41 protein-coding genes and 1 tRNA gene (1 of these 42 only partly in view) are annotated in these 57671 nt (G+C 44.6%); 26 read left to right on the top strand and 16 right to left on the bottom strand.

Going from position 1 to position 57671, the window contains the following annotated elements:
* From BQ8014_RS02955 to BQ8014_RS02935, 5 genes are all read right to left on the bottom strand, one after another.
* Nucleotides 1–694, bottom strand: the 5' portion of a protein-coding gene (locus BQ8014_RS02955) for a glycoside hydrolase family 5 protein (protein ID WP_080905779.1). 413 nt of this gene lie to the left of the window's left edge; 694 of the gene's 1107 nt are visible here — the first part of the coding sequence; its start codon is at nt 692–694; its stop codon lies off the left edge, out of view.
* A 112-nt stretch (nt 695–806) separates the two neighbouring features.
* On the bottom strand, nt 807–2345 hold the full coding sequence (locus tag BQ8014_RS02950) for a RagB/SusD family nutrient uptake outer membrane protein (protein ID WP_080903059.1): 1539 nt from the start codon (nt 2343–2345) through the stop codon (nt 807–809).
* Nucleotides 2346–2370: 25 nt separating this feature from the next.
* Nucleotides 2371–5799, bottom strand: a complete 3429-nt coding sequence (locus tag BQ8014_RS02945) for a TonB-dependent receptor (protein WP_080903058.1) — start codon at nt 5797–5799, stop codon at nt 2371–2373.
* 45 nt (nt 5800–5844) lie between these two features.
* Nucleotides 5845–6831 (bottom strand): FecR family protein, encoded by a 987-nt coding sequence (locus tag BQ8014_RS02940; RefSeq protein WP_234997967.1) that lies wholly within the window; start codon nt 6829–6831, stop codon nt 5845–5847.
* 80 nt (nt 6832–6911) lie between these two features.
* On the bottom strand, nt 6912–7526 hold the full coding sequence (locus BQ8014_RS02935; protein WP_080903057.1) for an RNA polymerase sigma-70 factor: 615 nt from the start codon (nt 7524–7526) through the stop codon (nt 6912–6914).
* Nucleotides 7527–7872: 346 nt separating this feature from the next.
* On the opposite strand from BQ8014_RS02935, the gene BQ8014_RS02930 reads away from it, so the two are divergent.
* The 3 genes from BQ8014_RS02930 to ruvC all read left to right on the top strand — a co-directional run bounded on the left by BQ8014_RS02930 (nt 7873) and on the right by ruvC (nt 9737).
* Nucleotides 7873–8685 (top strand): alpha/beta hydrolase, encoded by an 813-nt coding sequence (locus BQ8014_RS02930; protein ID WP_080905777.1) that lies wholly within the window; start codon nt 7873–7875, stop codon nt 8683–8685.
* Nucleotides 8686–8866: 181 nt separating this feature from the next.
* Complete coding sequence (locus BQ8014_RS02925; RefSeq protein ID WP_080903056.1) at nt 8867–9187, top strand: DUF4286 family protein; 321 nt, start codon at nt 8867–8869, stop codon at nt 9185–9187.
* Nucleotides 9180–9737, top strand: a complete 558-nt coding sequence (ruvC, locus tag BQ8014_RS02920; protein ID WP_080903055.1) for a crossover junction endodeoxyribonuclease RuvC — start codon at nt 9180–9182, stop codon at nt 9735–9737. The genes BQ8014_RS02925 and ruvC overlap by 8 nt, the downstream gene beginning before the upstream one ends.
* 4 nt (nt 9738–9741) lie before the next feature.
* Here ruvC and gdhA read toward each other — a convergent pair whose 3' ends face one another.
* Complete coding sequence (gene gdhA, locus BQ8014_RS02915; protein ID WP_080903054.1) at nt 9742–11076, bottom strand: NADP-specific glutamate dehydrogenase; 1335 nt, start codon at nt 11074–11076, stop codon at nt 9742–9744.
* A gap of 174 nt (nt 11077–11250) precedes the next feature.
* Between gdhA and BQ8014_RS02910 the strand changes: the two genes are divergently transcribed.
* The gene (locus tag BQ8014_RS02910) at nt 11251–14253 is read left to right on the top strand and encodes a PEP/pyruvate-binding domain-containing protein (protein WP_080903053.1); all 3003 of its coding nucleotides are present in this window, start codon (nt 11251–11253) and stop codon (nt 14251–14253) included.
* 2 nt (nt 14254–14255) lie between these two features.
* Here the strand turns inward: BQ8014_RS02910 and dacB are convergent, their stop codons facing one another.
* Nucleotides 14256–15710: a D-alanyl-D-alanine carboxypeptidase/D-alanyl-D-alanine endopeptidase gene (gene dacB / locus BQ8014_RS02905; RefSeq protein ID WP_080903052.1), complete on the bottom strand. Its 1455-nt coding sequence runs from the start codon at nt 15708–15710 to the stop codon at nt 14256–14258.
* Nucleotides 15711–15773: 63 nt separating this feature from the next.
* On the opposite strand from dacB, the gene BQ8014_RS02900 reads away from it, so the two are divergent.
* The 7 genes from BQ8014_RS02900 (at nt 15774) to BQ8014_RS02870 (ending at nt 28609) form a co-directional block, all read left to right on the top strand.
* Nucleotides 15774–16880 carry an AI-2E family transporter gene (locus tag BQ8014_RS02900; RefSeq protein WP_080903051.1) on the top strand — a complete coding sequence of 369 codons (1107 nt, stop codon included), beginning with the start codon at nt 15774–15776 and terminating at the stop codon, nt 16878–16880.
* A 194-nt stretch (nt 16881–17074) separates the two neighbouring features.
* Nucleotides 17075–17147, top strand: a tRNA-Lys gene (locus BQ8014_RS02895).
* 86 nt (nt 17148–17233) lie between these two features.
* The gene (locus tag BQ8014_RS02890) at nt 17234–18922 is read left to right on the top strand and encodes a DUF6377 domain-containing protein (protein ID WP_139785059.1); all 1689 of its coding nucleotides are present in this window, start codon (nt 17234–17236) and stop codon (nt 18920–18922) included.
* 205 nt (nt 18923–19127) lie between these two features.
* Nucleotides 19128–22139 (top strand): SusC/RagA family TonB-linked outer membrane protein, encoded by a 3012-nt coding sequence (locus tag BQ8014_RS02885; RefSeq protein ID WP_087880479.1) that lies wholly within the window; start codon nt 19128–19130, stop codon nt 22137–22139.
* A gap of 21 nt (nt 22140–22160) precedes the next feature.
* Entirely contained in the window at nt 22161–23885 is a 1725-nt protein-coding gene (locus BQ8014_RS02880) for a RagB/SusD family nutrient uptake outer membrane protein (protein WP_080903048.1), read from the top strand.
* Between the two features lie 8 nt (nt 23886–23893).
* A complete protein-coding gene (locus BQ8014_RS02875; protein WP_080903047.1) occupies nt 23894–26383 on the top strand; it encodes a glycoside hydrolase family 31 protein in 2490 nt (829 codons plus the stop codon).
* An 18-nt stretch (nt 26384–26401) separates the two neighbouring features.
* Nucleotides 26402–28609: a glycoside hydrolase family 97 protein gene (locus BQ8014_RS02870; RefSeq protein WP_080903046.1), complete on the top strand. Its 2208-nt coding sequence runs from the start codon at nt 26402–26404 to the stop codon at nt 28607–28609.
* 156 nt (nt 28610–28765) lie between these two features.
* Here BQ8014_RS02870 and BQ8014_RS02865 read toward each other — a convergent pair whose 3' ends face one another.
* The gene (locus BQ8014_RS02865) at nt 28766–29632 is read right to left on the bottom strand and encodes an AraC family transcriptional regulator (protein ID WP_080903045.1); all 867 of its coding nucleotides are present in this window, start codon (nt 29630–29632) and stop codon (nt 28766–28768) included.
* Between the two features lie 198 nt (nt 29633–29830).
* On the opposite strand from BQ8014_RS02865, the gene BQ8014_RS02860 reads away from it, so the two are divergent.
* The 3 genes from BQ8014_RS02860 to BQ8014_RS02850 are packed head-to-tail and all read left to right on the top strand — an operon-like array spanning nt 29831 to nt 32287.
* Complete coding sequence (locus BQ8014_RS02860) at nt 29831–30337, top strand: PPC domain-containing DNA-binding protein (RefSeq protein ID WP_080903044.1); 507 nt, start codon at nt 29831–29833, stop codon at nt 30335–30337.
* Between the two features lie 9 nt (nt 30338–30346).
* Nucleotides 30347–31138, top strand: a complete 792-nt coding sequence (locus BQ8014_RS02855; protein WP_080903043.1) for a class I SAM-dependent methyltransferase — start codon at nt 30347–30349, stop codon at nt 31136–31138.
* 42 nt (nt 31139–31180) lie between these two features.
* Nucleotides 31181–32287 carry an L-dopachrome tautomerase-related protein gene (locus BQ8014_RS02850; protein ID WP_080903042.1) on the top strand — a complete coding sequence of 369 codons (1107 nt, stop codon included), beginning with the start codon at nt 31181–31183 and terminating at the stop codon, nt 32285–32287.
* Nucleotides 32288–32294: 7 nt separating this feature from the next.
* Here the strand turns inward: BQ8014_RS02850 and BQ8014_RS02845 are convergent, their stop codons facing one another.
* A complete protein-coding gene (locus tag BQ8014_RS02845; protein ID WP_080903041.1) occupies nt 32295–33779 on the bottom strand; it encodes a UxaA family hydrolase in 1485 nt (494 codons plus the stop codon).
* Between the two features lie 9 nt (nt 33780–33788).
* Nucleotides 33789–35228 carry a tagaturonate reductase gene (locus BQ8014_RS02840; protein ID WP_080903040.1) on the bottom strand — a complete coding sequence of 480 codons (1440 nt, stop codon included), beginning with the start codon at nt 35226–35228 and terminating at the stop codon, nt 33789–33791.
* A 454-nt stretch (nt 35229–35682) separates the two neighbouring features.
* Here BQ8014_RS02840 and BQ8014_RS02835 point away from each other — a divergent pair, with 454 nt between their 5' ends.
* The 7 genes from BQ8014_RS02835 to BQ8014_RS02805 all read left to right on the top strand — a co-directional run bounded on the left by BQ8014_RS02835 (nt 35683) and on the right by BQ8014_RS02805 (nt 42970).
* Nucleotides 35683–36171, top strand: coding sequence for a pyridoxamine 5'-phosphate oxidase family protein (locus BQ8014_RS02835; protein WP_080903039.1), 489 nt, complete (start codon nt 35683–35685; stop codon nt 36169–36171).
* Nucleotides 36172–36187: 16 nt separating this feature from the next.
* Nucleotides 36188–36637, top strand: a complete 450-nt coding sequence (locus tag BQ8014_RS02830) for a hypothetical protein (RefSeq protein WP_139785058.1) — start codon at nt 36188–36190, stop codon at nt 36635–36637.
* A gap of 67 nt (nt 36638–36704) precedes the next feature.
* Entirely contained in the window at nt 36705–38054 is a 1350-nt protein-coding gene (locus BQ8014_RS02825) for a THUMP domain-containing class I SAM-dependent RNA methyltransferase (protein WP_080903037.1), read from the top strand.
* Complete coding sequence (locus BQ8014_RS02820; protein WP_080903036.1) at nt 38044–40230, top strand: S9 family peptidase; 2187 nt, start codon at nt 38044–38046, stop codon at nt 40228–40230. The genes BQ8014_RS02825 and BQ8014_RS02820 overlap by 11 nt, the downstream gene beginning before the upstream one ends.
* A gap of 16 nt (nt 40231–40246) precedes the next feature.
* A complete protein-coding gene (purD, locus tag BQ8014_RS02815; protein WP_080903035.1) occupies nt 40247–41518 on the top strand; it encodes a phosphoribosylamine--glycine ligase in 1272 nt (423 codons plus the stop codon).
* 7 nt (nt 41519–41525) lie between these two features.
* On the top strand, nt 41526–42536 hold the full coding sequence (locus BQ8014_RS02810; protein WP_080903034.1) for a DUF6427 family protein: 1011 nt from the start codon (nt 41526–41528) through the stop codon (nt 42534–42536).
* The gene (locus BQ8014_RS02805) at nt 42521–42970 is read left to right on the top strand and encodes a YqaA family protein (protein WP_080903033.1); all 450 of its coding nucleotides are present in this window, start codon (nt 42521–42523) and stop codon (nt 42968–42970) included. Before BQ8014_RS02810 ends, BQ8014_RS02805 begins: the two co-directional genes overlap by 16 nt.
* A gap of 20 nt (nt 42971–42990) precedes the next feature.
* Here the strand turns inward: BQ8014_RS02805 and BQ8014_RS02800 are convergent, their stop codons facing one another.
* The gene (locus BQ8014_RS02800) at nt 42991–43599 is read right to left on the bottom strand and encodes a polysaccharide deacetylase family protein (RefSeq protein WP_080903032.1); all 609 of its coding nucleotides are present in this window, start codon (nt 43597–43599) and stop codon (nt 42991–42993) included.
* A gap of 6 nt (nt 43600–43605) precedes the next feature.
* The gene (locus BQ8014_RS02795) at nt 43606–46863 is read right to left on the bottom strand and encodes a glycosyltransferase family 117 protein (RefSeq protein WP_080905776.1); all 3258 of its coding nucleotides are present in this window, start codon (nt 46861–46863) and stop codon (nt 43606–43608) included.
* 355 nt (nt 46864–47218) lie between these two features.
* Between BQ8014_RS02795 and BQ8014_RS02790 the strand changes: the two genes are divergently transcribed.
* Together BQ8014_RS02790 and BQ8014_RS02785 are read left to right on the top strand one after the other, a co-directional pair.
* On the top strand, nt 47219–48004 hold the full coding sequence (locus tag BQ8014_RS02790) for a HipA family kinase (protein ID WP_080903031.1): 786 nt from the start codon (nt 47219–47221) through the stop codon (nt 48002–48004).
* The gene (locus BQ8014_RS02785) at nt 47982–48365 is read left to right on the top strand and encodes a DUF3037 domain-containing protein (protein ID WP_080903030.1); all 384 of its coding nucleotides are present in this window, start codon (nt 47982–47984) and stop codon (nt 48363–48365) included. The genes BQ8014_RS02790 and BQ8014_RS02785 overlap by 23 nt, the downstream gene beginning before the upstream one ends.
* A gap of 6 nt (nt 48366–48371) precedes the next feature.
* Here the strand turns inward: BQ8014_RS02785 and BQ8014_RS02780 are convergent, their stop codons facing one another.
* Genes BQ8014_RS02780 through BQ8014_RS02770 form a run of 3 tightly spaced genes read right to left on the bottom strand, consistent with a single transcriptional unit; the run spans nt 48372 to nt 51402 of the window.
* Nucleotides 48372–50024, bottom strand: coding sequence for an AMP-binding protein (locus BQ8014_RS02780; RefSeq protein WP_080903029.1), 1653 nt, complete (start codon nt 50022–50024; stop codon nt 48372–48374).
* A gap of 3 nt (nt 50025–50027) precedes the next feature.
* Complete coding sequence (locus BQ8014_RS02775; RefSeq protein ID WP_080903028.1) at nt 50028–50609, bottom strand: helix-turn-helix domain-containing protein; 582 nt, start codon at nt 50607–50609, stop codon at nt 50028–50030.
* 46 nt (nt 50610–50655) lie between these two features.
* A complete protein-coding gene (locus BQ8014_RS02770) occupies nt 50656–51402 on the bottom strand; it encodes a hypothetical protein (protein ID WP_080903027.1) in 747 nt (248 codons plus the stop codon).
* 190 nt (nt 51403–51592) lie between these two features.
* Here BQ8014_RS02770 and BQ8014_RS02765 point away from each other — a divergent pair, with 190 nt between their 5' ends.
* From BQ8014_RS02765 to BQ8014_RS02755, 3 genes are all read left to right on the top strand, one after another.
* Entirely contained in the window at nt 51593–53593 is a 2001-nt protein-coding gene (locus tag BQ8014_RS02765; RefSeq protein ID WP_080905775.1) for an OPT family oligopeptide transporter, read from the top strand.
* On the top strand, nt 53593–54909 hold the full coding sequence (locus BQ8014_RS02760) for a SpoIID/LytB domain-containing protein (protein ID WP_080905774.1): 1317 nt from the start codon (nt 53593–53595) through the stop codon (nt 54907–54909). Before BQ8014_RS02765 ends, BQ8014_RS02760 begins: the two co-directional genes overlap by 1 nt.
* A 398-nt stretch (nt 54910–55307) precedes the next feature.
* On the top strand, nt 55308–55895 hold the full coding sequence (locus BQ8014_RS02755) for a uracil-DNA glycosylase family protein (RefSeq protein WP_080903026.1): 588 nt from the start codon (nt 55308–55310) through the stop codon (nt 55893–55895).
* On the opposite strand, the gene BQ8014_RS02750 is transcribed toward BQ8014_RS02755, so the two are convergent.
* Nucleotides 55892–56851 carry a glycerophosphodiester phosphodiesterase family protein gene (locus tag BQ8014_RS02750; RefSeq protein WP_080903025.1) on the bottom strand — a complete coding sequence of 320 codons (960 nt, stop codon included), beginning with the start codon at nt 56849–56851 and terminating at the stop codon, nt 55892–55894. The genes BQ8014_RS02755 and BQ8014_RS02750 overlap by 4 nt on opposite strands.
* Nucleotides 56852–57671 lie beyond the last annotated feature (820 nt).

The following is a 57671-nucleotide window of genomic DNA, read 5'->3' as shown; positions in this document are numbered from 1 at the left end:
TGCCGCTTTGTATAATATTAGGAACATCCGTCAAAGTCATTAGAGGTTGTGTTCCTACATCTTTCCCATCAACAATAATTAAGCGGCCCGAATCTACCTCGCGAATTGTAAAAATCAATTGCCTGGCTACTTTATCATATTTTTCCGTTTCGATTGAAGGCGCTTCATTAATCAAATTAAAACTAAGCTGTGAACTTGGGATTCCTTTATATCGCTCGGCAAATAATTTCCAATGGAAACAACAAGCCTTCAACGGCTCTTCATCTTCAAATAAATTGGTAGGTAATGGTTGGGCATTATTAATACAATAACCAGGTACCCGATGAAAGTTCAAATTGACATGCAAACCATATTGCTTTCCTAAATCTACTGCCTTATCTATCTCCTTCAATACTTTTTCATCCACTTTATACCAGTCATCCTCACTACTCCAGCACCAATAAGACAGAGGCAGCCTTACGAAGTTAAATCCCCATCCGGCTATCAGCTCAAAGTCTTTTTCGCTAAATGCAGTCTGATGACCCGGGTTAAATTTGTCCAACAGATTGAATCCCTTCCATAAAGGATGATCTATTCCGCTCTTATTTCTCTTGGGGAGAGCAAAAGAAGAAGCAGTCAATTTACTACGACCCGTTCCCGCCAAAGCAATCGCGGAAGCGGCTCCAAGGGTCCTGATAAAATCACGTCTTTCCATATAGTCTATTTTTAAGGTAATGAAATGATGTCCGAAGAAAGCGGCACAGACTTTTCCCAATCTGTGCCGCTACAATATTACTAATTATTCTTCAATTCACTCCGTCATCCGATTAATAACCCGTATTTTGGTTCATGTTCGAATTATCAACCACCTCGTCGGAAGGCAACGGGAAATTAATATTATAATCCTGGAATTTACAGTCGATCAAAAGCGAACCAAAATCGTATGTCTTCAAATCGATTTCTCCGGCCATATGCCTTCTTCTTAAATCCCACCAACGGTGTCCTTCTTCGAAAGCCAATTCAAGCCGACGTTCCTGGAAGACCCATTCAAGAACCGTTGCACGATTTGTTTCCGTCGTACTTCGGTCTGCCGGAGTCAAAGAAGGCGTTCCGGTTTCATTTGAGTTCCTTGCCCTCGCCCTGATTTGGTTGATCAGTCCGATTGCTTCACTTAAGCTTCCATTGCTCCTAACGATCGCTTCGGCTTTTAAGAGTAATACATCGGCATAACGCAAGATACGGGGATTATTCACGGTTACACCATTGGCATTGCCGCCTAAAGCATAACTCGTATTTTTTATATACTTCATTACATTAACATTATCGGTAGCGCCCAAATTAATATTATAGGACTTTCTCGGATCGCCATCGTCATACGCATTTTTTATCGAATTGGTGGCCGTATAATAAGAGTTCCCAATCCAGGAAGGTAGCTGATTGAACATTCCCCAATAAGCCCCTATCTCTCCGATCACGGAAAAAGAATCGTTTCCTCCTGATCCCCCGACAAACGGGTTAACAGAACCGGGAGAACTATTTGCCTGATATTCAAACAGGGATTCGTTATTATTTTCATATTTCACATCGAAGTTATTACTATATTGCGACATGAGAGTAGCTCCAGAGATTGCATTAAAATCAGCAATCGCATCCGTAAAGTCCGAGGTCGTTTTATTGACTGTTCCCCGGAAAACCAGACACTTACCTCTTAATCCCAACGCAGATCTTTTAACCAGACGACCTTTATATTCAGACGGCCAAGTATCGGGTAACAGCTCGGAAGCCTGTTTCAGGTCGATAATCGCCTGATCCAATAATTCGGTACCTTTGGAATTAGAAGGATAAGCATCATCCAAGTCCGTAATTCTCTCAGTAATTAATGGCGCCGTACCGAAAACGTTCCAGAGAAGGAAATAGGTATAGGCTCTGAGAAATAAGGCTTCGCCTTTGTTATAATTCATTAATTCCGGAGAAGTCTGGTAAGCCGAGGCACCATTCTCTTCTATCTTTTGCAACACCGTATTTGCCCTGTTAATCAATTGATAAGCAAAAGTGTAATAAAGAATAAGTTGAGAGTTCGAACCATTTAACCCTGTAAAATTCTCCAATGCATAAGAGGAAGCAGTCGTCAAATCATCCGATGGCAACAACGTTACCGGATATACGTTATTATTCTGCCCTCCGCGGAAAGCATAGAAAAAGGATAATTTCTGGTATATACCGAATACAGCTTGTTGCATTTGAGATTCATTTTGGAAAAAGCTGGCTTCCGTATCACCGATCGGATACAATTCGATCGTATCTGTACTGCAGGCGCTACAGAATAGGGTAAGCGCTACTAAAACGGATTTTATTATATTATTCATAAGGCTTTATTCTTTTTAATCATGATCAAAAACTAATATTAGCACCAAGTGTAAAGGTAGTCGGTGTCGTAATGTTTTCAGGATCCAGATCATTAAACGAAGAAATAACAAACAGATTGGAACCGGAGAAATAACAACGTAATTTCCTTATGCCGGCCTTTGTCAGCAAAGAGCCTTTAAAATTATATCCGATCTGGAAATTCTGGAACCGGAAAAAGTCTGCATCTGAAACAAATCGGTCGGAGATACGATTATTTCCCGAAGGATCATTCTGTATAGCCCGCGGAATCGTATTGGAAGGATTCTCTTTGGTCCAACGTTTACTATAATCCGTTAAGAAGTTCTGTCCGCCGCCATTAATACTAAGCAAACCTAAGGTACTTATTTTCTGTACATCTCCCACTCCTCTGAAATTCAATTGGAGATCCCAGCTTTTATAATTAGCTCCCAGGCTGATGCCATAATAATAACCGGGGATTGTTTTTCCTAAATAGGTTTTATCATAATCATCAATCTTTCCATCAGGAGAATAACTCTTCAAGGTTCCTTCTGGAGAACCGGAAGCAGGGGCTCCGTTCAGATCCACATAGCGCACATCACCCGGCGCTTTTTGAGAACTGTAACCCACATCATTGTTGTTCTTCTTCCATTCCTCAACCTCTTCTTCCGTTTGGAAGATACCATCTGTTTTATAGCCGTATATAAAATTCATCGTATAAGCATCTTCGATACGTAAATTACCGTTTGTTGACGGACGTCCACGATAAAGATCGCTTACACGGTTACGTACGGTCGTGAAGTTTGCAGAAGCATTAAATCCTATTTCTCCGAATTTCTCATTGAAAGAAGCCTGCATTTCAATACCTCGGTTAGAGACTTTCGCTAAGTTTACCATCGGTTTGGAAAGTGCTCCGATAACCAATGGCAAGTCAATTTGCTGTAAGATACCGTCCGTATTACGGCTATAATATTCCGTAGTAAAGCTCAGGCGATTACTTAATGCGATTAAATCGAAACCAAATGAAGTCGTCGTTACGGTCTCCCACGTCATATCTTTTACCGGGAAATCACCTAAGGCCGCCGCCTGATAAATCGTTCCGTTCCCGTCGCTTCCATTCCCGAAAGCGGCCTTCGGATTTGAGTTAACCAATGAGAGATAAGCATAATCCCGTGTTTCCTGGTTTCCGGTCTTTCCCCAGCCTCCACGCAACTTCAAATCATCTAACCAATTGATTCCCTTCATAAAGCTTTCGGAAGAAATACGCCATGCTCCTGCAAAAGAAGGGAAAGTTCCCCATTTATATCCGGAAGCAAACTTGGAGGATCCATCTTTACGGACCGTTGCGTCAAGATAGTATTTACTTCCAAAATTGTAGCTCAAACGTCCCATATACCCAATCAAACCTGAAGAGTAACGTTCATAATACGAGTTTTTATCGGCGGAAGCCCATCCTTCATTTATGTAATGTTGATCCCAACTCGTAATCGGAGAATTGTTGTTAACACTCATATTACTCACATTCCATCTTATATCTTGGTCCATTGCATTCAAGACCAAATCAACGGAATGTTTTCCAAATGTTTCATTGTAACCGATCAAGAATTCTTTTACGATATTGATATTTTTCGATTCACCCAAGCTGTATATATTTCCCACCGTGTAAGGAGTACCCCTGCCTATGGTATAGATTCCGGAATTGGCCTCCGTATAAGTATCCTTTTTATTGGTATAATAGTCAAAGCTGACTGTTCCTTTCAAACGCAGCCCCTTCAACGGTGTCAGTTCTGCATAAAAAGTTCCCAGGTTACGTACCAAATCCCTTTGATTTTTAGAATATAGATCCTTGGCAAGGAAGTTATCGATCGTTGCCGCTCCATAGCCATACGGCATCAATTTACCATCAAAGGTGCGTCCGGGCCGGGCCAATCCGTTCGATTCATTTTCATCGTAGAGCGGTTGCCAAGGCGTTACGAAAGAGACACTGCTCAGGCCACCAGTGGCCGTTTCATGATCATCATAATGCGAGTAGACAAACCGATAGGATTCTCCCAATTTAAACCAGTTTCCTATCTTATGGTCCGAATTCAGGAAGAAGGAATAACGATCGAACGAATCATTATAAATCGCATCGTCCTGCTTGGCATATCCTGTACCCAAAGCGTAATTTGTCGCTTTGTTTCCACCGGTTATGCTAATATTATAATCCTGAATTGCCGCATTTTCATTCAATAAGGCATCTCTCCAATCTTTGGTATAGTTGGCGCTGTTACCCATATAACGAGGCGACGTTTTATCGAAGAACGGATAATATTGATCTTTCACATAGGCCGGATTAGCATTGATCGCTTCCAAGGACCAGTCGATATATTCGTCTATACCTACTACATCATACTTTTTAGAGATATTCTGGATCCCATAGCTCATGGAGAAATCCACATTCGTTCTCCCTTCCGAACCTCTTTTGGTAGTAATCAGGATCACACCGTTCGAAGCTCTTACCCCGTAAATAGCCGTAGCGGAAGCATCCTTTAAAACCGAGATTGATTCGATATCATTGGGATTGATCATATTAAAAACATTCACATCGCCCCGGAAGGTACCGAATCTCGCATTTGATTGGCCATTGGCCCCTCCTTCCGCCAACGGAACCCCGTCTATTACATACAACGGATCATTATATCCTAAGGTACTTACACCACGGATTCTGATTTCAGGCCTTGCCGCCGGACCACTACCCGGATTACTGATTTGTATACCGGCCATTTTCCCTTGCATGGCAAATTCAGGTGACATGGCATTGCTTTGGGCGATATCGTCTGCCTTGATTTGAGAGACGGCTCCCGTCAAGTCTTTCTTTGTACGCGAACCATATCCTATGACAATCACATCTTCCAGATCTTTTGAGGATTCCGTCAAGACAACGCTCAGCGTATTCTTGCTGGTTACGTTTATTTCCTGAGTCTGATATCCGATATAAGAGATAACCAGAGTCCCGTTCGCCGGCATATTCAAAGTAAAGTTTCCTTCAAGATCCGAGATGGTTCCTGTTGCCGTTCCTTTGACAGAGAGACTTGCCCCGACAATCGCTTCGCCATGAACATCCTTAATCACACCCGAAACCCTTTTCACCGGAACAGGCGCTCCGCTTTCCAACTTACTGGATATTACAATCATTTTGTTATCTATCGCATAACTCAAATTTTCATCCAATACGGCATTCAGAACCTCTTCTATAGAAGCATTCTTGAAACTCCGTGTGATTTTCTTTTCTTCATTCACTTCATTTTTCTTGTAGATAATGGAATAGTTAAGTTGCCTTTCAACCTCATCCAATACTTCTTTCAAGGGAGTTTGCCTGAACTGATGCGTTATTAACTGTGCATTCAGAGACAAAGAACCGAAAAGTAATAAGGCCAATAGAAGTGACCTTCCTACATGCTTTCTGTACATCATAAGACTGTTATTAGTTATTAGACTTAAATATATTAACAAATAGCGCTATTGTTTTTTCATAATGTAAATGTCATGCCCTACCCTCCTGAACCGGATATCGATTATTTTGGACAAGGCTTGTAAAAATTGATCGATGGTTTCTTCATTACGTAAAGACACCTTAAAGACAGCATCTTTCTCCAGATCTCCATCCAGGAATATATTGACATCATATTTACGGGATAACCTGACAGCTAACTCATTCAGGGTAATTTCATCATATTCCACCCTTCCGTCTATCCATGATTTGTATTGATAGGCCTGCACGTTATGACGGAAGAACCGGGCCTCTCCCTTCTTAAAAGACAGAGATTCGCCTGGTTTCACCGGAATGATCCCTTCTCCATAGACAATCTCGACCGCCCCTTCCAGTAACGTAACCGAAGAAGCCGGGTCTTCTGCATAAGAAGTAACATTGAATTTGGTTCCCTTGACAAGGATATCGTAATGGTCTGTCTTTACCCTGAACGGAGATTTATCATTTTGCTTTTTCACTTCAAAATAGGCCTCTCCTTCCAGGATGACCTCCCGGTTGTGAGCGCTGAAATTTCCCGAATAACGGAGTTTGGAACCGGCATTGAGCCACACATTTGTCCCATCCGTCAGAACTACACGGCTTTTCTCTCCCGGATCGGTTACAAACGTATAATAAGGTTGTTCCTTATCCGGCAGAACATTCATTAATAAGGTGACGGAACTTATAAGCAGTACCAACAAGATAGCGGCGGCGGCAATCATTTTCCTCAGGTCGCGTTTGGGGGCGTCAAACGTCCGGTTAATCGCGCTTCTTACCCGAAGCCGGTGCTGAAGTTCGTTCCACTCCTTTGTAACCGGAATCTTATTCACTGAAGAAACCATCCACTTTTTTTCCCATTGGCGGAAGAGTTCCCGGTGAGAGGAATCAGAGGAAATAAAATCAAACAATGCCTTCTCATCTTTCAGCGGTAGGTTTCCGTTAAAGTAGGATAAGGCTAACTGATAATATCTCTTCATCTGATTCTCCATCTGATTCATCTGTCTTTGTTAAGATATAACAACTCAGTTTGATTTTACCCAACCTTACCCTTTCTTTTTTATTCCCACAAAATCCACGCTAATATTGCAATATATATGTCCAATGGATATTTATCTTTAAAGTGTTTGGAGAAATAGGAAAGTGCTTTCGCTATATGTTTCTCTACCGCAGTAGAAGAGATATGCAATATTTCGGAGATTTCCCGGTTTTTCATTTTCTTTAGCCGGCTTAATAAAAAGACCTCACGGCAACGGGGAGGGAGGCTATTGATAACCAATGTGATCTGTTCCTGCAACTCTTTATAAAGAAGGGAATATTCGGGATCTAAGTTGAAATCGGCATAATACAGTTCTTCCTGGCCACCCACCTTTTCCAGATAGTCAAGACTATATTGCTCCACGATTTGCAAATGCTTCAAATAGTTTAAGCAGGCATTGCGCACCATGGCAAAAAGAAGGGAAGACAAAGAGATATTGTTCAGATACAAACGTTTTTCCCAGAATTTAAGAAAGCTTTCTTGCAAGATGTCGCGAATCGTCTCTTCATCCTGCACAAAACGGGAAGCATATCCTCTTAGACGAGGATAATACGAATCAAACAGGAATTTGAAAGCATCTTGATTTCCTGCTTTTATTTCGTTTAATAAAGCCTTCTCATCCGCGAAATTAATCATGATATAACTTCTTTATATGCAAACGAATAAAAAAAGATCATTTCTATTTTATTAAAGAACAATATGTTGTCTTTTAATCCCGGCATTAAATATAGGTAGTTTTAAGAAATATCTATTCTTTTTCTCTTTTATTTTTCTGAATCAGGTAATCTAACTATTTGCTTTTTGCCTTCATCTTTTATTCTAAATCTATGTTAGGGATAGAGTTTTTTCTTTGCCGTTTGTGAAAGGGGAAATCCTTCTTAACCCCCTAAATAAAAAGCATACCAAGACATAGATTATCTAAAAAATTATAACTTTGGTTTTTGAGATAATTTTTAAAGTAAAACGTTCAATGATCATAGCCATGAAAAAAATCTACTTGATGTTGCTGATTTTGCCTGCATGCGTATTTGCACAGGCGCAAGAAAACGGATATACGCTGGTGCAAAATATTTCGTATGTTCCACCCGACGAAAGAGACGCTTACCGCAAAGAGCGTTGCTTGCTCGATGCCTACTATCCGACGGATGTAAAAGGATTTACAACCATTGTCTGGTTTCATGGCGGAGGTTTGGAGGGTGGACAGAAGGAGCTGCCTTTGGAGCTTCAGAACAAAGGAGTGGCAGTTGTTTCGCCCAACTACCGGCTCAGCCCGAAGGCCACAAATCCCGCTTATATAGACGATGCCGCTGCCGCTGTGGCATGGGTTTTCGAGAATATCGAATCGTTTGGCGGTGATCCTGCACGCATTTATGTGGCAGGGCATTCGGCCGGTGGATACCTCACACTGATGATAGGGTTGGATAAATCATATCTGCAAAAATACGGTGTGGATGCTGACCGCATAAAAGGATTGATACCCGCCAGCGGACAGACCAATACGCATTACACGATACGTAAAGAAAGAGGGCTGCCTATGGATATCCCGTTGGTGGACGAATACGCTCCCTTAAACAAGGTCAGAGCTGGGCTTCCACCGATATTGCTGATCACAGGTGACCGCCACTTGGAAATGACTGCCCGCTATGAAGAAAACCTCCATTTGGAGTCGATATTAAGGTACTTCGGAAATAAAGATCTGACACTCTATGAATTGCAGGGTTTCGACCATGGTGGGATGGCTATCCCCGCTTGCCGCTTGCTCATAAACTGGGTGAAGAAGCACGATCAGAAATAAGATAATCAAGAAGAGCGAATAGAACAATCAAGCTAGGCGACTTAACGCAAACACATTAAAAAAGTCTTTTATTATTCAGAAAAAATGCGTTTGCACGGTGTAAGAGAAATTACCGGGGGAAACATTATCTTTGCCTTGGTAATTGTTTTAATTTTAACGGTTACTTAATTTGATCCGGATAATGATTATTTATAATATAACTTTTCATATTGAGCAAGAGGTACTGACGGAATGTTTGGAATACCTAAAAACGGATTATATCCCAAAGGCTTCCGGTAGCGGTTTCCTTACTCATCCGGCCTTGCGACGGATACTGACGGACGAGGAAGAGGTAAAAAACTCCTCTTTCTCCGTACAGTTTCAGGTAAAAAATGTCGATACGCTTCAATACTGGTTAGAGACTCAGGGGAGAGCCTTGCATCAGAAACTGATAAGTCGTTTTGGCAACCAGGTAGTCGGTTTTTCAACGCTTTTAGAAGATATAACACTGGGAGATGAGTAAAGACAGAGTAATATTAGGTATCGATCCCGGAACGATTGTGATGGGATACGGACTTTTGCATATCGTAGATAACAAACCGGTTGTCGGTACGATGGGATTTCTTCAACTCAATAAGTACGACGACCATTACCTGCGTTTGCGGAGGATCTTCGAACGGGTAATCTCCCTCATTGACGAGTATCATCCTGATGAACTGGCCATAGAAGCTCCCTTCTTCGGAAAGAACGTGCAGAGTATGTTGAAACTCGGACGAGCGCAAGGAGTGGCTATCGCGGCCGCCCTGAGCCGCGACCTTCCCATCTACGAATATGCTCCCCTGAAAATCAAGATGTCGATTACCGGCAGCGGAAGCGCTTCCAAGGAACAAGTCTCCGGTATGCTTCAACGCATTCTCCATATTCCGGAAGAACATATGCTGACGCAGTTGGACGCAACAGACGGACTGGCTGCCGCCCTTTGCCATTTCTACCAGACAAACAAACCGGTACAGGAGAAGTCCTATACCGGTTGGAAAGATTTTATTAATAAGAATCCCGGGAAAGTCCGGTGAAAAGTTAAACGATTCCCTGCGCCATCATCGCCTTCGCCACTTTCATAAATCCGGCAACATTGGCTCCTTTTACGTAGTTTACATAACCATTTTCCTGTCCGTGGGCGACACATTGGGCGTGGATGCTGCTCATGATTTGGTGCAAGCGTGCATCCACTTCCGCCGCCGTCCATGAAATATGCATGGCGTTCTGTGTCATTTCCAGGCCGGAAGTAGCCACCCCTCCCGCATTCACCGCCTTTCCGGGGGCAAAGAGCAGTCTCTTTTCAATGAAGTAATCGACCGCTTCGGCCGTACATCCCATATTCGAAATCTCTGCCACGCAGGAGACTCCATTATCTACCAGATTTTGGGCATCCGTAAGGTTTAATTCGTTCTCCGTAGCGCAAGGTAAGGCAATGTCTACCCGTTGTTCCCAAGGACGCTTGCCGGCGATAAAGATCGAGCCGGGAAACTCTTCGGCATAAGGAGAGACGATGTCATTGCCCGAATTGCGAAGTTCCAGCATATAATCTATTTTCTCGCCGGAAATACCTGCCGGATCGTAAACGTATCCGTCCGGGCCGGAGATAGTCACCACTTTGCCACCCAGTTCGGTCGCCTTGGTAGCCGCACCCCAGGCCACATTACCGAATCCGGAAATGGCAATGACCTTTCCTTTGATATCGATCGAGTGGTTTTTAAGCATCTGTTCGACAAAATACAACCCGCCAAATCCGGTAGCTTCGGGGCGAAGGATCGATCCGCCGAATTCCAAGCCTTTACCTGTAATTGTCCCCGTATTTTCCCGCGCCAGTTTTTTATACATGCCATAAAGAAAACCGACTTCCCGTCCGCCTACACCGATGTCGCCCGCCGGCACGTCGGTATCCGGACCAATATTCCTCCATAGTTCCAACATGAAAGCCTGGCAAAAGCGCATGATCTCAGCCTGGCTTCTCCCGCGTGGTGCAAAGTCGGAGCCGCCTTTGGCTCCGCCCATCGGCAAAGTGGTCAGCGCATTCTTAAAGGTTTGCTCGAATCCCAGGAATTTCAGAATCGAAAGGTTGACTGATGGATGAAAACGAAGTCCTCCTTTGTACGGTCCGATTGCATTGTTAAACTGAACCCGGTAGCCCAGATTTACCTGTACTTCCCCCTTATCGTCTACCCAAGGTACACGGAAGGTGAAAATACGGTCAGGCTCTACCAGACATTCAATGATTTTTGCTTTTTCAAACTCGGGATGCCGATTGTATACCTCTTCAATAGAGACAAGCACCTCTTTCACGGCTTGCAAATATTCCTTTTCTCCGGGATGTTTTGCTTCCAACGCAGATAAAATCAGTTCGGTTTTCATCGTATTACTTTTTCAAAGTATCATTATGCTCACAAATATAGGTATTCACCGGGAATATTCAACAGTTTTACTAACTTTTAGACAATATCTCTTTTCTAATCCATACATTCTACTTTTTAGGGTGGGAAGTCAATAAATTCCTTATTTTTGCCTTCAGTCAAATGATAACTCATTATGGGAAGAATTAACGACTTTCGAAATTCGGTTTTTAGGGATACTTCTTTTGCCAGCTTAATGAATAAGCGCATATACAATGTCCTGCTGATTGCTACCCCTTACGATGCTTTCATGCTGGAAGACGACGGACGGGTAGACGAACAGATATTTAATGAATATACAGCCTTAAGCCTTCGTTATCCTCCACGGTTCACCCAGGTGTCCAATGAAGAAGAGGCGCTTCAGGTACTGCAAAACCGCCCGTTCGAACTCATTATCTTCATGCCCAATATGGTGGACCGGGATATCTTTGCGGCGCCCAAACAGATCAAGAAACAATATCCTACCATCCCTATAGTCGTCCTTACCCCCTTCTCTAAAGAAGTCTCCAAAAGAGTTGCCGACGAAGACCTGAGTGCGATCGATTACGTCTTCAGTTGGCTGGGTAATTCCGACCTTCTATTGGCTATTATTAAACTAATTGAAGATAAGATGAATGCGGCGGATGATACGGCCAGTGTCGGGGTCCAGATCATTCTGTTAGTAGAGGATTCCGTCCGATTCTATTCTTCCGCCTTGCCGCATCTTTACAAGTTTGTACTCGAACAGAGCCAGGAGTTTGCCAAAGAGGCCTTGAATGCCCATCAGCGGACTCTCCGTATGAGGGGACGCCCGAAGATCAAACTGGCGCGTAACTATGAGGAGGCGATTCGTATCTTCGACCGTTATCAGAACAACATACTGGGCATCATTTCCGATATGAGTTTCCTGCGCGAAGGCGTAAAAGATAATTTTGCCGGATATAAATTCGGGCAATATGTATGCAAAACCGGAAAAACAATTCCTTTCGTACTGGAATCGTCAGAGACGGAGAATGAGAAATACGCCAGAGAGTTGAAAGCCTCTTTCATTTATAAAAACTCCAAGAGTTATCCGCAAGACTTGAGGCAAAAAATCATGGAACGTTTCGGTTTCGGTGACTTTGTTATCCTGAATCCACAGACCAAGCAGGAAATTATGCGGATTAAAGACCTGAAAGACCTTCAAGTCAAAGTGTTCCGGATACCGGATGATTCTCTGCGTTACCATCTGTCCCGCAATCACTTTTCCCGCTTCTTTTATTCCCGTGCCATGTTTCCCCCGGCAGAGGTATTAAAACAGGTAGACGTCAGCGAATATAAGGACATGGACGAGGCCCGCCAATTTATTTTCGACCTGATCGTGCAATACCGGCAGATGAAAAACTCAGGCATAGTGGCGGTCTATCAGAAAGACCGCTTCGATGAGTACAGTAATTTCGCCCGGATCGGAGAAGGTTCCCTGGGGGGGAAAGGAAGAGGATTAGCTTTTATCGGTGCAATGATTAAGCGCCATCCGGAATTAAAACAGCCTAATTTTACGGTTAATATACCTAAAACGGTCGTCATCTGTACGGATATTTTTGATGAATTTATGGAAACCAACCGGCTATATCCCGTCGGATTAAGCAAAGAGCCGGACGAGGTGATCCTGAGATATTTCCTGCGCGCTAGCCTGCCGTCCAGCCTGGTGGAAAATCTGATGTCGTTCTTTGAAGTGGTGAAACGCCCCATTGCCGTCCGCTCGTCAAGCCTTCTGGAAGATGCGCACTACCAGCCTTTTGCCGGAGTATACGCCACGTACATGGTACCCAAGATAGATGATAAATACGAAATGCTCCGGGTTATAAGCGATGCGATCAAGGCGGTCTATGCTTCCGTATTCTATCGCGATAGCAAAGCGTATATGAATGCAACCAGCAACCTGATCGACCAGGAAAAGATGTCGATCGTTTTGCAGGAGGTGGCCGGCGCATCCTATGGCACCCGCTTATATCCTCTGATCAGCGGAGTAGCCCGTTCGCTCAATTTCTATCCGATCGGTAACGAAAAGGCGGAAGACGGGATTGCAAACATTGCACTGGGATTAGGAAAGTACATCGTCGAAGGTGGACAAACGCTGCGTTTCTCCCCTCGTCATCCCAATAATCTATTACAAATGAGTACGATGGATTTTGCCTTGCGTGAAACACAAACCCGTTTCCTGGCATTGGATCTCAACAATCCGCCGACACAGTTTTCAGTGGATGACTCCTTCAATCTTTTGAGACTAGGACTTAAAGACGCGGATGCCGACGGAGCGCTGCAATACATCACCTCTACCTACGACCCGATGGATCAGATCATCCGGGATGGCTATTATCCGGGCGGACGGAAGATATTATCGTTTGCCGGGATCTTGCAAAACGATCTTTTCCCACTCGCCCAAACATTAGATACACTTCTGCATATCGGGCAAAAAGAGATGGGGCGCCCTATCGAAATTGAATTTGCTGTCAACATGGAGCCGGGAAACCGGGAGAAAGCGACATTCTATTTCCTTCAGATCCGCCCGATTGTCGATCAGAAGGAAAGCATGAATGAGGACTTAAGCTTGATTCCGAAAGAAGCCACCCTACTTTCTTCCGCCAGTGTATTGGGCCACGGAATAATGAACGACCTTCATGACTTGCTCTATGTTAAGACAGGCGCTTTTAATTCGTCAAACAACCAGCAGATTGCCTACGAAATAGAGAAAATCAACCGTCAATTTGCCGAACAGGAAAAAGGTTTCGTACTTATCGGCCCCGGTCGGTGGGGAAGCAGCGACCCATGGCTCGGTATCCCGGTAAAATGGTCTTATATCACGAATGCCCACCTGATTGTGGAGTGCGGATTGGAGCAATATCGGGTAGACCCTAGCCAAGGCACGCATTTCTTTCAGAATCTGACCTCTTTCGGAGTAGGCTACTTCACGATCAATCCATTCAGAGGAGACGGTTGGTTTGATGAAGCTTATCTCGATGCCTTGCCGGCGGCGATGGAAACGGAATACCTCCGCCTCGTCCACTTCGAGCAACCGATCGTTGCCAAAATGGATGGTCTCCGCAGCTTGGGCGTCGTCATGAAACCGATAGCGGCCGGATCGTCAGAAAGAGAAGTAGGGCAATATCCCTTGCCGTAAAACTAAAATAACGAAACAAGAAGTTTTTCAAGCTCTGCCGTCATCTGCCTGTTGGTACAAGAGAAATTGTTGACAAAAAGACAAATGGCATACTGCTTGCCATCTTTGGTAAGATAACCTCCGTAACCGCGGACGCGGCTCATGCTCCCGCTTTTGAAGCGGGCGCGTCCTTGCAGGGAGGTGCCTTTCAGGAAATTCTTCACCGTCCCGTCTTCACCGACTTTCGGGAGTGAAGCGAAAAAGGCTTCCGATGCTCCCGACTGGGTTATCATGTAGCGATAAATATCACAGACAAAAGAAGTTGTCAACCGATCGGTGATAGCCAGCCCGCTTCCGTCGAACATCCAGAGGGAACGGGTGTCTAATCCCTTTTGCTTCCAATGCTCCTGAAGAACTTTCACACCCTTGCCGAAAGAGGAGATGACTTCGCCCCGCTCCGGCTTGTATCGTTCTCCCACGATTTTAAGGAGGGCATCCGCAAAGAGATTGTGGCTGACATGATTCGTAATGCGGGCTATTTCTGCCAATTCAGGAGAATAAGTCTTCGCTATCGTTTTCCTTTCCGTCGTTTTCCACTTCCCCGCTTCATTCAGAATACGGAAGGTAGCCGGCTCGCCAGACACTTTGATTCCCGATGAAGCTAATTTAGCGGTGATATATTGGGCAAGGAATAAAGCTGGATCCGGGATATCCCCCTCCAGGGAAAAGCGTTTCCGGTGAGCCGGAATTATACCGAAAAGTGAACGTTCACCCGAAAAAGGCGATCCGACGATATAACAACTGTCCGAAAAGACAGACGCCGCCTTCAGGTAATTCCGGAAAGACAAGCCCGGAATTTGGGGTGAACAATCCAGAATAACCGGACTCGTACCGGGCGCTCCCGTCAGGAAGTCTATTCGATAAAGATTATCGAAGACTGACAGCCCGTAACTTCCCTGCCCGTAATAACTCCCCAGATCTTCACGCATCCATTTCATGGAGACTCCCTCTGCATCGAAACACTGTTCATCGGCAATAACGGAGCCGTTAATCTGGCGGATCCCGGCTTTGTGAACCTCCGAAATCCAAAGACGAATCACGCTGTCTTTGTCTGATTTTAAATAAGAGGATCCCAACGTAGGATCGCCGCTGCCATGGATATAAATATTCCCGTTCAATATACCGTCAGTTAAGCTGCCGTCATATTCTACCCGCGTTTCATAACGATAACTCCCGCCCAGGATATCCAACGCTGTCGCTGTAGTAATCGTTTTCATTACGGATGCCGGAATCAATTCCCGGTTCGAATCATAATCATATAACACAGTCCCTGTCTGCACTTCCTTCGCCATGATGGAAAAAGAAGCGCCCTGCATGAAAGAAGGAGTCAAGAAACGTTTGATTGGAAAAGGAGTTTGTCCGTCTACGAAAAAGGCAGAAAGAAAGAGGAAAAAGACGATAAATATTCTAGGATACATTGAATTGATATTTACAATTATTCTATCTTTGTATAGATATGTGACAAAGATAAGAAATTTAACATGAGTCACCTCTTTGAAAAACCTTTTACTTTCGACCGGGTCGCCAGAATTTTATTCAGCTTGCTGATAGCCTCCGGCATTATCTACCTGATAGCAATATTAAGGAGTGCGCTTCTCCCGTTTCTTCTGGCTTGGGTCTTCGCTTATCTGATGCATCCGATCGTCAAGTTTTTCCAGTACCGGGTAGGATTCCGAAACCGGGTTCTCTCCATTATCGCCTTGTTGCTGTCGTTAGCGATCATTTGCACCTTGGTGGGCATGGTGGTCGTACCGCAGATGATCGACGAGACGACAAGGGCCATCCAACTTATCCAGAATTATAATATCACGAACGAACATATTCCCTTTATTCCTGATACTTGGTTGGAATTCATAAGGACCCATATCAATATGGATGAATACGCCGAGATGTTCAGCAAGGACCACTTATTGGATACGATTAAAATGTTTGCCCCGCGCCTGTGGACAATCCTGTCCGGCACCTTTTCCATCCTGTTCAGCCTGGGGATCGTTTTCCTCATCCTCCTCTATTTTATCTTTATCCTGTTGGATTATGAGAAAATAACGACTAACTGGATCAACCTGATTCCCCTCCGCTTCCGTCCGTTCCTGAAGGATATGACGAATGATGTAAGATACAGCATGCACCGATATTTCCGCGGGCAATCGCTCGTTGCCCTCATCGTCGGCATCCTGGTTTCCATTGGTTTCTGGATTGTCGACTTCCCGTTGGGAATCTCCCTCGGCATATTTATCGGGATCCTGAGCCTGATCCCTTACTTGAAAGTCATTAGCTTTGCCCCCATCATCCTGTTGAGCATGATCCGTGCGACGGAACCCGGAGGCAATTTCTGGCTGACCTTCGGTTCGGCCGTCATTGTCCTGGTTATTGTCCAATGCATCGAAGACCTATTCATCGTTCCGAATATCATGGGCCGGGCGATGGGACTTAACCCCGCCATTATCCTTCTTTCCCTTTCCATTTGGGGAACACTGCTCGGTTTCGTCGGATTGATTGTTGCCCTTCCGCTGACAACCCTCTGCCTCTCTTATTACCGCCGCTTTATCTTGGAAGAGATTGATGAACCTCAAGAAAAGGAACCATAAATATGCTAAAAGCAAATAGCTTCCTCCATCTAAGCGCTTATGGGTATTCACCTTACCCCAAAACCGCGCCTCATTCCATCGGGTCGCGGAGAATTCTTTTTTTAAGAAATCAAGCAGTTTTTCATAACGATTTGTTGTGTATATAAAAAATAGTACTACCTTTGCACCCACGTTACAAGAAGAACATACTTATTGATTCGCTAGCTCAGCAGGTAGAGCACATCCCTTTTAAGGATGGGGTCCTGGGTTCGAGCCCCAGGCGGATCACTTATTTTAACAGCAAATAGTACAAAGCTCTGATAATCAACATTTATCAGAGCTTTGCTTTGTTTTGCAAGAGTATTCGTATGCTTATGGTCAAAATATGTATTCTCGCCATCTTTTTCGGGTTCTCTTTCAGCTTATTCGGGCAAACAGTAGAGGTCGATTCTTTACTCAATGAATTGGATGCCCTGATTCTGGATGATCATATCTACATGGAAAAGAAATTTAAACGGATCGACTCGATCAAAGCACATATTGATCCGCCCAATATCCGGCTGACTGATAATAAAAAAGGGAGGAAGCTATATCATATTTATGCCAACCTCTTTGATGAATATAAGTCATTCCAGACAGACTCAGCGTTAGTTTATGCACAGAAGAAATTGGAACTGGCCGAAGCATTGGGAGATGACCCGTTGAAGAGCGATGCATCGATGAACGTAGCTGAGATCATGATTATAACGGGTATGTATAAAGAGGCTTCCGATCTGTTGGCTTTACCTTATATAGAACATGCCGGTTATTACTATCATCTTCAACATACGCTGAATGAAGCAATGGCTGATTTTACAATTCTCAAACCGGATAAAGAAAAGTATTTGAAAAAAGCGGATTTCTTTCGCGACTCCCTTTTGTTAATGACAACCGATTCTAATACTTATACGATGATTTTAGCAGATAAACTATCGTATAAAGGCAATTACCGCGAGGCATTGGAACTTATTATGGATATTTTCCCGACACATACGACGAATGACCGTTTTATGGGATATCTTGCTTATGCAATAGCTGACATCTATGAACGCATGGGCAACCGGGAAAAAGAGAAATATTTCCTGGCGCTATCGGCCATTTCCGATATAAAGTCATCCGTGAAAGAGAATATGTCACTGCGTATGCTTTCGATCCTTTTATATAAGGAGAAGGAGATCAAACGTTCATACAACTATCTCCGGTTTTCCTTAGAGGATGCTACTTTTTGTAATGCCAGGCAGCGTACCTTGCAGATATCAGAAGCGTTGCCTATTATCGAGAAGGCGAACCAGGATAAAATGCGAAAACAGCAGGAAGAGATCAAGATGGGGCTTTTTGCAATCAGCATATTATCGCTTCTGCTTCTTATCTTGTTGGTCTATATCCGGATACAAATGAATGCGCTCGCCCGTACTAAAAAGGAACTAAGCAGCACTAACCTGCAATTAAATAACCTTAACCTGGAATTGAAAAGGCTTAATGAGAACTTGAATCATTCTAATGCCCAATTGCAGGATGCGAATATACGTTTATCCCAAACGAATAAACATTTAAAAGAATCCGACCTTGTCAAAGAGTCCTATTTGGGTAAATTTATCAATCTTTGCTCTGTCTATATTGATAAATTGGATGCTTATAGAAAAGGGCTTAATCGGATTGCAATGACCGGAAAGATAGAAGAACTTTATAAAACACTGAAGTCTTCCCTTCTGGTAGAGGAAGAGTTAAAGGAATTTTATGCTGTTTTTGATGATACCTTTCTTCGTATCTTTCCGACTTTTATCGATGATTTCAATCAATTGTTTGAAGAGAAAGACCGCCAGGAGCCTAAGCCCGGAGAATTATTAACGACCGAACTCCGTATTTTCGCATTAATTCGCCTGGGAATTAATGACAGCAGCATAATCGCCAACTTTCTGAGATATTCGATTACTACAATCTATACCTACCGTTCCAAACTTCGTAACAAATCTGTTTACCGAGATGAGTTTGAAGAAAAAATTATGAAAATCGGAATCAAATAACTCTTCAATAGCAGCCATTTTTAACATAAACGATCTAGATTTATAATGGATTATTTTTTTACAATCCACTAATAAATAACCGCGTAGATCAATTAACAATTTAGTTTTTTATATCCGAGATTAGCCTGAAGGGCTTTTCTGAGATTACTTTGTGTTGTGTTAAGAAATAAATAATACATCTTAAATCATTAGTAATTTTTATGCCATGAAGAGAAGAATAATGTGTGTTACAAACTTGCATCGGATATTTATGATATTCGTATGCATATTCTTGAGCATTGCAGTGCAGGCTCAAAACAGGAAAAAAATCAGTGGAGTTGTTAACGACGAGAAAGGCGAAGCCGTAGTCGGAGCCAATATAAAAGTGAAAAATGCTCCCATCGGTACAATCACGGATGTAGACGGTAATTTTTCTTTAGAGATACCGGATAATTCAATCATCGAAGTTTCTTTTATAGGTTACCTGACACAGGAACTTTCGACGGTAGGGAATGATAACTTCAAGGTTGTCTTAAAGGAAGATGATAAACTGCTGAGTGAGGTCGTGGTTATCGGTTACGGAACAATGGACAAAAAAGAACTGACCTCCGCTATTTCTCATGTTTCCAGCAAAGATTTCTTGAAAGTAGGTTCTATCGATCCGGCGATGCAGATTCAAGGCAAAGTAGCCGGTGTTTCGATTACGAATACAGGAAGCGGCGATCCGAATAGCGGGGCAAGCATTCAGATACGTGGTGTTTCCTCCCGCTCGGCGGGCTTAGGCCCGTTGGTTGTTGTCGACGGTGTGCCTGGTGGAAACTTACATAATATTAATGAGAATGATATTGAATCGATTGATGTATTAAAAGATGGAGCTGCCGCTGCTATTTATGGTACCCGTGGTAGCAATGGCGTAATACTTGTCACTACAAAAAAAGGATCGACAGATGGCCAGGTTCGGACTTCCTATAATGGGTATGTTTCTTTTGATGCAATTACAAATGAGCTTAAAACGTTGAGCGCATCCGAATTCAGGGAATTAAGAGTGCCTACAGCGGGTAGTATGGATTATGGCGCCAGTACGGACTGGATGGATGAATTAACACGGACAGGGGTTGCACAAAACCATACGTTTACAATTTCCGGTGGAAACACACAAACAAACTATAGGGGAACCATCGATGCCCGTAAAGCTGATGGAGTGGATATTCGTTCGGATCGCGAAGAGTATGGAGCACGCCTTTCTCTTAATCATACGGTAAAAAGCGGATTGCTGAAATTCTCTTTCAATGTCGCTCCCCGGATTATTAATCGGAATAATTCCGATTGGGAAGTCTTTTCGGTGGCTTTATTGGCTAATCCTACCGCGCCGATTATGGATCCGGATGATGCTTCCGGTACACGTTATTTCAGCCTGAGAGGGCAGGAAGCCGGATGGAACCCGGTTGAAAAACTGAAAATTGAAAAAAGTAAGACAGAAACAAGGTTATTAGACTGGGATGCAACAGCTAAATTAAATATTCTTCCTCTATTTGCGAAGGAAGGTGTTTCTGACCATTCTCTAAATACGCAGGTGACAATTGCTCAACAAATCAATGATGATATGGATTATTGGTTCCGCCCTTCTACCAGTACGATCTCTGATGATACAGGATACCGCGGAGAGGCCAGCCAATCTTATAAGAAGAGCCGCCAGCAAAGTTTGGAATGGTTAGTGAACTATCGTTATACAAAAAGCGGACATAACGTCGGTTTCATGGGAGGATACTCCTATCAGGACTGGATGAACAACGGACTCAATGCGGAAAACAAGAACTTCTCTTCGGATGCACTTACATGGGATAATCTCGGCAATGGAGAGTATATGAAAGAGAAAGAAGGACGGAATGGTATGGGTAGTTACCGGAACAGTTCTAAATTAATTGCTTTCTTTGGACGTGCAACGTATGACTATGAGCAACGTTATTTATTGACAGCTTCCTTGCGTTACGAAGGTTCTTCTAAATTCGGCGTGAATAATAAATGGGGGTACTTCCCGGCGGTTTCTACAGGATGGAGAATCAGCGAAGAAAGCTTTCTGAAAGATGTTTCCTGGATCAATGACTTGAAAATCCGTGCCGATCTCGGGGTTACAGGTAACCAGGACTTCGGTTCTTACAATGCATTGGCAACCATGGGCCCCTTTAGTGATGTGTATTACTATGGCACATATTATACAGGTTGGGCACCTAATAAAAATACAAACCCCAACTTGAAATGGGAAAAAGCGATCAACTGGAACATTGGCGTTGACTTCAACTTATTCAGTAACCGTGTAAACGGAAGTTTGAACTACTATAACCGTAAGCAACAGGATTTACTCGGGAACTATAAAGTTCCGGTTCCTCCCTATTTATTTGACGAGATGTTCGTCAATGTCGGCACAATGAAGAATACGGGTCTCGAGATTGAACTGAGAGTCGATGCTGTCAAAACAAAAGATTTCAACTATAATGTCGGGTTTGTTGGGGCAACCAACCAGAATAAGTTCGTTTCCTTTTCCAATAATGAATTCGAAGGGCAACCATATCAAGATATGTGTTCAATGCCTTCTCCGGGAACCCCTGGCTACTTGCAAAGATTGCAGGAGGGTGAACGTATCGGAAACTTCTATACCTATGCATATGCTGGAGTCGATGAAAAGGGAAACTGGCTCATTTGGAATAAAGACAATACGGAAAAGATAGCGATCGGAAGTGCGACGAGTGATGATAAACGCATTACTGGTAATGGATTGCCTAAATTCACGGCTTCATTGAATAATACGTTTGTCTATAAAAATTGGGACTTAGGTTTATATTTCCGGGGCGCTTTTGGTTTCGATATTTTTGATGTACACGGTTTCTATTATGGTTTGCAATCAGCTGCCAGCAATGCTAACGTATTGAAAGATGCATATAGTAAGCACGGGAATATAACGACCGGCATGAATGTTTTAACCGATTACTTTATTTATAAAGGCGATTATATAAAGCTGGATGTTGCAACATTGGGATATACACTCGATTTAAATAGCAAATGGTTGGATAGTATACGTCTCTATGGAACGGTTAAGAACTTGTTTACGATAACCAACTTCCCGGGAGTAGATCCTGCGACTTATCAGGTGAACGGACTTACGCCCGGAACCTTCGGAGGGTCGAAGAACTATTATCCGTCTACTACACAATTCCTGATAGGGGTACAACTTGATTTTTAATCTATCTTAAATACAAACATCATGAAATCTAATAGAATCTATAAATATATTGCAGGTGCAGCACTAATAATAAGCATGCTATCTTGTACTAACCTCGATGAGAAAGTATACGACCAAGTCGTAACAGAGAACTATTATAACACAAAAGAAGATGTGATCCGGGCATACGTCCGCCCCTTCGAGCATGGCTTCTGGAGTATTTCGCCTATGTATGAATTACAAGAAGGAACTGCTGATCAACAAGCTACTTATAACCGTGAAGGCTGGTGGCTGGACGGACAAAAATACCAGCGTTTGCATTATCATACCTGGACCATTGACGACTCTTCCCCCCAGGCAGGATGGAATGGAAACTTCCAAGGCATTACGCAATGTAATTCCGTGATTGATGATTTCGAAAAACTTAACCCGGAAAAATTCGGAATGACTCAAGATGAATTCGATCAAATGGAATATGGGTTGAAGACAATGCGTGCATGGTTTTATATCCGTTTATTGGATTTGTTCCGTAATATTCCGTTAGCAGTTAGTACTGATCAATCATTAAATAGTAAAGGGCAGGTTACCCCTCAGGAAGCATTTGATTTTATTGAATCCGAACTTAAAGAGGCCTTGGAGTTATTACCGGTTAAAGAAGGCACGGGAGGAAATAAATTACAGCAAGGACAATGGACAAAAGCTGCAGCTGCTGCTTTGCTCGTTCGGTTGTATCTAAATGCTGAAAAATGGATTGGGAAAGCAATGTATTCCGAATGCGCAACTTATGCACAGAAGATCATTGATGGAGAATACGGAACTTATGCACTTGCAACTCGTTGGGATGAACCTTTCGATTGGAATAATGAGACCAGCGATGAAATTATATTTGCTTTCACTGCCGGCTACTCCAGAGCCCATTGGCATATGGGTTCCGATATGTACTGGTGGAGCCTGCCCGCAAATGCCCATTACTACTTTGGGTTTAAAGACTGGGGAGGAATGAACCCCAAATACGCTTTGCAACCTAGTCGCAATGTCGATGGGAATTTATATGATTTTTCCTTAGGAATGCCGGTTGCACGTTTCCAGGAATATCCGGAAGATTATCGTTTGAAAAAATATAAGAATCTTTCTGGTGAGAGCAAACGTGAAGGTATGTTTTTGTATGGTTATCTGGAATACGCAGACGATCCAACCAAGCGAGTGACTGCACCTAACGCATATGAATATTATATCCGTGACCAGGTAGGCATGTTCAAAGGAGCTTCTCCCGAGACAATCATTGCAGATAAAGAATCAAACATGAATCATGCTGATCATAACTCAGGATGGCATCCAGTGAAATACCCGATTTACCGGGATAATGATCCGGGAGCTATGGAAGCGGACTATGCCGAGATCCGGTTAGCAGAAATTTATTATTCTTTGGCTGAATCAAAATTCCGCACAGGTGATGTGACCGGAGCCGGAAAACTCTTAAATGACGTAAGAAAACGTAATTATCCGGCTGATAAATACAGCGAATATCTGTATCAACCGGATGGTAAAGTGATTCTGACAGCCGATGAGTTGCTGAATGAATGGGGCCGCGAATTTATTGTTGAAAGCCGCCGGCGAACAGATCTTTGCCGTTGGAATAAGTTCTCAACAGGTAGCTGGTGGGATAAACAACCCGATGCTGACAGTCATACGGATATTTTCCCTTTGAGCCGTACGGTTTTGAACTCGAATCCGGCATTAGTACAGAATCCCGGCTATGATTTTTAATAGGCAACATGAGACATTTTAAAATATTGATTTTGCTTTTATGGATACATTCTCCGGTTATAATGCTAGCCGGAGAATGCATTTCCTACGAAAAGCAAGGACATAATCAAGTGATATTCACCAGTAAGGATGGAGCCAAGCTGTCCTTAACGATCCAGAGTTCCTCTGTTATAAAAGTATGGTACGATCCTCTTGGCAAATTCCAACGTTCAAATGGATCTTTTGCTGTTGTTGATGAATCTCCGGATGATATAGGGGAAGTACAGGTTAATGAAGAGCCGGCTTGCTATGAGATATTTACCTCTAAGCTACGTATCCGGTTAAACAAAAGCCCGATGCAACTTCAGATATTTGACAAATGGCAAAAACTTATCTTCAGTGATTTCAAAGAAAAAGGGCATGTCTCCGATTCGACAGCAGTCAAAGCATATAAGATTCTACGGGCTGACGAACAGTTTTTCGGTTTAGGAGAAAAGACTGGTCCCCTAAATAGGCGCGGGCGTTCTTATAAAATGTGGAACAGCGACCGGCCGTGTTATAGTGTAACGGAAGACCCTCTGGCAAAAAGTATTCCTTTCTTTATGAGTAGTTACCGTTATGGTATATTCCTGGATAACACCTATAAAACCGAATTCAAGTTCGGAACTGAGTCTGATGAATATTATTCATTTGAAGCGCCCAATGGTGCTTTTGTTTATTATTTTATTTTCGGGAAAGATTATAAGGAGATCCAAAAGCAATACATCGCATTAACCGGTAAACCGATCATGCCTCCCAAATGGGCTTTTGGTTTTGCACAAAGCCGGGGACTTTATACGAAAGAGGCGCAGGCGCTCGAAATCGCTGCCGAATTCCGGCAGCGCCGCATTCCTTGTGATATAATTTACCAGGATATTGGCTGGACGCAGAATTTACAGGACTTTTCATGGAGAAAGGGCAATTACACGGATCCAAAAGGAATGCTTGAAAAACTGCACCGCCAAGGCTTTAAGATGCTGGTTTCGCAAGATCCCGTAGTTTCTCAACGTGCTAATCCGCAATGGAAAGAAGCGGATAAATTAGGTTATTTTGTCAAAGATATCCGTACCGGAAAGCCCTATGACATGCCATGGCCTTGGGGTGGTAACTGCGGGGTAGTAGACTTTACTCTCCCCGAAGCAGCTGACTGGTGGGGGCGTTATCAACAAAAAGCCCTGAATGACGGAGTCGATGGCTTTTGGACGGATATGGGAGAACCTGCCTGGAGTAATGAAGAAGATTTGGATCGCCTGAATATGAAACATCATATCGGGATGCATGATGAAATACATAATGTCTATGGATTAACTTGGGATAAGGTCGTAAAAGAGCAGTTCGATAAACGTAATCCGAATAAACGGATCTTTCAAATGACCCGTTCGGCATATGCCGGTTTGCAACGTTATACTTTTGGGTGGACAAATGATTGCGGAAATGGTAATGATGTATTGGAAGGATGGGCCCAAATGGAAAACCAGGTTGCCCTCGGCCTTTCAGGCGGATTGGGAGGAATTCCCTTTTGGACTACCGATATTTCAGGGTATTGCGGAGATATAACAGATTATCCGGCCATGGCGGAATTGTATACACGATGGATGCAGTTTGGCATTTTTTGTCCTTTAAGCCGTGCGCATCATGAGGGAGATAATGCTGTCGAGCCTTGGCTTTTTGGAGAAGTGGCGGAAAAGAATGCCAAAGCAGCAATTGAATTAAAATACCAATTGTTCCCTTATCTTTATACATACTCACGGATAGCACATGATACGGGATTACCGATCACGCGGGCTCTTTTTATGGAATATCCGAATGATTTAGCCTCCATAAGTATTGACAATCAATTTATTTATGGAAGCGAGCTCCTGGTTGCTCCTGTCCTGAAAAAGGGTGAACGTGTAAAAAAGGTTTATCTTCCGGATGGAGAATGGATTGATTTTAACGATAAAAAAACGGTTTACCTGGGTGGACAAACTGTTGCTTACCGTGCTCCGTTGGGAGTGATCCCTATCTTCGTGAAGAAAGGGGCGATTGTCCCCATGATGCCGGTCATGCAATATATACATGAACAGAAAGATTATCCTTTGCTAGTCCATATATTCCCGAACTATGAAGATGAAAATACTTCTTTCGAACTGTACGAAGACGAAGGAATCAATCTGGATTATTTGAAAGACATTGCTTCCCGGACAACCTTCCAATGTACAACTACCGCCAAAGGATATACAACCGCTATAGATCCAAAAGACAATGGCTTCATCCAATCTGACAAGCGAAATCTCGTTTTGATTTATCATTTAGAGGCAAGGCCGGCATCCGTCCATATTGGAAATGCTGTAATCGACTCGGTAGAAGAAGAGGTCATTACTCAAAAAATGAATACTAAACAGGAATCGATGGGGTGGTCATGGAATGAGAAAACACAAGAATGCTGGGTTCTTATTCCTGATAGACGCATTGAGCGCATAATACAAATAAGTAATTAATAAAGGAGTAGTCTTTTTATGAAAAAGGTTTTGTTTTTAATCTGTCTCAGTATGGTGGGAATCGTTAACTATGCTGTTTCGCAGGGACTGAAGTCTCCCAATGGTAATTTCTTGCTGGAATTTTCAGTAAATCAAACGGGTGAACCTATTTATACATTGAAGTATAAAGGGAAGGAAGTAATCAAACCCAGTAAAATGGGGCTGGAGCTGATAGGTGATGGTTCAAAGGTCGAATTTGGAACGGAGATCGAAGTTGAGAAAAACAATAAAGATCCCAAATCATCATTATATGACAAATTTCAAATAACCGGTCAGCAAACATCTACATTTGATGAGACATGGCAGCCGGTTTGGGGGGAAATGAAAAATATCAGGAATCATTACAATGAATTGGCGGTTACGTTGACACAGGCGTCAACCGATCGGAGCATGTTGATCCGCTTCAGATTATTTGATGACGGATTGGGATTTCGCTATGAATTTCCACAACAGAAAAATCTGATTTATTTTGTCATCAAAGAAGAGCGTACGCAATTTGCAATGACCGGCAATCATACCGCCTATTGGATTCCGGGGGATTATGACACACAGGAATATGACTATACAACGTCTCGCCTTTCTGAAATCCGCGGATTGATAAAAAACGCTATTACCGGGAATGCGTCCCAGACCTCTTTCTCGCCAACAGGCGTTCAGACCTCGTTGCAGTTGAAAACGGATGACGGCATTTATATAAACCTTCATGAAGCAGCTTTGTTGAATTATTCCTGTATGCACTTAAACTTAGATGATAAAAATTATATTTTTGAATCTTGGCTGACACCTGATGCAAACGGTACAAAAGGGCATTTGCAAACACCTTGCAGCACTCCCTGGCGTACGATTATTGTCAGCGATGATGCCCGCGATATTCTTGCCTCAAATATCACGTTGAATCTAAACGAACCGTCTAAAATCGATGATACATCATGGATTAAACCGGTGAAATATGTTGGAGTATGGTGGGAAATGATCACCGGCAAAAGCGACTGGTCTTATACATGGGATTTCCCGAGCGTCCAATTGGGGATATCTGATTATAGCAAAGCAAAACCACATGGACGTCATGGTGCAAATAATGAAAATGTAAAGAGATACATCGACTTTGCCGCTTTGCATGGCTTTGATGCTGTTCTGGTTGAAGGTTGGAACCAAGGATGGGAAGATTGGTTTGGCAACTCGAAAGATTATGTGTTTGACTTTGTCAGTCCTTATCCTGACTTTGATGTGAAAGAACTCAACCGGTATGCAAAGAGCAAAGGAGTCAAGCTGATAATGCATCATGAAACATCCAGTTCTGTCCGTAATTATGAACGGCATATGGATAAGGCTTACCGGTTTATGGTGGATAATGGATATAATGCAGTAAAAACAGGATATGTAGGTAATATTCTCCCGCGTGGTGAGCATCATTATAGTCAATGGATTAATAATCATTACCAATTTGCAATTGAAAAAGCAGCAGACTATAAAATCATGGTAAATGCGCATGAAGCAGTTCGTCCGACCGGAATTTGCCGTACTTGGCCTAACCTGATTGCCAACGAGTCTGCTCGCGGAACGGAATACCAAGCCTTTGGCGGAAGCAAGCCTAATCATGTGACTATCCTTCCTTTTACACGCTTAATCGGTGGTCCGATGGATTATACGCCCGGTATCTTCGAAATGGATATTGATAAGATCAACCCGAACAACCATTCACATGTGAATTCTACGCTGGCGAACCAACTAGCATTATATGTAACCATGGCAAGCCCATTACAAATGGCTGCTGACTTTCCGGAGCATTACAACCGCTTTCTTGACGCCTTCCAATTTATCAAGGATGTAGCCTTGGATTGGGATGACAGCAAATACTTGGAAGCTGAGCCGGGAGATTACATTACAGTCGCCCGGAAAGCGAAAGGTACTGACAAGTGGTTTGTCGGGAATACATGTGGTGAAAAGGGCTTTACCTCGAAAATTACATTCGATTTTCTGGATGCAGATAAACAATATATAGCAACAATCTATGCAGACGCTAAGGATGCAAATTATAAGACTAATCCACAGGCATATACAATCCGTAAAGTAATTGTGAATAAAAAATCGAAACTAACCCAATGGTCCGCTCCGGCCGGAGGATACGCGATCAGCATCATCCCGGTAACGGATAAGGCACAGGTTAAGGGATTGAAGAAGTTGTAATTCCTAAACTCGAAATAGCCGTTACTAACCCAAAGAGGCAACCTCAAATTAAGCTTGAGGTTGCCTCTGTTTTTAGTGGAGGCGCCACCTGCCGGTAGGCATAATTCCAAATAGACATTTTGGAGAAATAGAGAATAAAGTTTGCCATATTTATGATTATAACTTCAGTTGCATCCTATATTCACTTGGTTTCCTTTTTATTTTTTTCTCGAACTGCATAATAAAATACGGGACATTATTATAACCGGATTCGTAGGCAATTTGAGATATACCAAGATTGGAATAAGATAACAATTTGCAAGCGTGTTCTAATCGGATTTCAGCCAAGCATTGGAATATAGTTTTATCCGTGCGTTGCTTAAAGTAACGGCAAAGAGCGGAAGGATTTTGTTTCACATAGTCTGCCACTTCCTTCAATGTTATCTTTTCTTTGAAATGGTTGAAAAGGTAAGTATAAACTTTATTTATCGGCTCATTTACATCAGAAAGCAAGTTTGAGCTGTTGTAAGCGGTTTCGGAAAGGAGTTCAATTCTTTTACATTGAAATAGCCTATCCAATATTTGTAACAGGCCGATAAGTCGGGAAGTATATTCAAGATGATCCATTTCCTGAAACATCCGCTTCAGTTTTTTACATAAACCTTTTTCATAGAAACGTAGTCCATATTGACTTTTCTGTAATAGCAAATTAATCTGTTGATAATCGGGAATATTTTCTAAATGAATAGGGAAAATGGTCGGATGAAACTGTAAGGCTTCTCCCCCACTTGGTTCAGTCTTTGCTGAAGAATCTAATTTTGTGTTGCATAAATGTAAATGGGGAACATTACTGCCTATCAACGCAATATCTCCTTCCTCGAAATCAGCGACTCCTTCTCCCACGAATTGTCTTCCGCTGCCTCGGGTAAACAGCATGATTTCATATTCCGCATGTTTATGACGGGGAAGTACAAACTGCGGATACAGGATATGACTGCACAGAGTTGTCCTGTCATGTATGATTTTCCTTTCCAATATAATCATACTAGTCAATTACTATTATATTTGCAAATATACAAAAACATATCGCAAATAAAATAGAGCACTATTAGAAGCCTATTTCTTAACTTTGTAATATCAAATTTCTGATATTGAAAGCTATGAAAATAAAAGATAAATAGCCTCGGACATGGATGGAATTGGATTACAATTATTCTTTTAATAAATTAATGGGAAATTATTATGAAACAGACATGTTTAATTATTACCTTATTTTTTAGTTTTATTATATCAACAATCAATGCACAGGAGGGAAACAAGATGTATACATACAAGCAAATAGGTAACCAATACGTTATCAGCATTAATACACGTGAAGAAATAGTGAAAGCTCTGACCGCTTTTTGTGAAGAGAAGAAAATCAAGTCGGGAACCATCACGGGACTGGGTGCTATTAATGAAGTAACCCTGCGTTTTTTCAATCCGGCGACTAAAAAATATGTGGACAAGACTTTCCGTGAACAAATGGAGATATCCAATCTGACAGGGAATATCTCTACTATGGACGGAAAAGAATATCTCCATCTACATATCACGGTGGGAGGATCTAATTATTCCGCCCGTGCCGGACATTTACTTTCTGCCGTATTGAACGGCGCAGGAGAATTTGTCGTGGAAGATTTTGGAGAAAGGATAGAGCGCACTTATAATCCGTCTTTGGGATTGAATTGTTATGATTTCGACAAATAAGGAAAGCTTATGAATATAGATTGGGATGCACAGGAATATTCTCATGACTTTTCCTTTGTCCATCATTATGGCGAAGATGTACTGAAACTGCTGGACATTCATCCGGGAGATACGGTAATCGATTTGGGCTGTGGAAACGGAGCATTGACAATGCGACTATCGGAGATGGGAGCGCATGCCATCGGTATCGATGCCTCGTCGGAAATGCTTGAAATGGCAAATAGTCATTACCCTGAATTGGTATTCAGGCAAGCTGACGCTTTAAATTTTACGGTAGAGGAACCTGCCGAAGCGTTGTTCTCAAATGCCGTATTTCATTGGATTGACAAGGACAAGCAAGGGATGTTGATGACTCAAATAAATAGGGCACTGAAACTCCGGGGACAGCTTGTCTGTGAGTTTGGAGGAAAGGGATGTGCCGGTAAAGTACATGAGGCTTTACAGAAAAGTTTCAAGAAGAGAGGGATGGACTATACTATTCCTTTCTATTTTCCTTCCATAGGTGAATATACGGCATTGATGGAACAATTTGGTTTTAAGGTTGTATATGCTATATTATTTGATCGTCCTACTCGTTGCCAGAACAAAGAGAGTGGTTTAAGAAACTGGATCAGGATGTTTGATAAAGTCCCGTTTCAACAAGTGGATGCAGACATACAAGAAGCTATCATAGCCGAAACGGAACAAGAACTGCGGAATATCCTATTCCATGACGGAGACTGGTTTGTGGATTATGTCAGAATCAGAATAAAAGCAATAAAGGAGAAAAGCTTATCTCTTTTCGACTTTAGGCCTGTATAATTACCTTGTTGGAGGCAAGTCATTATACTAAACAAAAATAGTATGAAAAAAATAATAAGTATTTTTAGTTTGATATGGATTATTGTCCATAGTGCTTTTGCACAGCAATTGGAAATTGTCGCACGTATTGCACCGCCCGATCCGGATATGTCGGGCATTGCCATTACTCCCGACGGACGGATTTTCCTTGGATTTCCCCGCCATGCAGATAATCACAAAGGGTATGCTTTGGCGGAACTGAAAGACGGACATCTTATTCCGTTTCCAAGTAAGGAAATGACCTATCCGTCAAATCGCCCTTATAATGAATGGTTAGTCTCCCCACACGGTATGACAACAGATAGCAATGGAAATATATGGGTAATCGATGACGGCAAGCGTGCCGGAATAGACGGAATACCGGAAGGCGCAGCCAAAGTTGTTGGCTTCACTCCTAATGGCAAGGTCGTAGCATCAATTGTAATTAAGAGTCCTGTTTTACGTCAGGATATGCATTTGAATGATTTACGAATAGATCCGGAACATGGGGAAAAAGGTACAGCTTACATCACGAATTCTTCTTTCGGCACAACACCCTCCTTAATTATAATAGACATAGCTACCGGAAATTCCCGTGAAGTGCTTGCAAATCATTACTCCACCGCTATTCAAAACGGATATATTGCTTTTCTGGAAGGTGAAGCAAGAGCCTATCATCCGAATAATGTAACACTGCCATCAGGTGGCGCTAACGGCATTGCGCTTATTAAAGGAAGATTGTACTGGACACCTATTACCGGAAGGGGGTTATACAGTATCTTAACTGATTCATTATCAAACTTCACTATACCGGAATCTGAATTGGAAAAAGTAGTCCGTTATGAAGGCGACCGTCCCGCTTGTGACGGATTGGCGGAAGATGCTGATGGCAATATCTATTTTTCAGCTTATGAACAGATGGCATTGGTGAAGCGTTCTCCCGACGGAACATTCAAGACGCTTGTTCAAAGTTCTTTGCTGGGATGGCCGGATGGTATGTACTATACACAGGATGGCTATCTCTATGTAACTTTAGGTCAATGGAATCGTTTGCCCGGATTTAATAATGGAAAAGATTTGAGAAAACCTCCTTACAACGTAGTTAGAATACGGGTGGCCGCATTGAAATAATTCATGTTTATAGGGTCACTCCTGTTTTGAATATCGCTATTTCACGATAACCTTTTTTCTCGTTATTTACCGGTTCACCGCTTGCCACATTAAGGATGTAACGGATAAACCGCTCTTTTACGCTTTCAAGGCTTTCATTTTCGACAATCGTACCGGCGTTGAAATCGATCCATCCCGGCTTCCTATTGTAAAGAGGCGTATTGGTCGATACCTTTAGCGTAGGGACATACGTTCCGAATGGCGTACCGCGCCCGGTTGTGAATAATACGATATGGCAGCCGCTCGAAGCCAAGGCAGTCGCTGCGACCAAGTCGTTGCCGGGAGCGCTCAAAAGGTTCAATCCTTTTGTTTTAATCCGTTCGCCATACATCAGGACATCTTTTACCAATGATTTTCCGCACTTCTGCGTACAACCGAGCGACTTCTCTTCCAAGGTGGAGATGCCTCCCGCCTTGTTGCCAGGCGACGGATTTTCATAAATAGGTTGTTCGTTTTTAATGAAATAGTTCTTAAAATCGTTGATCAGAAAAACGGTTTTATCGAAGATGTCCTTATTGACACAACGGTTCATCAAAATGGTTTCGGCGCCGAACATTTCGGGAACTTCCGTTAAGACGGTACTTCCCCCCTGCGCCACCAGAAAATCGGAAAAAACGCCAAGCAACGGATTAGCCGTGATACCGGAGAAACCGTCGGAGCCTCCGCATTTCAATCCGACCTTCAACTCCGAAACTGGAATATCTTCACGAATATCTTTCGATACAACATCATAAATCTCCCGGAGCAATTGCATGCCTTCCTCGTATTCGTCACCGACCTTCTGGGTTTCCAGGAACTTGATGCGCGATTCGTCAAAATCGCCTAACATCCGGCGGAATGCGCTTACCTGATTGTTCTCACAACCCAGTCCGACTACCAATACGCCTCCCGAATTAGGATGAAGCGCCATGTCGCGCAGGATCTTGCGCGTATTCTCATGATCATCGCCCAATTGCGAGCATCCGTAATTGTGCGGGTAGGCTACGATTGCATCTACATTCCTCAGTTGGGTTTCCGCGCGAAGCATTTCCGCCAGCCGGTTAATCGTTCCGTTCACACAACCGACAGTAGGGATAATCCAAATCTCATTGCGGACGCCGACTTCTCCGTTCGCCCGCCGATACCCCTTGAACGTCAGATGCCGGTCGGGAATATCCAGTTGCACGTCTATGGGTTTATACTCGTAGTTGAGTACGCCATCCAGATTGGTCTTTATCGTTTTCTCGTTCACCCAATCCCCTTGCCTGATTTCTTCCCGTGCATGTCCGATGGAATAGCCGTATTTTACGATATTCCCTCCGGTCGCAATATCAGTCAGTGCAAATTTATGCCCGGCCGGGATATCCGCCTTCAATATAATATCTGCATTACCTACCGTTATATTATCGCCCTGCTTCAAATCGGCTATCGTTACGGCCACATTATCCGCCGGATTTATTTTCACGTATTTCATCCGAGTGTTTTATAAGATTGTTTTTACGGTTTCCAACATCCCCTTTTCCCGGATCAACTGTAAATAAGTAGCCAGCTTCCCGGTTAATCCAGGAATGTCATTCAGGTCTTCATCCCAAATGAATTTAGCACCCAGCACGCCTTGGGCTATATTTTCAGGGTCATTCGATTTCCATAAGTCCGACAGAAGGTCCAAAATCGCTTCGTCATCATTCGGTTTGATTTCCTCATCTTCTCGTTTTCCACCTTTATAATAGGTGATGATTCCGGCCAGTCCCAAGATCAGGCCGTCGGGAAGAATGCCTTTCCTTTCCAGATAGATTTTCAGGCCAGGCAGATCCCGTGTCTTGAATTTCGGGAACGAATTCAGCATAATACTGGTAACAAAATGTTTGACGAATGGATTACGGAAACGATCGAGCACATCGCCGGCAAACTGCTCCAATTCCGGTTTGGGCAAATCGAGTGTCTCCATCAACTCGTCGAACATTACCTTATGCACAAACTTGCCGATCACTTCATCTTCCACACACTCGCGGACAGTATTCAGGCCGGACAGGTAGCCGACGGGAGACAATACGGTATGAGGGCCGTTCAACAGGGTCACCTTCCGGTCGTGATAAGGTTTCTCGCTATTGACAAACAGGACATTCAGGCCGGCCTTTGATGCGGGAAACTCTTTTGCGACCGACTCCGGAGCCTCGATTACCCACAGATGGAAGATTTCAGCTTTTACGACCAATTTGTCTTCTACCTGAATCCGGTCGAGAATTTCATGGATCGTATCTTTCGGATAGCCCGGCACAATCCGGTCGACCAGCGTACAATAAACGCCACAGGCTTCGTCAAACCATTTTTTGAATGCTTCGCTGAGATTCCATCGTTCGATGTATTGATGAATACATTTCTTCAGTTCGGTTCCGTTATGGAAGATCAATTCGCATGGAAAAATAAGTAAGCCTTTATCCTTAGCCCCGCCAAACGTTTTGAAACGGTGATAGAGCAACTGGGTCAGTTTCCCCGGATAGGATTTGGCAGGCTGGTCTTCCAACTTACAGGAAGGATCGAAAGCAATGCCGGCTTCGGTCGTATTCGAGATGACGAAACGTATTTCAGGGTTCTCAGCCAATCCCAAATAGTCACCAAATTGGGTATATGGATTCAGTCCCCGCGTAATGACATCGATCCGCTCGATACTGTCGACGGTCTTACCTTTATCTATTCCCTGCAGGTTCAGATGGTATAAGCCGTCCTGCTCATTCAATAAATCCACCATCCCGCCCGGTAGGGGTTGAACGATTACGACTCCCGCATCGAAGCCTGTTTTCTCATTCATATTATAGACAATCCAGTCGACGAAAGCGCGCAAGAAATTGCCTTCGCCAAATTGAATAATACGTTCCGGATATAACTTTGCCGTCTTTACTGTTTTTCTATTCAGTTTTTCCATATTATGAGTGATTCATTTATTATTCTGATACATTCTTATCTATTTACAAAAATACCATTCCCTCCGAAGAGAAACTAAGATACATAACGTATTTATCATTTTCTGAGAAGAAGAACGGTAGAAAATCAAATATAAGCATGATTTCATAGATTTGCAAAAATCATAAGAATAAGCAAGAAGTTTAATTTTATATGATTATCCGCATCGTGTCCTATGTGAAAAATCGAGTATACTGAATGGATGTATTGAGTGCACTGATTTTTTTCAGGGATTTAAATACCTTTGCCAGGACATTATGCGGATAATCATTTAATTTTATTTGTATATCCTTCCCTACATAGCAAAATGCATTAAATAGCCGTTTTTTTAAAATCAAAAAGGTTGAAAGTATTAATTCAGACAGGAATATAAAAAATAAACTTTATATTTGTGCACGTAAACCTATTGGTTACAAATGAAGACGCTATTACATACCGAGAAAGAACGGATTGAGAAGACAATCGAAAAATGTGAAATCTGTTTTGTGGGAATGATTGACACAGACCAAATCCCCTATGTGGTTCCGATGAATTTCGGTTATAGTGACGGTGTCGTTTATCTTCATTCAGCACCGGAAGGGCGTAGCCTTTCCATACTGAAGCAAAACCCGAACGTATGCGTGACATTCAGCACGCCTCATCACCTTGTTTACCAACATCCCAAAGTGGCTTGCAGCTACCGGAGCCGTTCGGAAAGCGTCATCGCTTGGGGAAAGGTGCGTTTCGAAGAAGATACCGACCGGAAGACGGACGCTTTGGATATCATCATGCAAAAATACACCGCCCGGAAGTTTACCTATTCCGAGCCGGCAATAGAAAATGTAAAAATCTGGAAAATCGAATTGGAAAAAGCGACCTGCAAAGAATTTGGGGTTCCGCATTATCAACAATCATCAGCTATGTAATAATTAAAAAGAATCTATGAAAAGATTGGTATTCTTATTATTTGCCCTATGCCTTTTTGTTTCCTGTGAGGGGCCGATGGGACCGGAAGGACCGGCCGGCGCGGGATCGAACTGGAAAGTAATCAATGTCATCGTAAAGGAAAATGCATGGGAACCTTATGCTGATAATGGAACAGGTTTAAATGCTTTTTATACGGCGGCAGTCGACGTACCCGAACTGACATCCTTTATCTATAAGAACGGAAATGTACAGGCCTATATGTATTATATCGATCCGATTACAGGTGACGAGGTACAGACTCCGTTGTTTTACGGGATTCCTATTCAAAGCAATCCGAATGATACATGGACCGAGTTTTATTCATTTGACTTTATGGTCGGTTCGGTCGCCTTTTATCTCCGGTATAACGATTTGGCCGCCATCCCACCGGCAGCGCGTGAATTCAGAATTGTGTTAACTTGGTAATTATAATATAAACAACTAATCAAAAAAGCTATTATTCGTTACAGCTATGAGCAACGAAACGTTTGACATGGTCGCAAAAACCCTCTACGGACTGGAAGAGGTATTGGCCGGAGAATTAGTCGCTTTAGGCGCAAACAATGTGGAAATTGGCCGTAGAATGGTCTCCTTTACCGGAGATAAGGAATTGTTGTACAAGGCCAACTTCTCTTCCCGTACGGCTCTCCGCATATTGAAGCCGATTTATCGATTCAAAGCCAAAGATGCCGACACCGTCTATAAAGAAGTGAAAAAGATTCAGTGGGAAAACTATCTGTCTTTAGAAAAAACCTTTGCCATTGATTCGGTGATCTACTCGGAAGACTTCAATCATTCTAAATTTGTAGCTTACCGGACTAAAGATGCTATTGTGGATTACTTCATCGACACGTTCCAAAAGCGTCCTTCTGTCCGGGTGAACAACCCCGACATCTATATCAATGTACATATTTCGCACAACGACTGTACGGTTTCGATCGATAGTTCGGGCGAAAGCCTCCATAAACGGGGATACCGGGTGGAACAGACCGAAGCTCCGCTGAACGAGGTACTGGCCGCCGGCATGATCCTGAAAACAGGCTGGAAAGGGGAATCCAATTTCGTCGATCCGATGTGTGGCTCCGGGACATTACTGATTGAAGCGGCCATGATCGCACTGAATATCTCTCCGGGAATTTTCCGTAAATCTTTTGCCTTTGAAAAATGGACCGACTTCGACCGGGAACTATTCGACCATATCTATAACGACGAAAGCAACGAACGGGAATTCAAATTCAAATGTTACGGTTCCGATATTTCTCCCGCAGCGATTGAAACAGCGGAAAAAAATGTCCGCAGTGCCGGATTGTCGAAATATATCGAACTCAAAGTGTTGCCTTTCCAGCAATACACCGACGCCCCCCAACCGGGCATTCTGGTCACGAACCCTCCCTATGGCGAACGGATCACGACACGCGACCTGATGGGGTTGTATACCATGATCGGCGAACGCCTGAAGCATGTGTTTCCCAATTATAAAGCATGGATTCTCAGCTATAAGGACGAGTGCTTCGACAAGATCGGTCTACATCCGAACGATAAGATGAATTTATTGAACGGTTCGCTTGAATGCGAGTTCCGCTGCTATGAGATTTTCGAAGGGAAAAACAAAGATTATAAAAAGGCGTTGAATGAACAAGGGAATCGCTTCAACCGGGATAGCAGGCCCTCCAAACCGGCCAAACGGTTGCCTTCTCCTATCCGCGACGACGATGAGGAAGAAGTCTTCATCGGACGAGGGAAATCGTTCATACCCAAGAAACGCTTCAACGAGGAGGATCGCTTCAGGGAGCGGAAACAACCGACCAAGAAGCCGTTCAAGAGAAGGAGCTATGATGATTAAACGGGGTGGACTGCTACTGTTGACAATCTTGCTTTCCATGCCCATCATAGCACAAGAGCAACCGCTCACTTTACAAGATCTGATCCCGGGAGGCAAAACGGCCTACCGGTTTACTCCCCGGGATATCAAACAGCTTCAGTGGTATGGAGATACCTATCTTTATGCAAAAGGAGATAGCCTATACCAAGGCATACCGGAGCAGGGCGAGAAAATCGCCTTGACGCTTTCCCGGTTCAACGAAACGCTGGAAACCGCCGGACTGCCGACCTTATCTTCCCTACCCAATTTTACAGTTCCCTACAATGCGACTCCTTTTCTGGCATTCGGAAACAGGCAACATCTTATCCATTATGATTTAAGTAAACAAATGGTATTACGGGATTACCAGCCTGAAACATCCTGGGAAAATGCATCCTTAGCCCCTGAAGGCGGCTACTACGCTTTCACCAACGACAATAATGTCGTCCTTCTTTCTCCGGAAAAAAAAATTCTTCCTATAACGAATGAAACCGACAAGGGTATTGTCTCTGGCCAGGCAGTTCATCAACGGGAATTCGGCATTACGAAAGGCTTATTTTGGTCTCCGACAGGGAAAGCACTTGCTTTCTACCGGATGGACAAACGGATGGTAACAGACTACCCGATTGTCGATATCGATACCCGATGCGCTGCCGTCAAACCGTTCAAATACCCGATGGCGGGAATGAAAAGCCATGAGGTTACCGTCGGCGTTTATCACTTGGAAACCCGTGAAACGGTCTGGCTTCAAACCGGCCTTCCCAAAGAGAAATACCTGACTAATATAGCTTGGAGCCCGGACGGGAAGCATATTTATATCGCCGAACTGAACCGGGAGCAGAACCATTGCCGGATGGTTCGCTATAATGCGGAAACGGGCGCCCGCGAAAAAGTCCTTTTCGAAGAACAGAACGACCGTTATGTAGAGCCGCAACATCCGGTAGTCTTCCTGCCGGAAGACTCGACGCGGTTCATCTGGCAAAGCCAGCGGGACGGCTTCAATCATCTTTACTTATATGATACGAAAGGGAAGTTACTGAAACAATTGACCTCCGGGGAATGGGTGGTCACCGACTTTCTCGGATTCGACAGGGACGGCACCCATCTTTATGTAGCAGCAACGGCTCCCCTTCCATCGAGTTCCGTCCGAAGCGGGGATCCGATGCAAATCTATGCCTGGCGGATAAATATCGGCAATGGAGAACGCTTTTGCCTGAACACGAAGCATCCGGCCGTTCATTCCGCTACGATCAGCCCTTCCGGAAAGTATGCGTTAGACCGTGCGTCTTCTCCTTCTATCCCCAGGGATATCGACCTAATACGCGCCAAGGACGGAAAGATTATAAAAAACTTATTGTCGGCGCCCAATCCGTATGCAAAGTATACAATGCCGGAAATTGTGACCGGAACGATTCTTTCGGCAGACGGACGGACACCGTTGAATTACCGGTTGGTCAAGCCGGTTCAATTTGATGAGACGAAGAAATATCCCGCGATCGTCTATGTATACGGAGGACCGCACGCCCAACTCGTCACCGGCGACTGGATGAACGGCGTCCGGGGTTGGGATCTCTACATGGCGCAACGGGGCTATGTGGTTTTCACGGTCGACGGCCGCGGGTCGGCCAACCGGGGATTTGAGTTCGAAAGTATGATCCACCAGAACCTCGGAGTTAAAGAAATGGAAGACCAGTTGAAAGGCGTAGAATTCCTGAAGTCTCTTCCGTTTGTAGACAGCAACCGCCTGGGAGTCCACGGCTGGAGTTACGGCGGTTTCATGACAACCAATCTGATGCTTACCTATCCGGATCTGTTCAAAGCCGGAGTGGCCGGAGGGCCGGTCATCGATTGGAGCAAATACGAAATCATGTACGGAGAACGTTATATGGACCATCCGAAAGAGAATCCCGAAGGTTACCGTCAAGCGGACCTGACGCTGAAGGCAGACCGCCTGAAAGGACATCTGTTGCTTATCCACGGCACGGCGGATCCGGTTGTCGTCTGGCAGCATAGCCTTTCATTCCTAAAGGCTTGCATCGAAAAGGAAACCTATCCCGACTATTTCGTTTATCCCGGCCACCAGCATAATGTGACGGGAAGGGATCGCGTTCATCTGCATGAAAAGATAACACGCTATTTTGACGATTACTTAAAATAAAAAAACAGATAAGACAATGAATATATTACTCCTCGGTTCCGGCGGCCGCGAACATGCGTTGGCCTGGAAGATCGCCCAAAGTCCCAAGACAGATCGCCTTTTCATTGCGCCTGGTAACGCCGGTACGGCAAGGGTGGGTGTCAATGTCCCTATCAGTGCGGAAGATTTCCCTGCCATCAAGGCTTTTGTATTGGAAAATGGCATCCGCATGGTTGTCGTAGGCCCGGAAGCTCCCTTGGTAAAGGGAATTTATGATTTTTTCAAACAGGATGCCGCCTTGCAGGACATCCCGGTCATCGGCCCGAGCAAACAGGGGGCCCAACTGGAAGGGAGTAAGGATTTTGCCAAAGCGTTCATGCAACGCCACAGGATCCCGACCGCCGGATATAAAAGCGTCACGGCGGCAAACCTGGAAGAGGGCTACGCCTTCCTTGGATCCCTGATGCCTCCCTATGTACTGAAAGCGGATGGCCTGGCAGCCGGTAAAGGGGTGCTGATATTGGATAACCTGGAAGAGGCGAAAAAGGAACTAGCCGAAATGTTGCAAGGAATGTTCGGAGACGCAAGCAGAACAGTTGTCATTGAAGAATTCCTCGACGGTATCGAATGTTCCGTCTTTGTCCTTTCTGACGGAACGGATTACAAAATCCTGCCGGTAGCCAAAGACTATAAACGCATCGGCGAAGGAAATACCGGGTTGAATACCGGCGGCATGGGAGCAGTCTCCCCTGTTCCGTTTGCTGATGGGCATTTCATGAGAAAAGTGGAGGAGCGTATTATCCGCCCGACCATTGCCGGATTAAAAGCCGAAGGTCTCGATTACAAAGGATTCATTTTCCTTGGATTAATTAAGGTTAAGGGAGAGCCGGTGGTAATCGAATACAACTGCCGGATGGGTGACCCGGAAACCGAAGCTGTCATGCTACGCATCCAAAGCGATTTCGTCGATTTGTTGGAAGGTGTGGCGGAAGGAAATATAGCAAAGCGTACGTTGACGGAAGATCCGCGGGCTACCGTAACGGTCGTACTGGTCAGCGGAGGCTATCCGGAAGCATATGAAAAAGGAAAGACGATCGAAGGCCTGGACGAAGTGCCGGCCGGAAGCATTGCTTTCCATGCGGGAACGAAGAAAATAGACGGCCGAATCGTCACGGACGGAGGCCGCGTACTGGCTATCAGTTCCTATGGCAAAGATAAAGAGGAAGCATTGGCCCGATCGTTCGCAGGCGCCAATGCCATCCGGTTTGATAAGAAATATTTCCGTTCGGATATCGGATTCGATTTATAATTGATTTATGCGGGAAGGACGTTACTCCTCAAGAAGATTGCCGGTGGTAAGCCGGTGGCCCGGCATTCTGACAATTATTGCTTGTCTGGGATGTTGGATCATGGGGTATGCCTTCTCCATCGGTTATCCGGTATATGGAGAGGTATCGTCGACTCCTCTCTGGAATATCATCTGCATGGCTTTACCTGGCAAAGCCTTTACCTACTTCATCGGTTTTATCCTGATGGCCTTAGGTGCGCTCTTGCTTCACCGGGCAAATTTAGAATTAAGATTTATCCGGGAGAAAACCCTGTTGCCCTTTATTCTCTATATCCTTTTTATAAGTACCAATCCGGACTTTCTCCCGTTGAACGCCACTTCGCTCGGAACCTACTGTTTAATCCTGGCCATGTACGAACTCTTTTCGTCTTACCATTCTCCGGAAAAGGTCAGCAAAGCTTTCAACACGGCTCTTCTGATTGGGATAGGGAGCCTACTCTGGATTCATATCATCTGGTTCCTCCCTTTGTTCTGGTACGGGATGTATACTTTCCGGACATTCAGCCTGAGGGGAGTGATTGCCTCCTTGCTTGGGATCGGCATTATCTATTGGCTGTTATTCGGATGGAATATCCTCTTTTATAATTACCAATCGTTCATCATTCCCTTTGCCTCCCTCTTTAAAATCAATTTGCAAGGAATAGGGGAATGGGATCTATGGCAAACAATCACGACCCTTTGGATCGCCGGGTTGACGGTTGTTGCCTCGTTCAATATCATTACACATGAATTCGACGATAATCTTCGCACCCGGGAGTATCTTTTCTTCCTGATGTTCTTTGCCATCTGGGCTTTTACCCTCTTCTTCCTTTATGAACAAACATCAGACGAACTGCTGGAAATAGCCTGTATCCCCTGTTCCATTTTATTGGCTCATTTCTTCACCGTACAAAAGGGGAAAATTGTTTTCTGGCTCTTCCTACTTACTCCTCTGCTTTTTCTGGCACGTTTTATAAATTATATATGGAATTTCTTATAGAATACGGCTATATAGGAGTCTTCATTGCTGCTTTTCTAGCAGCTACGGTACTGCCATTCAGTTCAGAAGTCGTCCTGACAGGAGTCATGCTCACCGGAGCATCCGGACTCCCCTTGTTTATTGCGGCGACCTTAGGTAATTTTCTGGGAGGGATGAGTTGTTATTGGCTCGGCATGATCGGAAAAACGGAATGGATTGAGAAATACCTGAAGCTGAAGCGGAGCAAACTGGAAAAAGTCCAGCTTTGGATCCAGGGAAAAGGCTCCTGGATGGGCTTCTTCGTCTTTCTCCCCGGCGTAGGCGACTTTATTGCCGTCGCCTTGGGATTCCTCCGCGCCAATATCTGGATTGTTGCCTTATCCATGTTTGCCGGCAAAGCCATCCGTTATTGGGTCTGGATGGAGTTAGTCTATAAAGCTCAACAAATGATTTAAAATGACGGCGTAGGAAACCTTTATAATAATTTAAACTGATATCCTTCACTTAAAAGCCATTCGATGGCGCGGGGCATGGCTTCCTTCATGTTCTTTTCCGCCTTCAGCGAATCGTGGAAAACAATAATGGAACCGTTTCGCGCATGCTTCTTTACATTATTGAATACATCCTCAGGAGTCATACGCCAACTGTAATCCCGCGTAACCACGTCCCACATGATTATCTTATACTTTTTTCTCAAACGAAGTAACTGCGGAAAACGCATATGCCCATGCGGAGGACGGAAAAGGTTACTGTGAATATATTCGGACGCCTTCTCGACATTCTCCACGTAGAGGCGGGACCAGGAACCGACTCCCTGTATATGATTGAACGTGTGATTTCCTACCCGGTGCCCCCGGTCCAATACCATCTGAAAAGTTTCCGGATGCTTTCGGACATTGTCCCCGACGCAAAAGAACGTCGCTTTGACGCCATACCGGTCCAAGATGTCCAAAACCCATGGAGTAACCTCCGGAATAGGGCCATCATCAAACGTGAGATATACGCATTTCTCTTCTCCCGGAATGCGCCAAATGGCTCCCGGGAACAGGATCCGATAATAACAGGGAGGGGACTCTATAAACATAACCGCTTACTCTCCTCTTGCCGATCCTGCATATTTCTGAGAAAATATTTCAAATTCCTTATGGAATTTCTTTCCATATTCAGGATTATACTTGTTGCTGGTACGGATGATTTCCTGCAATACCGCCAGGTCCTGCCGCAACTCCCTTTGTACGGAAGCACGTTGAGTCGGATTCAGGCGGAAGAACCAATCTATATTCCGGATGGAATAACCGGCGATCTGGTCATAAATCTTTTCTGCTTTCTCCTTCTGACCAAGTACATAATACATTTCAGCGATAGATAGACCGGTGTAATCCATCGTCACGTTCTTCAGCACTTCCACCGATTTATCCAGTACGGCCAACGCCTTATCCTTCTTGTTTTCGTTGATCAGCGATTCAGCCAACCTGCCGAACAAAGCCATCCGATAGCTTTTGCACATCCGCATGACATTCTCATCCAGGTAAACGCCCGGTTGGTCGATACCGCCCCATTTAAACTTGTTCATCAGATTGTCATACATCCGATCCGAATTAACCGAAAGGGGTTCATCTTTTGCAGGCAGGGGAACAACCTGATAAGTCAATCCGGTTTGCTGGAAATAGGGATCTAATCCCGCAAACTGATCCGGGCTAACCGTGATTGCGTAATAAATCGGGCGTTTCCAGTTATTGGTACGCAACATATCGAGGATGATCAATTCCTGTTTACCAAGAATGGTCTTTTGGCTCAGGTCGATTGACATCTGCGGCAAGATTTTAGAAGCATCCTCCGGACGAACCGTACCCGAAGCGAGGGCGGCTGCCGAGTCTACATTATAAACCAATGTCTTGGCAGGAATATAATCGATCGATTCACCATATCCGGGAATTTGTTTGGTTTTCGGATCATTGCTGCGGACAAACTCCAACGCGGCGCCCAGCTCGGCTGGCTGCCCTTCCATCCGGTCCATCACATAAGCAACATCCCTGGTGCCCTGTACATAGTCCGCCCGCTCCCAAGAGATAGGCAACGGATCGGAGTTATAAGCCTGACGCTTCATCTGGTCGATATACCAGTCCGTCTGCAGGTAACTAGTGTTGCAAACGCGGACATCCGTACGGATTCCTTCCACTTCCTGGGCATACCAGAGAGGGAATGTATCATTGTCTCCGTTTGTGAAGATCACAGCGTTCGGAGCACAGGATTCCAAGTAATTGCTACCGAAGTCGCGGGCAATATAGCGGCCGGAACGATCGTGGTCGTCCCAGTTTTGTGAAGCCATCTGTACCGGAACGACCAAGGCTGCCAGTGTAGCGACAGCGCTCGCCACTAGGCCTGGAGCCTTCAGGTATTTCTCCAATGCCTTCGCTATGGATGCCACCCCGAATCCTACCCATATACAAAAGGCGTAGAACGATCCGGCATAGGCGTAATCACGTTCACGCGGCTGGTAAGGTGTCTGGTTCAGGTACAAAACAATGGCGATACCCGTCATGAAGAAGAGGAAGAACGTCACCCAGAAACTCTGTATTCCTCTTTTCCCGGCATAGGCCTGATAGAGCAAGCCGATAACCCCGAGCAGCAGAGGCAGCATATAATATACGTTATGTCCTTTATTATTCGCAATATCATCAGGCATATTATCCTGCGGGCCTACCAAGACCTCGTCGATAAACTTGATCCCGGTAATCCAGTTTCCGTTCATCACTTCGCCGTTCCCTTGGATATCATTCTGACGTCCGGAAAAGTTCCACATGAAATACCGCCAATACATAAAATTCAACTGATAAGAAAAAAAGAAACGGATATTCTCGGCAAATGTCGGCTTCTGCACCGTTTTCCATTCGCCGCACCGCTCGTATCGTACGGGCTCCCCTTTAAAGCCGGACCATTCTTTATAAGCCCCCATGTGCTTGCTGTCCACGCTATACATACGCGGGAAGAGCATATTCAGCTCGTCCACATATTCGTACTTGAGATCGCGGCGTGAAATATAATAACGATCCTTTTCGTTCTTATCCTTTTTAATCACGCGGCTCCAGACCGGATTTCCGTCTTTCGTCACCGCAGCACACATTCCTCCCTGGCTTTCACGCTTCACTTCGGAAGCAAAGGTCTGTCCATAGAGCAGCGGCGTATCTCCGTATTGTTCACGCGCCAGATAAGTACGAAGCGTAAAGATATCGCTCGGCGTATTCTGGTTCATCGGGGTATCCGCCGTTGCACGGATCAGAATCAGTGCATAGGAAGAATAGCCGACCACAATGACCATCAGAGAGAGCAGTGTCGTATTCAATAATTTGATATTCAGATTTTTTGCCTTGAACAGGTAGTATGACAGCGCCAGAATCAACAGGATGCCCAGCATATACCCATTACCGATAAAAGGAATTCCAAGCAAAACGATTGAAAGAATAAACGCGACCTTCATCCGTCCCGGATGGATTTCGTCGCGCATCGTCTCCCATATCGCCCAAGCCAGCACGCCTGCAATCAAAATGGCATAGATGTAAACGCCACTGTTGTAAGGCATTCCCAACACATTCACGAACAAGAGCTCAAACCAACCGCAGATTTCGACCAGCCCCTGAACAACGCCATACATCATCAACGCCACAATCGCGAAAGAAATAAGAATGGCAATTAAGGTACCCTTCATCGTCGGATTAGGGAACTTCTTATAATAGTAAACCAGGACAATCGCCGGTATACAAAGCAAATTCAGCAAGTGGACGCCGATACTGAGTCCCATCAGATAGGCAATCAGTACGATCCAGCGGTCGGCATGAGGGCTGTCGGCGGAATCTTCCCATTTCAGGATCAGCCAGAAGACGGTTGCCGTGAAGAGGGATGAGAAAGCATAAACCTCGCCTTCCACCGCACTAAACCAGAAAGTGTCGCTGAAGGTATAAACAAATGCGCCGACCAAGCCGCATCCCATGATACGGATCAGTTGCGAAATATTCGGAGCCTCTCCGTCTGTCAAGATGATTTTCCGTGCCAGATGGGTAATGCTCCAAAAAAGGAATAGAATAGTCAGACCGCTAAAAAGGGCGGACATGACATTTACCATCTTTCCTACCTCCGCCGTACCGGAAGCAAAATGGGTAAACAGGTTGGCGACAAGCATAAAGAACGGCGCTCCGGGAGGGTGCCCTACTTCCAGTTTAAAAGCCGAGGTAATAAATTCACCGCAGTCCCAGAAACTGCCTGTCGGTTCTATGGTCATCAGATATACGGCAGAAGCTATTAGAAAAGTAATCCATCCCAATACGTTATTGACCAGTTTATATTTTCCCATATTTCGTGAAATGATGATTGTTTTCAATATGAAGGCACACCCTCGTGTACATTCGGACGCAAAGGTAGCAAAATACGTTCATATTAACGCAAGTATCGCTTTTAAATTCTATAACGGGAGGAGGCGATTAACATTCCTTGTTAGAAAAAATAGGCACGAGTAGAATAGATGCCTTTTTGACTTGTTGTATCTAAAAAACCGCTATAAGCGAATAGGATCGCTTTTTCAGGCATAATTAGAAATTTTTCAGGCATAAAAAAGAATTCTCGGCTCCCTATTCATCCACATCTGTTTATTAAGTAGCATTAGGAAGATAGGAAAATAGATTGTATCTTTACTCTTCAGATAAAAACAGATGGAACTTCGGATAGCAAACGTAACGCGATATATTATGCCCTTGCGGGAGGGTGGTTCCCTGCCGGCATTGGCGGAAGCGGACGACGGATTCAAATACGTACTGAAATTTAAGGGTACCGGACATGGGCCGAAGGCACTAATCTCGGAACTTATCGGGGGAGTTGTCGCCAAAACGCTGGGACTAAGGGTTCCGGAACTTGTCTTCCTCCAATTGGATGAAGATTTCGGACGGACGGAGGGGGATGAGGAGATACAGGACTTGCTGCAGGCCAGCCGGGGACTGAATCTCGGACTGCATTTCCTTTCGGGCGCTTTCATGTTCGATCCGGTAGTAACGGCCGTCGACCCTTTGCTGGCCTCGCAGATCGTCTGGTTAGATGCCTACCTGACGAATGTAGACCGGACGACGAAAAACACCAACCTGCTGATGTGGAACCATGAATTATGGCTGATCGACCATGGGGCGACACTGTTTTTCCATCATTCATGGGTAAATTGGGAGGCGCATGCGCTGAGTCCGTTTCCTTTGATCAAAAGCCATGCCCTGTTGCAGCAGGCGAGCAAACTTCCGGCTGTAGATGCAGCTTTCCGGCGGATATTGACTCCGGAGGTACTCCGGGAGATAGTCGGCCTTCTTCCCGACGAGTGGCTTCGATGGGGGGAACCGGACGGGGATACGCCCGAAGAACTGCGTTCCGTTTATTACCGGTTTCTGACCGAACGCCTCTCCCATTCCGAAAACTTTGTAAATGAAGCGCAACATGCAAGGGAAGCACTTATATGAATACGCCGTCATCCGCGTTCTTCCGGTGATCGAACGCGGAGAGTTCGTGAACGTCGGGTTGATCCTGTTTTCGAAACGGGCGAAATATATCCACGCCCGCTTCCTACTGGATCCGCGAAAGACCGCCTTCTTTCCGCCGGACTTTGATTTTGAATTCTTGAAAGCCAATCTCGAGGCGTTCTGTACGATTGCCGAAGGCTGCAAAAAGGGAGGAACCATTGCCAGCCTCGACCTTCCCGAACGTTTCCGATGGCTGACCGCCGTCCGCAGCACAACGATCCAAACCTCTCGCCCACATCCGGGATTTGCCGCCGATCTCGACCAGGCCTTCGATGCCCTCTTCCGTGAACTAGTGCTATGACAATTGTTATACCGGGGTAATTCCCTGCTCCGCAAGGAGCTTAAGGCCTAATTCCCTTAATTTGAATTTCTGGATCTTGCCGCTACCGGTCATGGGAAATGAATCAACAAAGAATATATATTTAGGAATCTTGTGGCGGGCAATCTTCCCGCGGCAAAAATCACGTACTTCATCCGCCGTCAAGGTTACTCTTTCATGCGTGATAATAAAGGCTCCCACCTCTTCCCCGTATTTTTCTGAAGCAATAGCGGCAACCTGAATGTCTTTCACTCCTTCCAGGTGATATAGAAATTCCTCTATTTCCCTCGGATATATATTCTCTCCCCCACGGATAATCATATCTTTAATCCGCCCCGTAATATGATAGTATCCCTGTTCATCCTTAATTCCCAGATCCCCGCTGTGGAGCCAGCCGTCCGCATCGATGACTTCGGCCGTCGCTTGGGGATTCTTATAATATCCTTTCATATTCAGATAGCCACGGCAACAAACCTCTCCTTGTACGCCGTGAGGGCATTCTTCTCCCGTTTCGGGATTGACGATCTTCACTTCCGTAAACGGATATTCCTTGCCGACGGTCGTACAACGCAGCTCGAAGCTATCGTCCAGCACCGTATGCGTCATCCCCGGCGAACTTTCCGTTAATCCGTATACACTCGTTATATAAGTAATATGCAACTTAGTCGTTACCGCACGCATTAGCTCGACCGGACACAGGGAGCCGGCCATAATCCCGGTGCGAAGGGAAGAGACATCGAACAGGTCAAACATCGGATGATTCATTTCGGCAATAAACATGGTCGGCACTCCGTAAAGCGCCGTACAGCGTTCCTTATGCACCGACGCCAGCACGACCAATGGGTCGAAACGCTCCACCATGACTTGCGTACATCCGTGTGTCAACACATTCATTGTCGCCAACACCACGCCGAAGCAATGGAACAGGGGGACGCAGCAACAAAGTTTATCTTTTGCGGTAAAGCCCATTCCTTCCCCGGTAAAATATCCGTTGTTGGCTATATTATGGTGGCTTAACATGACGCCCTTGGGAAAGCCGGTCGTCCCCGAAGTATACTGCATATTGACGACATCATGGCATCCGACCCGGCTCTTTGCTTCCGACAAATTCTCATCATCGACATTCTCACCCAGCAAGAGGATTTCCGCCGTGTTGTACATCCCCCGGAACTTTTCCTGCCCGATATAAATTACATTTTTCAATTCAGGGAAACGTTTGCTTTTCAAATAACCACGCTGCGATTCACGGAGCTCCGGAAGCATCGTATAGGTCATATCCACATAATTTCCGTCAAAGACACCTTCGGTAATACACAAAGTATGGATATCGGCATCCTCTACCAAGAATTCCAGTTCGTTCTGCTTATAGTTCGTATTTATAGTCACTAATATCGCACCGACCTTTGCCCCGGCAAAAAGAAAAGTCAACCAGTCGGGTACATTGGTCGCCCAGATACCGATATGAGTACCTTGTTTTACTCCGACGGACAATAATCCTTTGGCCATGTCGTCCACCCGCAGGTTGAATTCCTTCCAGGTAAACCGCAGGTTCCGATCGGAATATACGAGATATTCCTTATCGGGGGTAACGGCAGCCCAATATTCCAGCCACTGCCCGAGCGTTTTATCTTGCAGTTCCATTAATTAACCGGGAGTATAAATAATGCCCAGGATTTTAGCCGTAGCCCCGTCGGCCGCATGTACGTGGTGGGAAACGATGGAATCATAATAAATGCAATCCCCGGCATTCAACAGGTAAGCCTGTTTTCCGTAATTTACCTCGATCCTCCCCTCCAAAACATAGATAAATTCTTCTCCTTCATGGGAAGAATGGGTAAACTCAGCTCCTTCGGAAGAACTTACCTCGATCAGGAATGGCTCCATATGGCGTCCGGCCTTATCCTGCGAGAGTGAATGGTAAACCATATGCTTCCGGTTTTGCGTTGAATTGTTACTAAAGTTAATGCCGTTTAACCGGTTGCAATCCTGCATCCGGCAAATAACAGGCCCTAACTCCTTTTGGTCGTCGAGGAAGGTGCCTAACCGTACTCCCAGGGTACGTGCAACCCGGATCAACGGTGCAAGCGAAGGGAGATCGACATTTCCTTCGATCCGCTCCAATTGCTCTAAAGTTAAGGAGGAGCGTTCGGCCACCTCCTCTGTGGAGAGTTTTTTCGATTCGCGGACACTCTTTATCTTATCCCCGATGATTCTGTTTGTGCCCATAACTCATGGCTTTGCTTTGATTACATATAAAGATGACAAAAATACATTATTTTACTTTCTTCTCATCTTCCTTCCTGAAAATCTCTTCAATCTCTTCAGCACTTAATTCTTTCACGTTGGTTATGGTATAGGACAAAGACAAAAAATTACCGTATAAATTACATTCATGCACTATTTCGTCCAAGCGATCCTTCAGATTCTCCAGGACGGGCACTAAAAGGAGCATCTCCACATGGTGTTCCTTCACGGTCAAGCGTTCAATTTCGCAATCATGGAGGGGCAGGGCATAAGAGAATTCCCGCTCTATTGTCTTCTTCTGATAGTCCTGAAAAGGCATTCCGCCTTTTGAACCCAACAGGACAAAGAAACGCAACTTACCCTCCTTTCCTCCCAGTCCAGTGGAAATATAAATCTGTTTTTCTTCAGATAATTCCGACTCGAGCTGGATACGGCCTTCCATTAAAGCAATCGCCGTCCAATCCCTCAGATCTTCCGGAGCGACCACTATGAATTTCTCCAACAAACGGTAAGCTCTTACTTGCTTGGAAGTCGCTAAAGCCGCAAGAATGCGTTTCTTATAGCTCAGCATGGCTTCGTCATTTTGCATGGTAGCTACATAGTGTTCATATGCCTCATCATCCATCGGCCATTTTTCTTTGGCTACTTGGGCTGACACCCTAAAATATTCCATCTGTACCTCAACGGGAATGCGCTGCTCAAGTATATGATAATGTCCCTCTACTCCTTTAAAGGAGTCTTGGAACTTCTTAAAAACATCCTTTTCCTCTTTCATAAACTTGTTCTTTTTGCAAAGTCTCTACTCTAAAACCCTAAACAATGAGTAAAAATAAGACTTTTTTTTGCAGAATTACAGAATAATCCGTTTTTCTTCTTTTTTTTCCGGCAAAGAGTCGTTTGCCGATTAAAGGAAAAGACGTAGATTTGTGAGATTGAATGTATGGATATCTATTACTCTTATCGACGTGAAACAAGAAGAAGAAAAAATAGTCGGGCTACCGGAAAACGCTTACCGTGAATTAAACGAAGGTGAAGAATATAAACCCTTAATGCCCGCGGAAAAGTCTTTCCGGGAAGTTACGCCTTGGTCTGTATTATGGGGACTGCTGATGGCCGTTCTTTTCAGCGCCGCAGCCGCCTACCTGGGACTAAAGGTAGGACAAGTATTCGAAGCCGCCATTCCTATCGCTATCATAGCCGTAGGGCTTTCAACCGGCTTCAAGCGCAAGAATGCTCTGGGAGAGAATGTCATTATACAATCCATCGGGGCCAGCAGCGGTGTGATCGTAGCCGGTGCGATCTTCACCCTTCCCGCTTTATATATTCTCCAGGATAAATATCCGGAAATCACTGTCAACTTCTTCGAAGTCTTCATGAGTTCCCTGTTGGGAGGTATTCTCGGAATTTTATTGTTGATTCCTTTTCGCAAATATTTTGTTTCCGATATGCACGGAAAATACCCATTCCCGGAGGCAACCGCCACCACCCAGGTGCTGGTCTCGGGCGAAAAAGGGGGCAACCAGGCAAAGCCGCTCATACTGGCCGGCATTATCGGAGGATTATATGATTTTATCGTAGCGACCTTCGGCTGGTGGAACGAAACGGTAACGACCCGCATGGTCGGTTTTGGTGAAATGATAGCGGAAAAAATAAAACTGGTGTTCAAAGTCAATGTCGGTGCCGCCGTATTGGGACTGGGATATATTATCGGATTGAAGTATGCGGCCATCATTTGCGCCGGTTCTTTTCTTGTCTGGTTCCTGATCATACCGCTCATGTCATTCTTTTTCGGAGACGCCGTCCTGACCTTCGGAAATACGGCAATTGCAAACACCGTCGGAAGTATGAGCGCTGAGCAAATCTTCACCTCCTACGCCCGCCACATCGGTATCGGAGGAATAGCAACGGCCGGAGTCATCGGGATTATCAAGTCCTGGAGTATTATCAAGTCCGCCGTCACTTTAGCGACGAAGGAGCTTAAAGGGAAAGCCGGGAAAGCAGACCGGACCGTACTCCGTACGCAACAGGACCTCTCGATGAAATTTATCGCCATCGGCTCCTTAATCGCCCTGCTCGCCATCTTCCTGTTTTTCTATCTGGGAGTGGTAAATAACCTGGTACACGCCATCGTCGGGCTGTTGGTCGTCACCGTCATCGCCTTCCTTTTCACCACCGTGGCAGCCAATGCGATTGCGATCGTAGGGACGAACCCGGTATCCGGGATGACACTCATGACGTTGATCCTGGCCTCCATCATTTTAGTAGCCGTCGGCTTAAAAGGGATACCCGGAATGGTCTCGGCATTAATTATCGGTGGAGTCGTCTGCACCGCCTTATCCATGGCGGGGGGATTCATCACCGATCTAAAAATCGGATATTGGTTGGGCAGCACTCCTGCCAAACAGGAAACCTGGAAGTTCCTGGGAACCTTGGTTTCGGCCGCTACCGTAGGAGGCGTTATCCTGATCCTGAACAAAACCTACGGATTTACCAGCGGCCAATTGGCAGCGCCGCAAGCTAATGCAATGGCTGCCGTCATCGAGCCGTTGATGAGCGGCGCCGGAGCTCCCTGGCCGCTCTATGGAATCGGAGCCGCCATCGCGATCGTGCTAAACTTCTGCAAAATCCCGCCGCTGGCGTTCGCCTTGGGTATGTTTATCCCGATAGAACTAAATACGCCCCTCCTTATCGGCGGAGCCATTAACTGGTATGTCGGCAGCCGGAGCAAAGACAAAACGCTGAATACCGCAAGAGTAGAAAAAGGCACCTTGCTTGCCTCCGGATTTATTGCCGGAGGCGCCTTGATGGGAGTTGTCAGCGCCGCCCTGCGTTTTGCCGGCATCCAACTGATAAACGAAGAATGGCTAAGCAACCACTGGTCGGAAGCCTTGGCTGTAGTCATCTACATACTGCTAATTTCCTATTTGGCAGTTAGTTCCCTTAAAGCCAAAAAAGAGAACGAATGATGGAAGCACCTGTTGTCAACGTCGGTATCCTCACCGAAAAGGCCGTTACTTTCATCCTGAACGGTGACTTCATTCATACACAGACAGGGCATGACCTTTCCGGCGTGCAACATGTCCTTTGGGTAGACGGGCAAATCGTTTTTAACGGAAGACTCTATCAGGAACTGTTTTTTGAACCGGTATCTCAGGACGCGTCATTCGACCTGAAAGCGGTCACGATCGGTGTCCATTTCCATTGGCAACGCAACGAAGACCAACGATTCAGAGGATCGCTTTATATGCGTACCTCTCCCGAGGGGATTGTGACGATCAATCAGATTGATGTGGAAGAGTACCTGACTAGCGTTATCTCTTCGGAAATGAGTGCCGAAGCTTCCCTTGAGCTTCTTCAGGCACATGCCGTTATTTCCCGCAGCTGGTTGCTGGCGCAGATGGAGAAACGGATTCAAGTGGATCAGGATGACCGGAAATATCAATCCCTCTATTGCGACAACGAACAGCTTATCCGCTGGTATGACCGCGAAGACCATACGCTTTTCGACGTTTGCGCCGACGATCATTGCCAGCGTTACCAGGGAATCACCCGCGCCTCTACCCCGAAAGTTCAGGAAGCGATCCGGAAGACGCGAGGGGAAATCCTGACATATGACGGGGAGATCTGCGATGCCCGTTTTTCCAAGTCCTGCGGCGGAGTAACCGAAAGATTCGAAAATTGCTGGGAACCGGTACCGCACCCTTATCTGACCACTCTGCGCGACAGCAGGGAATCCGGCTTCCCCGACTTGCGGATCGAAGCGGAAGCGGAACGCTGGATCCGTACCGCTCCAGAGGCCTTCTGCAATACGCATGACCCGGCCATATTAGGACAGGTATTAAACAATTACGACCAGGAAACGACCGACTTTTACCGCTGGAAAGTAGAGTATACACAAGCCCAACTGGCCGAGCTGATTCACCGGAAGACGCAAATAAACTTCGGCGAAATCACCGATTTGATTCCCCTCGAAAGAGGAACTTCGGGAAGAATCGTCAAACTGAAGATTGTCGGTACGCGCCGCACCTACATCATCGGAAAAGAACTGGAAATCCGCCGTACCCTATCCGAGACCCATCTATACAGCTCGGCTTTTGTTGTAGACAAGGAGGGCGAAACCGCCGATGGTATTCCCCAACGTTTTTGCCTGACCGGAGCCGGCTGGGGGCATGGAGTCGGGCTCTGCCAAATCGGCGCGGCCGTCATGGGCGCCAAGGGTTATGGTTATCAGGAAATACTTACGCACTATTTCCCCGGGGCCGCTATCGAACGAAGATATTAAGGAAGGAAACATAATAAAGGCCGCCCGAATCAATCCGGACGACCTTAAGCTAATGTTTACCTAGTCTAACAGTTGTTGAGGCCAACTGCTTGTTTTCGCCTTCCCAGGTTACCGACAGTGCAAAAGAAAACAAATCTTTCTTTCGTTGAAAACAGAATAGACGAATGGCCCATTTTTCTCGACGAATGGGGCTATTCCGGAAGGGACTCAATTTAAGTAAAGCGACGCAGGCCTCTTTTGTATTTTTCACATTAAAGTCAAGGCTATTATTTTCTCACAAACAATAAAATTAAATGATTAAAAACACGACCCTTATCTTTTTATGATCAATGGTTTCTATTCTGCTTTTTATTTAGTTCATACTAAATAATTCCTCAACAAAAATTACCTTTGCCGCCATGAATAACTTTTTAATAGAATCTCATCCATTAGGCTTTTTCCTCCCTGAAAAGGCAAGGATATTAATGCTCGGAAGTTTCCCTCCTCCGAAGGAACGGTGGTCTATGAATTTTTATTACCCCAATATCCAGAATGATATGTGGCGTATTCTCGGACTTATTTTCTTCGGGGATAAAACCTGTTTCCTGACCACCGATGGAAAGGCTTTCGATGAAGAACGGGTTCGCCGTTTCTGCATGGAAAAAGGCATTGCAATCGGAGACACGGCCGCAGAGGTAGTCCGCCTGAAAGGCAACGCTTCGGATCTGCACTTGAAAGTGGTGAAGCCTTTTCCCATAGATCGAATTTTACGAACACTTCCGGACTGTAAAGGCATCGTTATCACCGGCCAGAAATCGATGGATACGTTATTAACCAACCTCCCGGCGGAAGAGCCTCCGGTCGGCGGTTTTACCGGATTCCAACTGGACGGACGTTCTTTCCTGCTTTTCAGAATGCCTTCTTCATCGAGGGCATATCCTAAACCCTTGGAAGAAAAAGCAAACATTTACCGGGAGATGTTCCGTCATTTGGGAATGGTCGATTAATTTTCGATATTCATCGTACCAAAGAATTTCGTTTTACGGCTCTCTTCGGGAAGTAAAGTGGAGATAGCTTTGGCCACTTCGATCGGACGATCCGATTCAATCATATCTACGCCTTGGCGTATAATCTGCCGGTAAGCTTCTCCCCTCTCCTCAGGAGTAGGTCGTTTGTCTTCTGTCGGAGCTGCCGAAACCATGCACATAACGCCTCGTTCGTGCAACATATCGATCACGATCCTGTTTTCCGGCGTCACCTGACTACCTACATAGGCCATGATATGGCTCCAGGGAATTCCGGCTTTTTCATATTCGAGCAAAGCTTCCTGCGTCTTGACGAAAGCTTCGAACATGAAATTCCTGTTTTTCCGGTAGTAGAAAAGTGCCTCTTCAGCATTGTGAACGGTAATCATCACATAAGCCTCGGCTCCCATTTCGGTAATGAGTCGGGCCGTCATTTCCTTCGGGACATCTTTTTCATCTAATATAAGAATGGTTTTTCCCTTTGCCCATCGGATCGCCTCTTCAAGTGTCGGGATTTGTGCATTGGTTTCATTTCCGTCGGCATCTTTCAGATAAAGTTTCTGCAATTCGCTCCAAGTATAATCGGCCACCTTCCCGGAGCCTGTAGTGGTCCTTGAAAGGCTGTCGTCATGAATAAGGATAATCACACTGTCTTGGGTCAGGCGGGGATCTACTTCGAAGGTTGCCGGCGTATTCCGTAATGTATTTTCAAAAGTTTCCAAACTATTTTCGGGAAAACCTTTTTCGTTTCCTCCCCGGTGTCCGCTGATTAAAGGAACAGCATCTTCGGCATATTCAAAATAGGAACGAAGTTCATCCGGAGTGGATATCTGAATTGTCTTCAGCTCATTCCCCAGCTCGCTTTTGGATTGGTTAAAGGCGCAGCTACTCATAAAGAGCAATCCGCATAGACTTATCATATGGATCCTCGTTTTCATTTCCGTTCATTTTTTATATATTCCGGGACAAAGTTAGGTCAAACGATCGAGATTCCGAATATAAAGCGGCAAACTAAATGTGTTAAGATTCCGCTTAGAAGATTTAGTATGCTGAATATGCATATTTTCACTACTGATTGCTCTCTATCAGCCATCGTACTAAATCTTTCAACCATTATTATTAGATAGGGAAGCCATAAAAAAGGAACACTAGTCAAAGAAAGACTTTGACTTATTCCCCTTCTTGGATAGAAGGGGACTGTTGCTAATATATATCTTTATTTTCTTGCCAAAAATAAAAAAGAAATCAACCATAAACAAATTTTTAGAGATATTTTTTTTCACAAACACTTCTCAATATTCTATCTTTCTAATAAAAAAAGAGTTCTATCAAATGTTTAGATATTTATAAATATTTTTTTTGTTATCCTATTGAAAAACAATAACAAAAAAAATGATTTAATGCAAGAATATTCCATCCTGTTTAAAAATTAGAATGGAGGCGCATTAAAATGTTCATTATGCATCCTTTTATCCTGGCATAAGGAATCTTTTCGGATTCGCGGTTTCCATTGCTGCCGGTCAATGCAATGATCCCGGTCATTCACCGTACCGATTATACATCCTCCACTTCTATCCAAGAAATACTCTTTTAGGTGAGATGTTGTAAGAACTGATAAGAAATTATCATGTGGAGGAGACCGCAAGATAGATAATTGTTAACCGTCTAATAATGAGAGCCATTAAAAGAAAAGTGCAGCTATCTGCCACGATGTTTATCCAGTATTTTATTCAAGGTCCCTGGTATGTCACAATAGAT

Origin of the sequence: Parabacteroides sp. Marseille-P3160 (assembly GCF_900162725.1) — a bacterium.
Taxonomy (GTDB): Bacteria; Bacteroidota; Bacteroidia; order Bacteroidales; family Tannerellaceae; genus Marseille-P3160.
Note: the sequence above shows the minus strand (reverse complement) of the source record. Positions and strands in the feature narration are given on the sequence as shown.

What these genes read in the sequence shown, in the direction of transcription:
- BQ8014_RS02950 (WP_080903059.1), bottom strand. Translation starts at nt 2,345, where the DNA reads ATGAATAATATAATAAAATCCGTTTTAGTAGCGCTTACCCTATTCTGT.
- BQ8014_RS02945 (WP_080903058.1), bottom strand. Translation starts at nt 5,799, where the DNA reads ATGATGTACAGAAAGCATGTAGGAAGGTCACTTCTATTGGCCTTATTA.
- BQ8014_RS02940 (WP_234997967.1), bottom strand. Translation starts at nt 6,831, where the DNA reads ATGAAGAGATATTATCAGTTAGCCTTATCCTACTTTAACGGAAACCTA.
- BQ8014_RS02935 (WP_080903057.1), bottom strand. Translation starts at nt 7,526, where the DNA reads ATGATTAATTTCGCGGATGAGAAGGCTTTATTAAACGAAATAAAAGCA.
- BQ8014_RS02930 (WP_080905777.1), top strand. Translation starts at nt 7,873, where the DNA reads ATGAAAAAAATCTACTTGATGTTGCTGATTTTGCCTGCATGCGTATTT.
- BQ8014_RS02925 (WP_080903056.1), top strand. Translation starts at nt 8,867, where the DNA reads ATGATTATTTATAATATAACTTTTCATATTGAGCAAGAGGTACTGACG.
- ruvC (WP_080903055.1), top strand. Translation starts at nt 9,180, where the DNA reads ATGAGTAAAGACAGAGTAATATTAGGTATCGATCCCGGAACGATTGTG.
- gdhA (WP_080903054.1), bottom strand. Translation starts at nt 11,076, where the DNA reads ATGAAAACCGAACTGATTTTATCTGCGTTGGAAGCAAAACATCCCGGA.
- BQ8014_RS02910 (WP_080903053.1), top strand. Translation starts at nt 11,251, where the DNA reads ATGGGAAGAATTAACGACTTTCGAAATTCGGTTTTTAGGGATACTTCT.
- dacB (WP_080903052.1), bottom strand. Translation starts at nt 15,710, where the DNA reads ATGTATCCTAGAATATTTATCGTCTTTTTCCTCTTTCTTTCTGCCTTT.
- BQ8014_RS02900 (WP_080903051.1), top strand. Translation starts at nt 15,774, where the DNA reads ATGAGTCACCTCTTTGAAAAACCTTTTACTTTCGACCGGGTCGCCAGA.
- BQ8014_RS02890 (WP_139785059.1), top strand. Translation starts at nt 17,234, where the DNA reads ATGGTCAAAATATGTATTCTCGCCATCTTTTTCGGGTTCTCTTTCAGC.
- BQ8014_RS02885 (WP_087880479.1), top strand. Translation starts at nt 19,128, where the DNA reads ATGAAGAGAAGAATAATGTGTGTTACAAACTTGCATCGGATATTTATG.
- BQ8014_RS02880 (WP_080903048.1), top strand. Translation starts at nt 22,161, where the DNA reads ATGAAATCTAATAGAATCTATAAATATATTGCAGGTGCAGCACTAATA.
- BQ8014_RS02875 (WP_080903047.1), top strand. Translation starts at nt 23,894, where the DNA reads ATGAGACATTTTAAAATATTGATTTTGCTTTTATGGATACATTCTCCG.
- BQ8014_RS02870 (WP_080903046.1), top strand. Translation starts at nt 26,402, where the DNA reads ATGAAAAAGGTTTTGTTTTTAATCTGTCTCAGTATGGTGGGAATCGTT.
- BQ8014_RS02865 (WP_080903045.1), bottom strand. Translation starts at nt 29,632, where the DNA reads ATGATTATATTGGAAAGGAAAATCATACATGACAGGACAACTCTGTGC.
- BQ8014_RS02860 (WP_080903044.1), top strand. Translation starts at nt 29,831, where the DNA reads ATGAAACAGACATGTTTAATTATTACCTTATTTTTTAGTTTTATTATA.
- BQ8014_RS02855 (WP_080903043.1), top strand. Translation starts at nt 30,347, where the DNA reads ATGAATATAGATTGGGATGCACAGGAATATTCTCATGACTTTTCCTTT.
- BQ8014_RS02850 (WP_080903042.1), top strand. Translation starts at nt 31,181, where the DNA reads ATGAAAAAAATAATAAGTATTTTTAGTTTGATATGGATTATTGTCCAT.
- BQ8014_RS02845 (WP_080903041.1), bottom strand. Translation starts at nt 33,779, where the DNA reads ATGAAATACGTGAAAATAAATCCGGCGGATAATGTGGCCGTAACGATA.
- BQ8014_RS02840 (WP_080903040.1), bottom strand. Translation starts at nt 35,228, where the DNA reads ATGGAAAAACTGAATAGAAAAACAGTAAAGACGGCAAAGTTATATCCG.
- BQ8014_RS02835 (WP_080903039.1), top strand. Translation starts at nt 35,683, where the DNA reads ATGAAGACGCTATTACATACCGAGAAAGAACGGATTGAGAAGACAATC.
- BQ8014_RS02830 (WP_139785058.1), top strand. Translation starts at nt 36,188, where the DNA reads ATGAAAAGATTGGTATTCTTATTATTTGCCCTATGCCTTTTTGTTTCC.
- BQ8014_RS02825 (WP_080903037.1), top strand. Translation starts at nt 36,705, where the DNA reads ATGGTCGCAAAAACCCTCTACGGACTGGAAGAGGTATTGGCCGGAGAA.
- BQ8014_RS02820 (WP_080903036.1), top strand. Translation starts at nt 38,044, where the DNA reads ATGATGATTAAACGGGGTGGACTGCTACTGTTGACAATCTTGCTTTCC.
- purD (WP_080903035.1), top strand. Translation starts at nt 40,247, where the DNA reads ATGAATATATTACTCCTCGGTTCCGGCGGCCGCGAACATGCGTTGGCC.
- BQ8014_RS02810 (WP_080903034.1), top strand. Translation starts at nt 41,526, where the DNA reads ATGCGGGAAGGACGTTACTCCTCAAGAAGATTGCCGGTGGTAAGCCGG.
- BQ8014_RS02805 (WP_080903033.1), top strand. Translation starts at nt 42,521, where the DNA reads ATGGAATTTCTTATAGAATACGGCTATATAGGAGTCTTCATTGCTGCT.
- BQ8014_RS02800 (WP_080903032.1), bottom strand. Translation starts at nt 43,599, where the DNA reads ATGTTTATAGAGTCCCCTCCCTGTTATTATCGGATCCTGTTCCCGGGA.
- BQ8014_RS02795 (WP_080905776.1), bottom strand. Translation starts at nt 46,863, where the DNA reads ATGGGAAAATATAAACTGGTCAATAACGTATTGGGATGGATTACTTTT.
- BQ8014_RS02790 (WP_080903031.1), top strand. Translation starts at nt 47,219, where the DNA reads ATGGAACTTCGGATAGCAAACGTAACGCGATATATTATGCCCTTGCGG.
- BQ8014_RS02785 (WP_080903030.1), top strand. Translation starts at nt 47,982, where the DNA reads ATGCAAGGGAAGCACTTATATGAATACGCCGTCATCCGCGTTCTTCCG.
- BQ8014_RS02780 (WP_080903029.1), bottom strand. Translation starts at nt 50,024, where the DNA reads ATGGAACTGCAAGATAAAACGCTCGGGCAGTGGCTGGAATATTGGGCT.
- BQ8014_RS02775 (WP_080903028.1), bottom strand. Translation starts at nt 50,609, where the DNA reads ATGGGCACAAACAGAATCATCGGGGATAAGATAAAGAGTGTCCGCGAA.
- BQ8014_RS02770 (WP_080903027.1), bottom strand. Translation starts at nt 51,402, where the DNA reads ATGAAAGAGGAAAAGGATGTTTTTAAGAAGTTCCAAGACTCCTTTAAA.
- BQ8014_RS02760 (WP_080905774.1), top strand. Translation starts at nt 53,593, where the DNA reads ATGGAAGCACCTGTTGTCAACGTCGGTATCCTCACCGAAAAGGCCGTT.
- BQ8014_RS02755 (WP_080903026.1), top strand. Translation starts at nt 55,308, where the DNA reads ATGAATAACTTTTTAATAGAATCTCATCCATTAGGCTTTTTCCTCCCT.
- BQ8014_RS02750 (WP_080903025.1), bottom strand. Translation starts at nt 56,851, where the DNA reads ATGAAAACGAGGATCCATATGATAAGTCTATGCGGATTGCTCTTTATG.